Below are 55,638 nucleotides of genomic sequence, written 5' to 3'. Positions count from 1 at the left end.
ACTGGCGCCTGGGCTGTCGGAGGGGCGATCCTGTCCCGCTACGCGAGCTACGGGCACAACCGCGGCATCCTCGGGTACCCCGTGGGCCCCGAGGTGTGCGCCGGCGGCGAGTGCATCCAGACGTTCCAAGGCGGACTGATCGGCTGGTCGCCGGCGCAGGGCACCACCGTGTACGCGATGAGCGAGTGCAACACCCTCAACAACGGCCGCAGTGTCTACGGCGCGAACGGCTCGGCGAGGGTGACCTTCGCGATCGCCGAGGCCTACGGCGTGACGGGCGTGACCGCGGTGAACTGCTTCAAGGTCGCAGGGCTGTTCGTGCCGCAGTGGATCACCGACGGCCAGGCCGGCAAGGCAGGATTCAAGGCCCCGGGCGTCCCCTCGGGCCCCACCCGCTACGACTACTCCCCGAGCGGGTCGTACACCGTCACGGAGGCGTTCGGCGTCGGAAACCCCGGCACCGCCCTGCAGTACACGACCCTCAACCCCAACTCCCGCTGGGGCGGGAACCCCTGGACCCCGACGTACAACACGTACTTCGAGTCGAGCTCATGGGTCGGGTACGACGAGAACATGTGGTACTTCGCCACCCGTTCCACGCACGACTACCGGCAGGGCGCGGTCATCAACTACAACCGCCCGCCGGACAGCGAAATCGTCCAGGATGCCGGCTTCGCCATCTTCCTGCACGAGAACAAGTCGCCCACGGCGGGCTGCCTCGCGCTCGACGACTGGGCGGTCGTCGACTTCCTCCAGCGGTCCCGTCCCGGCGACCGGATCATCATGGGCGTGCGCAGCGACCTGTTCCGGTAAGCGTCCTCCGCTGAACCTCCTCCGGTGAGCCGACCGCGGATGGGGCCGGGAATGAATGCGCACCGCCTTGAGTTGTAGCTTCAAGTAAGGCCCAAACAGCCAACCCAGCGACGAAAGCCCGCCACCGAGCTTCCGCCCTCCACGGAAAGAAGACCAGGATGACTGACATCACCATCATCGGCACCGGCAACATGGCCCGCGGACTCGCGTCCCGCGCGATCGCGGCCGGCAGGAGCGTCCAGCTCCTCGCACACGAGGACAAGGCCAAGGCCGAATCGCTGGCCAGCGAGCTCGGGAGCGGCGTCACCACTGGGGTCCTCGGCGATTCCGTCGAGGGGCAGATCGTGATCCCCGCCGTCTACTTCGACGCCTCGAAGGCCATCGTGTCCCAGTACGGCGAGGCCCTCTCCGGCAAGGTGTACGTGGACATCACCAATCCGGTTGACTTCTCCACCTTCGACAGCCTCGCGGTGGCTGCAGGCTCCTCCGCCGCAGAGGAGCTTCAGAAGCTCACCCCCGCCACCGTGGTCAAGGCCTTCAACACGACCTTCGCCGGCACGCTCGTCTCGGGCGAGGTCTCCGGGCAGCAGCTGGACGTCCTCATCGCAGGCGACGACGAGTCCGCCGTCAAGGCCGTCTCCGACTTCGCCTCCGCGGCCGGGCTCAACGCGATCACCGTCGGCCCGCTGCGCCGCGCCCAGCAGCTCGAGCAGACCGGCTTCCTGAACATCCTCCTCTCCGCCAACGACGACCTGCCCGAGTTCCAGTGGAACTCGGCCCTGAAGTTCCTCCCGGCCGTCTGATCCCCTCTCGATCTCCGCGCACGCACGACGGCGGCGCCACACCCACCCGGGTGCGGCGCCGCCGTCGTCCCCCAGGCCGTCGAGCTGGGCCGCGGTGGGCTCGGCTCGACTGGACCCACAGCGTGGCTAGGGTGGGCGCATGAGCAGCGCCCGGACTCCCTTCGTCCTCCTGCACGGCTGGGCGTGCCCGCCGGCGAACTGGGACGCGGTCGCGCGGCTCCTCACGGCGGCGGGGCACCGCGTCGTGACGCCCCACCTGCTCGGGTACGGAGCCGGGAGCGCCGGCCGCGATGAGGACGCGTGGACGCTTGAGGCGGCCGCGGACGACGTCGTGCGCCTCCTCGAGCGGCTGGGCTCGCCTGCCGTCGTGGCGGGGCACTCCCTGGGCGGCTCGGTCGCTGCGACGCTCGCGGCCCGCCGGCCGGACCTCGTGAGGGGGCTCGCGTTCGTCGGCATGGTCCCCGTGGCGCCGAGCGCGGCGACCGCCGAGCGGCTCACGAGGCTGTTCCTCGGGCCGGCCGCCCCCGCCGGACCTGACGCCGCCGCCATCGACTCCGTGCTCGCCGCCTGGTACGGCGCCGCCCCGGCCGATCCCGTCCTGCGGGCCGAGCTCGAGGCGCCGTTCCGCGTGCGCTCCGACGTCCTGCGGGGCAGCCTCCGCGCAGCCCTCGGTGGCGTGGCGCCCGAGGTGCCCGAGAAGATCGAGGCGCCGGTCGCCGTCGTGCTCGGAGCCGGAGACCAGACGCGGCCGGCGGGGCCCATCGAGGCGCTCCTCGCCGCGCACCCGGGCTGGACCCTCACGAGCGTGCCGGACGCCGGGCACATGGTCCATGTGGAGGCGCCGCGGCAGTGCGCGGACGCCCTGCTCGCGCTCGCCGCGTCGGCGCCGACGACGCCGCCGGCACCCGTCGTCCCGGGGCACCCGCGGCAGCCAGAAGCCCCTACCCGCGAGTAGGGACGCGGCGTACCATGGTCTGACAGCTTGGGGTCACCGGCCCGCGGCGCCCCGTGACGACAGGGGGCAGCCATGAGCACCGAGACCGACCCGACAACCGCTGCCCCACCCCCTGCCTCGTCCCCCGCCGGAACCGGCGCCGCCCCCGGCGAGCCGATCACCGCCCCGGAGTCGCGCAAGGAGGCGGCCTGGGCGGAGTCCCGCGCCGTCGCGGAGGCGAGCCGGCAGACGGAGTGGGAGCGCCCGAGCTTCGGCAAGGCCCTCTACCTCGGCGACTTCCAGTGGGACCTCATCCACCCGGTCCCCGAACCTGCGGCCGAGGATGTGGAGCGCGGCGAGGCGTTCCTCGCGCGGCTGCGCGAGCTCGCCGCCTCGATGGACGGCCGCCGCATCGAGGCCGAGGACCGGATCCCGGACGAGTACCTGCGCGCCCTCGCCGGGGTCGGCGCCTTCGGGATGAAGATCCCCGCCGAGTACGGCGGCCTGGGGCTCACGCTCGCCTACTACGGGAGGGCCCTCATGCTCCTGGGCTCGGTGCACCCCTCGATCGGCGCGCTCCTCTCGGCTCACCAGTCGATCGGGGTGCCGGAGCCCGTGAAGATGTTCGGCTCCGCGGAACAGAAGAAGGCCTTCCTCCCCCGCTGCGCCGCGGGCGCCGTGACGGCGTTCCTCCTCACGGAGCCGGATGTGGGTTCCGACCCGGCCCGGCTCACCACGACGGCCCGCCTCGCCGACGACGGCGAGAGCTACGTCCTGGATGGGTCGAAGCTGTGGACCACGAACGGCGTCATCGCCGAACTCGTGGTCATCATGGCCAAGGTCCTGCCCCATGAGGCCGCCGGAGACCTGCCCGCAGGTAAGGGCGGCATCACGGCGTTCGTGGTCGACATGGCCAGCCCGGGCATCACCGTGGAGAACCGCAACTCGTTCATGGGCCTCAAGGGCCTCGAGAACGGCGTGACGCGGTTCGACGGCGTCCGCGTGCCCGCCGCGAACCGCGTCGGCCGGGAGGGGCTCGGGCTCAAGATCGCCCTCACGACCCTCAACACGGGCCGCCTCTCGATCCCTGCCCTCTGTGCGGGCGGCGCGAAGTGGGCGCTCAAGATCGCCCGCGAGTGGTCGGCGGCGCGGGTGCAGTGGGGCCGCCCGATCGGCGAGCACGAGGCGGTGGCGGGCAAGATCGCCTTCATCGCCGCCACGGCCTTCGCCCTCGAGTCCGTCTTCGAGGTGTACGCGGCCGTCGCTGATGCCGGCATGAAGGACGTCCGGATCGAGGCGGCCTTGTCCAAGCTGTGGACCTCCGAGATGTCCTACACGGTCGCGGACGAGCTCCTCCAGATCCGGGGCGGCCGCGGCTACGAGACCGCCGAGTCGCTGCGGGCCAGGGGCGAGCGTGCCGTCCCCGTGGAGCAGCTCGTGCGGGACCTGCGGATCAACCGGATCTTCGAAGGGTCCACCGAGATCATGCGGCTGCTCATCGCCCGCGAAGCGGTGGACGCCCATCTCGCCGCGGCCGGAGACCTCGCCCGCGCCGACGCGACCTTCACCGAGAAGGCCCGGGCGGCGCGGGACGCCTCGGGCTTCTACGCGAAGTGGCTGCCCAAGCTGCTCGCGGGCGAGGGCAACGATCCACGCGCCTACCGCGAGCACGGGCCCCTCGGACGGCACCTGCGCTACATCGAGCGCGCATCGCGGCGCCTGGCCCGCCACACCTTCGCGGGGATGGGCCGGTGGCAGGCCGGGCTCGAGCGCCGGCAGATGTTCCTGGGGCGGGTCGTGGACATCGGCGCCGAGCTGTTCGCCATGGCCGCCACGTGCAGCCGCGCCGAGCAGCTCCGCTCCGCCGGGGCTCCGGGTGCCGAGAGCGCGCGGGACCTCGCCGAGGCGTTCTGCGGGCAGTCCCGCCGGCGGATCGAGACGCTGTTCTCCTCGCTCTGGGACAACACGGACGACGCCGACCGCCACCTCGCCCGCCGCGTCCTCGCCGGTGACTTCGCCTGGCTCGAGGAGGGTGTGCTCGACCCGTCCGAGGGCACCGGGCCGTGGATCGCGCCGCCAGCTGCCGGGGCGAGCACCGCCGCGGACGTGCACCGCGACGTCAGGTGACCACAGCCCCGGGCGACTCTCGCGCCCGACGGCGAGTGCTCGGCGTCGTGCGCCGGCTCAGCGGTCGAGGGTGACGGTTCGCAAGTCGAGGCGGCGCAGCACGCGGTCGACGAGCTCCGGGTCGTTGCCCGGTTCGTTGCGGGCGGCGAGCATCTCGCGGCGTGCGGCGTCGAGGGCGTCGCGCTGGGCGCGGTCCATCACGGCGAGCACGGCCTGGAGCCTGCGCATCTTCTCGGGGTCCTCGGCGTAGTCCGACTCGAGGATGCTGTGGAGGGAGGACATCCGCCGGGCGAGCGCCTTGCGCCGCCCTTCGGGCAGCTTCAGTGCGGCCGGAGAGCTGCGCAGGGCCTCGAGCGCCACCCGCTCGGCCCGGCGCGCGAGGCCCCGCTGCGCCTGTTCCTCCGCTGCCCGGTCATAGGGCAGGCGGAGCACCCGCATGAGCCAGGGCAGCGTCAGGCCGGGCACGACCAAGGTGGCCACCAGGACGGACACCGCCACCGCGACCACGAAGTTGCGCCCGGGAGTGGGCGACCCGTCGGCCAGCGTGGAGGGGAGTGCGAGGGCCAGGGCAAGCGTGGCGAGGCCGCGCATGCCGCACCACGTCAGCACCACGACTTCCTTGAGGGTGCCCGGCGTCCTCTCGCGCCGCTCCGCTCCCCCGATCCGGTACATTCCGTACATCCACACGAACCGCACCAGGATGACAGTCACGCAGATGGCCGCGATGCCGGGAATGAAGGTCACGAGGTTGGGGCCCTCCGCCACAACGACCGCGCGCATCTCGATCCCCACGAGGCCGAAGGCGATCCCCGTGGTCAGGAGCTCGAGCACTTCCCAGAAGGCCGAGCGAGTCAGCCGCTCCTCGGAGTCCTGGGGCCGGGCCCTCCGGCCCAGCTCCACCGCGGTGACCACCACCGCGACCACCCCCGAGCAGTGCACCACCTCGGCCAGGAGGTAGACGGCGTAGGGTGCCACGAGGGTGGCCGCGCTGCGGGCCACGAGGTTGGGCACGAACCGGGTGAGCGCGCCGACGACCCACGCCATCGCGAGCCCCAGCAGCACCGCCCCGGCCGCCCCAGCGAGGAACCGCGGAACGACGTCCCAGCCGACCCGCTCATGGTTCACGGTCGCTGACACGGCGGTCTGGAAGATCACGATGGCCATGGCGTCGTTGAACAGGCCCTCGGTCTGGAGCACCGTCAGCAGCCTGCGCCGCATGCTGACCTTGCCCGCGACCGCCTCCACGGCCACCGGATCCGGCGGGGCGACGACCGCTCCGAGCGCGATCGCCAGCGGCACCCCGACGGCGGGGACCAGCCAGGACGTCACCGCCGCCACGGCCGCCACCGTCGCGACGACCAGCAGCACGGCCAGGAGCACGAGAGAGCGCCAGCGGAGCCGGAACACGGACCAGCTCGAGCGCTGGGCGGCGGCGAACAGGAGCGGCGGAAGGAAGAGCGGAAGGATCAGCTCCGGCTCGATGTGGGTGTCCGGAACGAAGGGCAGCGACGCGGCGAGGGCCGAGAACACCAGCATGAGGATGGGGTACGGCAGGCGGATCCGCTCGCCGATCCCGACGATGACCACCGTCCCGAACAGCAGGCCGACCACAAGCAGCAGAAATTCCATGCGCGCCCCTTCGCCTCAGGAGCATCTTTCCACGCCGCGGGCCGCCTCCTCAGGCGGGCGGGCGCACGACGGCGAGCGGTCGCCGTCGTGCGCCGGCGGGAATCAGCGTGCCGGCTCCGGGATGACCCATTCGAAGGCGCGGGCCCGGGATCGGGCGCCCTGGGCGGCGCGCGAGCGGTTGGGCTCGTCGAGGTCGCGCAGGAGGGTCTCGGAGATGCGCACGAGCTCGGCGAGGGCCTCCGGGGTGAACCAGTCCGGGCGGGTCGCGAACAGGATGTCCTCGCTCGAGGTGTTGCCGCTCGCGCCCGGTGCGAAGGGGCAGCCGCCCAGTCCGCCGAGGGCGCCGTCGACCATAGAAGCGCCCGCCTGGATCGCGGCGAGCGTGTTCGCGACGCCCAGCCCCCACGTGTCGTGGCCGTGGTAGACGATCTCCCGCTCCGGTGCCTCCTCGCGGACGCGCGCGATGAGGTCCGCGACCTGGGCCGGGACGGCCTGGCCCAGGGTGTCGCAGATGACGACTCCCTGGGCGCCCTCGGCGCGGGGATCGTTGGCGATCGCGATGACCCGGTCCGGGTCCACCGGGCCGTCGAACGGGCACGTGAACGAGGTCGCGATGCACAGCTCGACGGCGGCGCCCGCCTCGCGGGCCATGTCCAGGGCGGCGGGCATGGCTGCCAGGCTGGCCTCCGTGGTACGCCCTATGTTCGCGAGGTTGTGCGCGTCCGTCGCAGAGAAGCAGTACTGGAAGTTCCTGGCACCCGCCTCGAGCGCGAGCTCGACGTGCCTGGGGGTCGCGACCCACAGCCAGCAGGAGGCGAGCTCCCCGGGCGTGAGGGAGCGCACGACGTCGAGCGTGTTCGCCATGGGCGGGACCTTGTCCGGCCGCGCCATCGAGCCGATCTCGAGGGCCGGGACGCCGAGGGCCAGCAGCCTCCGTACGATCTCGACCTTCCGCTCGGTCGGCAGCACCTTGCCCGTGAGCTGGAGCCCGTCGCGGAGGGTGACGTCGCGGAGCCGGGCGGCGGGGGCGAAGGCGAAGCTCATACTGCCACCCCCTCGGCTGCGCGCAGGATGGCCCGGATCTCGTCCTCGGACTTCTTCAGCAGGTCGCGGCAGATCTCCTCGGTGTGCTCGCCGAGCTCGGGGCCGAGCGAGCGGATCGGCAGCGACTCGCCCCCGAGCACGGGGACGATTCCGGGGAAGCCGACGTCGGGGATGGTGCGCTCCCCGGTGGAGACGTCGAACCGCTGGATCATGTTCCTCGCCGCGTACTGCGGGTCGCCGCAGATGTCCTCGGCCGTGTAGATCGGCCCGGAGGGCACGCCGGCGGCGTCGAGCACTGCGAGGGCCTCCTTCGGCTCGAGGGTGGCCGTCCAGGTGCCTATGGCGGCGTCGAGCTCGTCGCGGCGCGCCCACCGGCCGGCGTTGCTGGCGAGCGAGGGGTCCGCGGCGAGGTCGGGGCGGCCGATGATCTCCATGAGCCGGCCGAAGATGGAGTCCCCGTTCCCGGCGATCACGATGCTGCCGCCGCCGGCGCACACGTAGGCGTTGCTCGGCGCGATGCCTTCCATCCGACCACCGGTGCGCTCGCGACGTACGCCATAGGCCTCGAAGTCCGGGACCAGGGACTCCATCATCGAGAACATGGCCTCGTTGAGCGCGACGTCGACCATCCGCTCCCCGAGCGGGAGGCTCCGCTGGGCGCCCTTGGCCCGCTCGCGCTCGAACAGGAGCATGACCGAGCCGAAGGCCGCGTAGAGCCCGGCGATGGAGTCCCCGATCGAGATGCCTACGCGCACCGGGGGCCGGTCGGGGTCGCCCACGAGCTCGCGGAACCCGCCGACTGCCTCGGCGACGGCGGCGAACCCGGGCCGCGCCGACAGGGGGCCCGTCTGCCCGTAGGCGGACAGGCGGGTGACGATCAGGTCCGGGTTGGCCTCGCTCAGCATGTCGGGGCCGAGGCCCCACCGCTCGAGGGTGCCGGGGCGGAAGTTCTCGAGGAGGACGTCGCAGTGCCGCACGAGGTCCAGCACGAGAGCCCGCCCCGCATCGGAGCGGAGGTCGAGGGCGATGGACTTCTTGTTGCGGTTGATGGTCCGGAAGAGCATCGAGGTGCTGCCCTCGTAGAGCCGCCAGTTCCGCAGCTCGTCCCCCGTCCCCGGCCGCTCGACCTTGATGACTTCGGCCCCGAAGTCGGCGAGCATCCGGCCCGCGGTGGGCGCGGCGATGTAGTTGCCCAGCTCGAGCACCCGGATCCCGGCCAGGGGCGCCGGCCGGGATCCGTCCTCCGTGGGCCGCGGGTGGGGCTCAGGCCGAGACGTAGTCATTGGTGTACGTCTTGCTCAGGTCGATGTCCTTGTTCCCCACCTCGGGGTTGGCCACGCGCTGCGTCTTCAGGACCGCCTCAGTGCCGTCCTGGGTGAACTTGCCGTCCTTGCTCAGCGTCTTCTTGAGGTCGTCGATGACCTTGGCGTACTGGGCCTTGTCGCCCCCGGAGAACTTCTCCGGCATCTTGTCCGCGATCTCCTGGCCGGAGTGCTGGCTGATGTAGTCGAGGGTGCGCTTGATGGCCCGGGCGAGCTTCTTCCCCGTGTCCTCGTTCTGCTGGAGCCAGTCGGTCTTCGCGTACAGGCAGGCGGACGGCCACGAATCGGTCCCGAACACCTCCTTGAGCCCCTCGACGGACCGGACGTCCTCGAGGATGACGGGCTGCTTGCCGAGCTGCTTCGCCAGCACCGAGACGTCGGGCTCGAGCATGACGGCGGCGTCGACCTGGTTGTTCTGCACGGCGGCGACGGCGCTCGAGCCGGCGCCGATCGCGGAGACCGCGGCGTCCGTGGGCTGGAACCCGTTCTTGGAGAGGAGGTACTTGACGAACATGTCAGTCGAGGAGCCGGGAGCGGTGACGCCGACGTTCTTGCCCTTGAGGTCACCGATCGACTTGATGCTGCCCTCGTTCTTGGGGGCCACGATGAGGGCGAGACCGGAGGACAGGCCCATGTCGACGAAGGCCTTGATGCTCTGGTTCTTCGCCTGCATCTGGATGGTGTGCTCGTAGTACCCGCACGTGACCTGGGTGCTGCCGCCGAGCATGGCGGTGAGCGCCTTCGACCCGCCCTGGAGGTCCTGGAGCTCGACGTCCACGCCCTCCTCCTTGTAGTAGCCGAGCTGCTCGGCGAGCGTCGCCGCCATGTAGGTGAGGAGGGTCTGGCCGCCGACGCCGATGACCACCTTGGACCCGGATCCGCCGCCGGCCGCCCCGGAGGCTCCCGAGGGCGCGTTCTGCCCGGGCGGCGCCGAGGACGGGGCCCCACAGGCCGCGAGCGCGAGCGCCGCTGCGGCACCTCCGGCAACCGAGAGGACCCGGCGGCGGCTCCAGCCGGCCGTGACTGCGGGAGCCTGCTGTGATGGGCGAGACGACGTCATTGGGAATGGTCCTTCCTGGGACAGGTAGCGGGATTCTTAGGCGGACTGGGCGGGACGCCAGCGCAGCAGGTGGCGCTCGATCCGGTTGACGATGAGGTCGATGATGAGCACGACGATCATGAGGATGAACATCCCGGCGAACACCCCCTTGGTGTCGAAGACGCCCTGGGCCTGTGCGATGGCGTAGCCCACGCCACCAGAGGCGCCGAGGTACTCGCCGACGACCGCGCCGGTGATCGCGAACCCCACGCTGATGTGCAGGCTCGAGAAGATCCAGGTCAGGGCGCTCGGGATGAAGACGTGGCGCAGCAGCTGCTTCTCGCTCGCGCCGAGCATGCGGGCATTGTCGATGAGCACCCGGTCCACGCTCTTGACGCCTTCGAGGGTGTTGAAGAAGACGATGAAGAAGACGAGCGTGAAGCCGAAGGCAACCTTGGACCAGATGCCCAGGCCGAACCAGAGCAGGAAGATCGGGGCCAGGACGACGCGCGGGAGGGCGTTGAACATCTGCAGGAACGGCTGGAAGAGCCGCTCGAGGAAGGCGACGCGCGCGAGGACGAATCCGAGGGCGAGGCCGGCGGCAGCGCCGACCGCGAAGGCCAGCAGGGCCTCCTGCATCGTGATCCACAGATGCGGGAAGACGTAGCCCGAGGAGATCCACAGCCAGACGGTCTGGAAGATGTCCGAGGGCAGCGGGAAGAAGAACGGGTCGATGACGCGGGCGCGCACCAGCAGTTCCCACGCCACGAGCACGACGACGGCGAGGCCGAGTTGGAGGAGGCGCATCCCTGCGGTCTGGGCCGCGCGCGTGCGGGGCCCCTTGCCCCGCGAGCCAGGGCTGCCCGCCACCGACCGTCCCATCGGCTTGGCTCCCTGTCGATTGACGTTGGCGACGGTCATTCCGCCCCACCTCCCGCGGCGGCCGAGGACTGATAGGTCTTGGAGACTTCGACGCGGAGGCGTCCCCAGATCTCGCGGTGCAGCTCGACGAACTGCGGGTCGTCGCGGATCTCGAGGAGGTCGCGCGGCCTGGGGAGGGTGATGTCGTACGAGGCCACCACGGTGCTGCCCGGGCCGGCGCCGAGGATGACGACCTCGTCGGAGAGGGCGATGGCCTCGTCGAGGTCGTGCGTGATGAAGATGACCGCCTTGCCGGACTCCTGCCAGAGGGCGAGGAGCTCGTTCTCCATGATCTGGCGCGTCTGGACGTCCAGGGCCGAGAACGGTTCGTCCATGAGCAGGATGTCCGGGTTGACGATCCACGCCTGGGCGACGGCGGTGCGCTTCCGCATGCCGCCGCTGAGCTGGTGGGGGTAGCGGTCCGAGAAGTCCTTCAGGCCCACCTTCTCGAGCCACCTCTGCGCCTCGGCCCGGGCGTCCGCCTTGCCCACGCCGGCCATGGTGAGGCCGAGGCTGACGTTGTCGATCACGGTCTTCCAGGGGAGGAGCCCGTCCTGCTGGAACATGTAGGAGGCGCGCCGGTTGACGCCCTTGACCTGCTGCCCGAAGCTGCGGGCGGTCCCCTCGGTCGGGGACAGGAGGCCAGCCGCCATGTTCAGGATCGTGGACTTGCCGGAGCCCGTGGGGCCGACGACCGAGACGAACCGGCCGGGCCTGACCTTGAGGTTGATGTCGCGCACCGCGACATAGGTGTCACCGCTGGGCGTCGTGAATTGCTTCGTGCAGCCCTCGAGGTCCACCGCGTACTCGTCGACAGCCGTGTGCCGGACCATCCACACTCCCCTAACCTCACCACATCGTGGGTTCAAGTTCAGAATATGGGTCGATCGTAGCAGTGACCCCCGTCACGCTCAACCCCCGGAGGCGGGTTCGACGGGGCGACCGCCCCCTCCTACACTCAGTCCATGACAGAGCGGGACTCGGCGGCCGCACCGCTGCTCGTGCTGAAGAAGATCACCGCGATCCTGAGCGCCTTCTCGCTGGCCCGCCCGGAGCTCGGCCTCGCGGACATCCGGGCGTCCACCGGCATTCCGCACTCGACCGTGCAGCGGCTCGTGGCGAACATGGTCCAGGAGGGCCTCCTGGACCGGCAGGGCGACAGGTACCGGGTGGGGCTGAAGGTCGCGCACTGGGCCGCGCCGGCGACGCAGGGCATCGACTACCTCGAGCTCATCACCCCGGTGCTGCGCCGGCTGCGGGACCAGCTCACCGAGACGGTCTGCCTCTTCAGGGCTTCGGAGGGCCGGCGCGTGTGTGTCGCCGTGGCCCAGACGCAGCACCTGCTCCGCCGCGCCGTCGAGGTGGGGAGCATCATGCCGCTCCACGTCGGCTCCGCGGGGCGCGTCATCCTGGCCTGGTCCCCCGAGGTCGCACAGGAGGTCTACTCCGCCGGCCTGGATGCCATCACCGACCAGACGATCACGAGCCCGGACGCCCTCCGGCAGGCCGTCGCCCAGACCCGCGCGGACGGCTACGCCATCACGACCGGCGAGCGCGTGACGAGCGCGAGCGGCCTGTCCGCGCCCGTCTTCGGGCCTCAGGCCGAGCTCTTCGGCGCCCTGTCCGTCATGGGCCCGACGGTCCGGATGCCGCGCGAGGTGTGCGAGTCGTGGGTCGAGCCGCTCCTCGCCGCGGCCGAGGAGGCGACCCGCCTCCTCGGCGGACGGATCCCGGCGGCGGCCTGACCGGCGCAAGCGCGAGAACGCGCCATGGCCCGCACCGGAGGGGTGGGGCCATGGCGCTGCCGCGGGACGCGCTGCGTGCAGGGTGGGAGGCTACGCCTCGGGTGAGCCGGCCGCCGATGGCGAGCGCGCGCCGTCGTGCGCGGAAGAGGTCCCGGGCGCGCGCTGGGCGGCGCGGCGCCGCACGAACGGGTAGACGGCGAGGAGCAGTCCGAGCGCCCCGAGGCTGAGCCACACCTGAGGGGCGGCGTCCGGGTCGAGCGCCATGAGCACGACGATGAGTCCGACGGCGGCGAGGACCACCGCGTTCAGCCACGGGTGCAGCCACATCTTCAGGGTCAGCCCGGCCTTCTCCCGGGCGCTCATGCGGTTCCTCAGGCGCCACTGTGTGAGCGCGACGAACGCGTACACGAACAGGGCCACGCAGCCCGCGGAGTTCATGATGAAGTCGAAGACGTCCTTGGGCGCCGCGTAGTTCGCCGCGATCGCCACGTAGCCCACGACGGTCGAGAGCAGGATCGCCTTCCAGGGCACGCCCGCGCGGTTGCGGTCTTCCACCCAGCGCGGCGCATAGCCGTGCTTCGACAGCGCGAAGAGCATGCGGGAGCCCGAGTAGAGGCCCGAGTTGAGCACGGACAGCGCGGCGGTGAGCACGACGGCGTTCATCACCTGCTCGGCGCCGGGCAGCCCGAAGCGGCCGAAGGCGAAGGCGAACGGGCTCACCTTGGCGGGCAGCTCGTCCCACGGGACGACCATGAGCAGGATCGCAACCGAGCCCACGTAGAACAGCAGGATGCGCCACACGACGGTGTTGGTGGCCTTCGCGACGCCCTTGGCGGGCTGGTCCGACTCGGCGGCAGCCATGGTGACGATCTCGGTGCCGAAGTAGCTGAAGATCACCACGGCGACGCCGTTGAACACCGGGGCCCAGCCGTGCGGCATGAAGCCGTGGTCGGTGATGTTGGCGACCGAGCCGGTGGAGCCGGGGATGATGCCCAGGACGTAGAGGGTTCCGACGCCGAGGAACACCACGATGGTGGTCACCTTGATCGACGCGAGCCAGAACTCCGTCTCGCCGAAGGACCGCAGGGACATGAGGTTCGTGAAGGTGAACACGAGCATTCCCGCGAGCGCGAACGTCCAGTCCGGGACGCTCGGGAACCACTCGTGGAAGATCCGGCCGACGACGACGGCCTCGAAGGCCACGACGCCCACCCAGAAGTACCAGTAGAGCCACCCGATGGCGAACCCCGCCCAGTTGCCCAGGCCGTCGCGGGCGTACTCCATGAAGGAGCCGACGACGGGCCGGTTCGTGGACATCTCGCCCAGCATCCGCATGACGAGGACGACGAGGGCGCCGCCGATCGCATACGAGAGCAGGGCCGCGGGTCCCACCGTGCGGATCACCGAGCCGGAGCCGACGAAGAGGCTCGCTCCGATGATGCCGCCGAGGGCGATCATGGTCAGGTGCCGCGGCCGCAGCCGGGCGCGGGGGTCGGACTCCGTCGTCCGGACCGCGCCGCCGTCTGGGGCCGCGCGGGCCGCTGGGTCTTCTCGGGTGGGCGCAGCGAGGTTGTCAGGTGCCTGCATGCGGATCTCCGTTCCATCCGGGGCGATCGGCGTGGTGCCGATCACAGTGCCCCGTCAGGATGCGCGATCCGGGTCACATGGCGCGATGGAGTAACCGCACTGCGCGAGCCCAAAGGGATGGATACTTAATCCCGGGTCAGTCCTTCCCGAGCCACGCCGAGGCAGCGACCACGAGGGCGGCCGTGCCCGTGGTGAGCGTGGGCTCGAGGACGGGGGCGAACTTCGGGGAGTGGTTCGCGGGGATGGAGCTCACCTCGCCCGCGGCCTCGGCGGCCCCGTAGGCCTCCGGATCGACCATGCCGACGCCCCAGTAGGTGTAGGGCACCCCGAAGGCCGTGGGCACGTCGCTGAAGTCCTCGCTGGCCGTCTGGCGCCCGTAGTCACCGATGGCCTCGGCGGGGAAATAGGCCGCGAACGCCTCGGCGACCCTGGCGGTGACATCCGGATCGTTGTCGGTGAGGGGGTAGCTGTTGTAGACCTCGATGTCGGGGTCCCGGGGCGAGCCCGACGCCGCCGACTCGGCCTTCGCGATCCGCTCGATGGCCGCGAGGAGCTGGTCGCGGATCCCCTGGCTGTAGGTGCGGATGTTGAGCTCGAGGACGGCATGGTCGTCGATGATGTTGCTCTTGGCGCCGACGGCAATCCTGCCGACCGTGACCACGGCGAACTCGCCCGGGGGAACCTCGCGCGCCACGACCGCCTGCAGCCGCACCACGACCATCGAGGCCAGCACGGCCGGGTCGATCGACAGGTGCGGCATGGATCCGTGGCTCCCGCGCCCGTAGAGCGTGATGCGGACGCTGTCCGCCATCGAGAGGAAGGCACCTGCGTAGGTGCTCACGGTTCCGGCCGGGTGGACGAGGATGTGCTGCGCGAGTGCGACGTCGGGCTTCGGCACCATGGTGACCAGGCCGCCGTCGACCATGCTCTGCGCGCCGTTGCCGAGCTCCTCCGCGGGCTGGAACAGCGCGATGAGGGTCCCGGACCAGGAGCCGCGGCCCTGGGCGAAGAGCTTGGCGGCGCCGAGCAGGCAGGCCATGTGCGCGTCATGCCCGCACGCGTGCATGACGGGGGTCTGCTTGCCCGACTCATCCGTCGCCGTTGCCTGGCTCGCGTAGTCCAGGCCCGTGGCCTCGGCGACGGGCAGGGCGTCCATGTCTGCGCGGAGGAGGACGGTGGGGCCCTCCCCATTGCTGAGGACCCCCACGAGCCCCGTGCCGCCGATCCCCTGGTGGACCTCGTAGCCGGACTCGCCGAGCTGCTCGGCGACGATCCCGGACGTGCGGACCTCCTGGTGGCTCAGCTCGGGATTGAGGTGGAAGTCCTTGTAGAGGGACTCCTGCCAATCGGCGATCGCCGCCTGGCCGGAAAGGATCGTGCGTGCGGATTCAGCTGATGCCATGGCCTTCTCCTCGCTGCAGGCGTTGTCGTCCTGAGACTACTCCTGTGGTCACTTCGCCGGCTCTGCCTGTTCCTTGCCCTTCGGGACGGTGACCATGATCGAGACGATCGCGATGACGACCATGACCAGGTTGAAGGCGAGGGCGACGACGGCGGCCTGGCGCAGCGCCGTGTTGTCGGTGCGGCCCTGGTTGATGAGCACGTCGCCCACGAACTGGGCGGCGCCACCGGTCCCGAAGGCCGTGAACAGCGCGAGGGAGATTGCGGCGCCGATGGCGCTGCCCAGCGACGAGGCCATCTTGTAGATGCCGGCACCCGCGCCGGCCTGGTTGGCCGGGAGGTTCGCGAGGGCGGCGTCGGTGGACGGGGTCGCATAGAACGCGAGGCCGAGGCCGAACATTGCGTAGGCGGCGACGGCCAGCCACGAGTACGTGCCCAGCAGGAGGTTGGTGGGCATGAGCAGCAAGACCGCGAGCATGACGATCAGGGAGCCCCAGATCATCGGCTGCCGGGGGCCGAAGCGCTGGAGGAGCTTCTCGCCGAGACGGATGAACGCGATGATCGTGACGGCGTAGCCGATGGTCAGCAGGCCGGCGTCCGACGCCTTCATCCCGCCGGCGAGCTGGAGCAGCTGCTGGGTGACGATGAGCAGGCCGATCGTGCCGTTGAGCAGGAAGTTGGAGATCGTCGCGCCGGTGAACGTCCGGTTCGCGAAGAGGGCGAAGTCGATGAACGGCTTGGCGGCGCGGCGCTCGATCCTCACGAGGAGGGCCAGGCCCACGACGGCGACGACCGCGAGTCCCAGCGTGACCGGGGAGGTCCAGCCGATCTTCGCCCCGAAGATCAGCACGATCATGAGCGCGAGCATCGAGACCATGAACACCGCCACGCCCGGGAGGTCGAACCTGAAGGCCTCGCCGGTCTGGGCGACCTTGCTCTCGGGCGTGCCGCGCAGGAGCAGGATGGAGATGACCGAGATGACGATCGAGGCGATGAAGATCCAGCGCCAGTTCACGAGGGTCGAGACGTAGCCGCCGAAGATCGCGGCGAGCCCTGACCCGCCCCATGAGCCGATCGACCACATGGACACCGCGCGCTGGCGCCCGGGCCCGTCCCAGTAGGTCTTCACGAGGGCCATCGTCGCGGGCATGATGCAGGCGGCGGAAAGGCCCTGGACGGCGCGGCCGCCGAGCATGAGCGGCAGCGCGAGGGGCCCCGTGGCGAGGACGATCATGAGCGAGCCGAGGATGCCGAGCCCGTTGCCGATGAGGCTGATGCGCACGCGGCCCACGCGGTCCGCGAGGCCGCCGGCGACCACGATGAACATGCCCGAGAAGAGCGCCGTGATGGACACCGCGAGGTTCATCGCGTCCACGCCGACGAACGGGCTGTCCCAGGTCTTCGCAGCCGGGTCCGAGTAGGGGCCGTTGACGTCGGTGAGGATGTTCGGGGCGACGGTTCCCATCGTGCCGGCGAACAGCCAGAAGGTGATGACGCCGAGCACGATTCCCAAGAGCAACTTGTCGTTGCCCTGGTAGGTGGTCCGGGCTGGGGCTGGGGTGGTGCTTGCCATGACAACTCCTCGCTGGAGCGGCTACCGCCTTAATGGTTGATTCTTCAACTATGCGCCTGGGAAGGCGTGCTTTCGGCACCGTTTGCCATCCTGTGCCAAGTGTCGTCCGTCACGCGTAGGCGGACAACGGCCGATGGTCCCTCCCGCGGGCCCCTTCGCCCGCAGCCCGTCAGCGGAGGGCCAGCCAGAGGTGCGCCGCGACGTCGGGATCGTCCAGGTCGACGCCGAGCAGCTCGGCCGCCCGGGCGATCCGGTTGCGGACGGAGTTGCGGTGCACCCCGAGGTCCCGCGCCGTCCCCTCCCACTGGCCCCGGTTCTTCAGGTACGCCCGCACGGTCGGGAGCAGCTCGCCGCCCGCGTCGGCGAGCGTCGTCGCCCACTCGTCCGCGGGGAGCTCGAGGCCGTGCCCCACCCGCACGACGGTGCCGGCGGGGGCCTGCCCCGCCGCGTCCGCCACCTGCCCGACGATCTCCCGCACGCGGCGGAGCGGCACGGGCCCGCCCCAGGCGCCGCGGGACCCGGGTGCGAGCCGCGGCCGCGAGGTGTCCGCGGGCAGGAGGACGTACAGGAGGCCGCCGAGTTCGAACGCGAGCGCCTCGCCGGGGAGGCTGGGACCGCCGCGCCGGGGAGCGGCGTCGAGCACTGCAAGGTACGCCGACTCCGGCAGCGCGGTGCCCATCTGGTCGGCGAGGAGGCGCGCGGCGTCGTCGTGCCCCCCGAGGACGAGGGCGACGAGCATCCCGTCGCTGCGCGTGCGCTCCTCCTCGGCCCGGCGCAGGCCGGCCGCCCGGTGGGCGAGGAGGGTCGAGGCCGTGAGGAACAGATGCCGCTCCGCGGGGGCCAGCTGCCCGCCGCGGCCCAGCGCGAGGTAGGCACCGCCGGAACGGCCGTCGGAGAGCGGATACAGCGCAGCCGGTCCGGAGGAGAGCTCGAGCGTGGCAGTCGCGCCGCGGCCGGCGGCGCGGAGGGCAGCCGCCTCCCGGGCGAGTTCGGCCAGCAGGCCCGCTGGAGCGTCGTCCGGCCCCCCGGGCCCCGCGCACGACGGCGCCTTCTCGCCGTCCGGCAGGTAGGCCACCCAGGTGCCGAGCGCGTGGGCGAGCTCGCGCACGATGGCGGGCTCGGCGTCGCCCTTCGACGCTGCACGGGTGAGCGCGACCTGGAGGCCGAGCAGGGCGGTGAGCTCCGCCTCTCCCCCGCGGCGGACCAGCTCCCAGTACGCGCGCGACACCGCAAGGAACGGCGACTCCCGCGGCACCGTCAGCAGGGGCAGGCCGGCCTCGGCGCACGCGGCCCGGAGCTCGTCGGGCACCATGCTGTGGCCGGACCCGAGTCCCAGGCCGAGTGCGGCCACCCGCCCCTCGACGAGGCGACGCACGTAGGCGGTGGCGGCCTCGGCGCGCTCGGTGCCGTCGCGCCCGGCCAGCTGCATCCCGACGGTCAGGAGGAGCTCGCCCCCGTCCAGGAACACGGTCGGGTCCTCGAGCTCGGAGACGTGGACTCCCGTCAGCTCCACGCGCGGCAGCGGGATGGGCCAGTACGGGACGAGGTCCCCGCGGGCGGCGTCCGCGAGCTGTGCGAGGGTGATCATCGCTGCGTCCGGTTCTGCTCGGTTCGGAGGACGAGCACCGGCGTGTCGCGGCGGGACACGCCGGTGTGCGCGGGCCGCGGGGCGGCAAACCGAGCAGGAGCGGACGCGGGGACCCCGCCCCCTCCGGGCTGCGCCGCGGCGTGTGCCCTTCGCACACATTCGGGTTGTGCAGTAAGTCTCATGAGACCCCAGTATGGGTCATAACATCCAAAGACGCGGCCCTGAGCGGTCCCTAGTGTGGTCTCAACCACACAGCCTTCCATCACCGGGAGAGACCCATGACTGACACCGCCGTCGCCCCATCCTCCGCAGCCGCCGTCGCCCAGCGCGCCCGGCACCTCGCCACGGAACTGCCCGGTCCGCGCTCACGCGAGCTCGAGGCCGAGCGCCGCCGCCACGTCACCGAGGGGTTCGGCGTGACGCTGCCGGTGTTCATCGACCGGGCGGAGGGGTCGCTGCTCGTCGACGTGGACGGGAACCGGATCATCGACTTCGCCGCGGGAATCGCCGTGACGAGCGTCGGGGCCGCGAACCCCCGCGTGGCCGAGCGGGCGGCCGCGCAGCTGTCCCGCTTCACGCACACGTGCTTCATGGTTACGGAGTACTCCTCGTTCGTGGAGGTCTGCCGCTGGCTCAACGAGCACACCCCGGGCGACTTCGAGAAGCGCACCGCGCTCTTCTCGACCGGGGCGGAGGCCGTGGAGAACGCCATCAAGATCGCCCGCTCGGCAACCCGCAGGCCCAACGTCCTCGTGTTCGACGAGGCCTACCACGGCCGCACCCAGCTCACCATGGCCATGACCGCCAAGGAGAACCCGTACCGCATCACCTTCGGCCCGCTCCCGGGCTCGGTCTTCCGGGGCCCGACGGCGCCCGCTCACCTCGCGCCGTCCGGTGCCGGCGGGGAGTCCAGCGCCGGCGAGGCGTCGGGTGCGGGCGAGGCGTCAGCCGTCGTCGCCCAGGCTCTGGCCGGCGTCGAGGAGGTCCTCGCCGCAGCAGGCCCGCACACCTTCGCCGCCATGGTGATCGAGCCGATCCAGGGCGAGGGCGGCTTCGTGGTCCACGCGCCGGGCTTCCTCGCGGGGCTGCGGGAGCTCGCGACGCGCCACGGGATCGTCCTCGTGATCGACGAGATCCAGGCCGGCATGGGCCGGACCGGCAGGCTGTTCGCCTCCGAGCACGACGGCGTCGCCGGCGACATCACCCTCTCGGCCAAGGCGCTCGGTGCGGGCCTCCCGCTCTCGGCCGTGACCGGGCGCGCAGAGCTCATGAACGCCGTCCACGCGGGCGGCCTCGGGGGAACCTATGCGGGCAACCCGGTCGCGTGCGAGGCGGCCCTCGCCGTGTTCGAGCTCCTCGAGGACGGCGCGCTCCTCGCCGGGGCCTGCGCCGTCGAGAAGGCGGTGCGCGAACGGTTCGAGCCGCTCCTTGCGCTCGACGGCGTCGTCTCCGTTCGCGGGCGTGGTGCCATGATGGCGATCGAGTTCGGCGACAGCTCCGGCCCACGCGCCGACCTCGCAAAGGCCGCGGCCGCCGCCGCCAACGCCGCGGGCGTCCTGACGCTCACCTGCGGGACGCACGGGAACGTCATCCGGCTCCTGCCGCCGCTCGGCATCGAGCCCGAGGTCCTCGACGAGGGCCTGGCGGTGCTCGAGGCCGCGGTGCGGGAGGCGCTGTCATGACCGCGCAGACCGCAGCCGCCTGGCGCCCCTGTATCAAATTGGCACACCCCGGACCATCCCCGCGGACCGACCCTGAAAGTGTCACAAGGCGGCGAGGAGATGAGCCCCATGAAGAACCGGCAGCAGGTACACGACCGCTGGGCCAGCCGGAGGCAGGCCGATGCTTCGGCCGCTCCGACGGCCCAGGGCACGCTCAGGTCCGTCGCCAGGGCAGCACCAGCTGCCTGGGCGTCCTTGGCCTGGGGTCGGGGAACCGCAGCAGCCTCGCTGCCGGCGGCGCCCTGACGCGCCTCCCCGCGCGCAGCGGTCCTCGACGGCGCTTGCAGGCTGCGGCGGAGGTGCTGATCGTGTCGGGTGGGCAGCACCCGGAGGAGGACCGGTGAACACGGCATCGACGGCCGAAGGCACAGCTCCGCTCGAGGGCCTCCTCGTCGCAGACTTCTCCCGGGTGCTTGCCGGTCCGCTCGCGACCATGACGCTCGCGGACCTGGGGGCGCGGGTCGTGAAGGTCGAGCGGCCGGGCACCGGGGACGACACCCGGCACTGGGGGCCGCCGTTCTCCGCGACGGGGTCGACGTACTTCGAGAGCGTGAACCGGAACAAGGAATCGGTCGAGCTGGACCTGGCCGACCCGGAGGGCCGCGCCGTGGCGCGGGAGCTCGCGCTGCGCGCCGACGTGCTCGTGGAGAACTTCAAGCCCGGCGGGCTCGAGAAGCTCGGGCTCGGGTATGAGTCCTTTGCGGCGGAGAATCCGGGGCTCGTGTACGCCTCGATCTCGGGGTTCGGGTCCGCCGGGGGGCGGGACCTGCCGGGGTACGACTTCATCGTCCAGGCCCTCGGCGGGCTCATGTCCATCACCGGCGCCGCCGACGGGGAGCCGGGTGCGGGACCGACCAAGGTGGGGGTCGCCGTCGTGGATGTGCTCACCGCGAAGGACGCGACGATCGGCATCCTGGCGGCCCTCGCCGAGCGGGCCCGCACGGGCCGGGGCAGGCGGGTCGAGGTGAATCTGCTCTCCTCGCTCCAGGGCGCGCTCGCGAACCAGGGGCAGGCGTATCTGGGCGCCGGAGCCACCCCGCGGCGGATGGGCAACGACCACCCCTCGATCGTGCCGTACCAGCTGCTCGCGACCGCCGACGCGCCGCTCGCCGTCGCCGCTGGGAACGACGGGCAGTTTGCCCGGCTGTGCGAGGCGATCGGCTCGCCCGAGCTCGCCGCGGACCCGCGGTTCGCGACGAACCCCGCGAGGGTGGCCCACCGGGCCGAGCTCGTCCCGCTGCTCGAGTCCGGGCTCTCGACGGCCTCGGCCGAGGTGTGGCAGGACAAGCTCGCCGGCCTCGGTGTCCCTTGCGGGCGCGTGGCCGGGATCGGGGAGGGGCTCGACTACGCCGAGTCGCTCGGGCTCTCCCCCACGGTCGAGGTCCGCGACCGCTCCGGGGCTGCGGTGGGCCGGCAGGTCCGCCACCCCATCGCGTGGACCCCTCCCCTGCCGCCGCGCACCGAGGCGCCGCCCGCGCTGGGAGCCGACACGGCCGACGTCGTGCGCTGGCTCCGAGCCTGACTCCCCCGACCCATTCACCCCTCTGGTGTTGTGGGGTCCCTGGCGGGCCGTTGCGGGGTCCCTGGTCACGGCCAGGGACCCCACAACCGGGCGCCAATGACCCCACAACGTGAAAGGACCTTACCGATGACTGCCACCGCTAGCCTGACGGGCATGGACACCGCCGTCTCTGACCTGACCACCCGCCGACTCCCCGACCCCGCCGATCTGATCTCCTTCGACTCCCTCCTGACACCCGGAGAGCTCGCGCTGCGCGACACGGTGCGGGCGTTCGTGAAGGAGCAGATCAAGCCGAACATCGCCCGCTGGTACGAGGACGCACGCTTCCCGCTCGAGATCGTCCCCGAGATGGCCAGGCTCGGCCTGCTCGGGATGCACCTGCACGGCTACGGCTGCGCCGGCCGCTCCGCCGTGGAGTACGGCCTGGCCGGGGCGGAACTCGAGGCCGGCGACTCCGGCCTGCGCACCTTCGTCTCCGTCCAGGGCTCCCTGGCCATGTCCGCGATCCACAAGCACGGCTCCGAGGAGCAGAAGGCCCAGTGGCTGCCGCAGATGGCCGCCGGCGAGGCGATCGGCTGCTTCGGCCTCACCGAGCCCACCGCCGGCTCCGACCCCGGCTCCATGACCACCCGCGCCCGCCGCGACGGCTCCGGGGACACCGCCGACTGGATCCTCACCGGGAAGAAGCGCTGGATCGGCCTGGCGAACGTCGCCCAGGTCGCAGTGATCTGGGCCCAGACCGGCGAACACGGAGACCCGCGCGGCGTGCGCGGCTTCGTCGTCCCCACAGACACCCCCGGCTACACCGCCACCCCGATCGAGCCCAAGCTCTCCATGCGCGCCTCCATCCAGTGCGAGATCGACCTCGATGAGGTCCGCCTCCCCCACGACGCCGTCCTGCCGGACGTCACCGGGCTCAAGGGCCCCTTCTCGTGCCTGAACGAGGCCCGCTACGGCATCATCTGGGGCGCCATGGGTGCCGCCCGCGACGCCTTCGAGGACGCCCTCGCCTACTCCAGGGAGCGCCTCCAGTTCGGCAGGCCGCTCGCGGGGTACCAGCTGACCCAGGCCAAGCTCGTGGACATGGCCCTGGAGATCAACAAGGGCTTCCTCCTGGCCCTGCACCTGGGCCGGCTCAAGGACGCCGGGAAGCTCGCGCACCACCAGATCTCGGTCGGCAAGCTCAACAACTGCCGCGAGGCCATCGAGATCTGCCGCGAGGCCCGCACCATCCTCGGCGGCAACGGCATCACGCTCGAGCACTCGCCGCTGCGCCACGCGAACAACCTCGAGTCCGTGCGCACCTACGAGGGCACCGACGAGGTCCACACCCTCATCCTGGGCCAGCAGCTCACCGGAGAGGCGGCGTTCCGGTGAGCGCGGGGACGGACACGGCGCGGGTTTCGACTCCGCTTCGCTCTGCACAGCCACCGCAGCTGCGCCTACTCATCGGCGGCGAGTGGGTAGCGGGCGACGGCGCCCCGCTCGCCTCCGTCAACCCGGCCCACCCCGAGCAGGTGGTGGCGGAGGGCACCCAAGCCGTCCCCGCCGACGTCGACCGCGCCATGCGCGCGGCCCGCGCCGCCCAGCGCGAGTGGGCACGCACTCCCATCCACGAGCGCGGCGCGGTGCTGGCCCGCGCCGCCGCGGAGCTCGAGGAGCGCGCGGACGAGCTCGGCCTCGAGCTCACCCAGGAGGAGGGCAAGACGCTCGCGGAGGGGCGCGGCGAGGTGCTGCGCGCGGCGCAGATCCTGCGCTACTACGCCGGCGAGGGCGACCGCGTCGCCGGCGAGCACTTCGCGTCCCCGCGCCGCGGCGAACGGATCCTCGTCACGCGCAAGCCGCTCGGCGTCGTGGGGATCGTGACGCCGTTCAACTTCCCGATCGCCATCCCGGCCTGGAAGATCGCGCCCGCGCTCGTGTACGGGAACGCGGTGGTGTGGAAGCCGGCGTCGACCGTGCCGCTGCTCGCGATGCGGCTCGCCGAGGCACTCCAGTCGGCGCTGGCGGGCGCTGGCCTGCCGGACGGCGTGCTCAACCTGCTCATCGGGCCGGGCGCGCTCGGCACCGAGCTCGTGCGGCACCCGGAGCTGGACGGGCTCTCCTTCACGGGGTCCACGGGCGTGGGCCGCATGCTCGCTGGCGAGGCTGCCTCGCGCGGCGTCCCGTTCCAGGGCGAGATGGGCGGGAAGAACGCCGCGATCGTGCTCGCGGACGCGGACCTGGACCTTGCCGCCGAGCAGGTGCTCTTCGGCGCCTTCCGCTCGAGCGGGCAGAAGTGCACGGCCACGTCGCGGCTCGTCGTCGCCGAGGAGGTCGCCGACGAGTTCCTCGCCAGGCTCGCGGCGCGGCTGGACGCGTGGCGTGTCGGGGACCCCAGCGACCCGACCGTGCACATGGGGCCGCTTGTCACGGGAGACGCCGCCCGCTCCGTCCGCGCGGCCGTCGCCGCCGCAGAGGCCGACGGCGCCCGGGTCGCCTACCGCGGGCAGGCGCCCGACGGCGGCGTCTCACCCTCCGCGTTCGTGCCGGCGACGGTCCTCGAAGTCGATGCCGAGAGCCCGGTGTGGCGCGAGGAGCTGTTCGGGCCAGTGCTCGCGGTGCGCCGTGCGGCGTCGGCCGAGGAGGCGTTCGCCCTCGCCGAGGACTCCGAGTTCGGGCTCTCCGCGGCGCTGTTCACGCGGGACATCGCCACCGCGCTGGACGCGGTGGACGCCCTCGACGTCGGCATCCTGCACGTGAACTCTGAATCCGCCGGCGCCGACCCGCACGTGCCGTTCGGCGGGGCGAAGAAGTCCGGGTACGGGCCCAAGGAACAGGGCGGGGCGGCAAAGGAGTTCTTCACCCACACCACGACGGTGTACCTGCGGGGGTAGCCCTCCCCCCTTGCATCAACTGCTGCGCAAGTGTCGTTTTGAAGCTCCATAGCGACACTTGCGCAGCAGTCGATGGGGAGTAGCGAGGCCGGGTCTACGTGGGCCCGGGTTACCTGCTACCTGCTGCCCGCTACCTGCTGCCCGGGAGGGTGTTCGGGAGGTACTTCCGCGCCGCGAGGTCGAACTGGAAGTAGTCGTGCAGCTGGTTGCCCTTCTGGTACGGGTCCTGGGGCCGGGGCACCTTGTAGTACCGCCCGCTCAGGATTGAGCCCGCGAGGTCGACCCGCAGGAATCCGTGGTGGTCGTCGCAGTAGGAGTTCAGGGTGACGTCGTCGCCCTCGGAGTCCGTCAGCACGACCGGCGGGATCATCTTCTCCCCGTCGACCGTCTGGACGGCATGGAGGTTGTGGTAGCCGCCCGCGCCGGTCACGAGGTAGAGCGAACTCGTCTCGGCGTCGATCTCATGCGTGAAGCGCTGATAGTTGTGGACGTGCCCGGCCACGACAACGTCAGGTCGCCGTCCTGCCTGCCCCGCGGCACTGTTGATGACGTCCTTCATCGCGACGCTGCCGGAATGGTGGTCGTCTGCCGAGAAGGGCGGGTGGTGCAGGACGACGAAGATCGGCACCTCCTTCGGCAGCTCCGAGAGCTCCTGCGCCAGCCATTCGGTCTGCGGCTCGCGGATCTCCCCTCCTTCGGGGACGTTGCTGTAGAGGCCCACGATGTTGACCAGGGGCGTCAGCAGGGTCCAATAGACGTTGGGCTGGACCATCGCGGTGCGGGGGGCGTCGCCGGACTCGGGGGTCTTGGTGGGCTCCGTCGCGCAGAAGTTCCTCAGGAAGCCGTCGAGCGAGGTGTCGTCCTCGAGGTTCTCGCCGTCGTGGTTCCCCGGAACCGCGAAGATCGGCACGCCGTAGTACTCGTACGGCGCATAGAACTGCTCGTAGTAGTTCTCGACCTGGCCGTTGAAGTACACGCAGTCACCGGCAAGATAGAGGAACGCCGGCGTCGACCCCGAGGAACCCTGCTGCGCGAGGTCGGATTCAAGCCCGGCGGCAACCAGCTGCTGGGGAACCGCGTTGCCGATTCCGCCGACGTCCCCGTCCAGATGGAAGCTCATGGTCTTCGTCGCAACAATCTGCCCGTACTGGTCGCTGGAGATGATGTCCTTGAGGTCCAGGCGGAACGGGCTCTCCCCGGTGGGCGGCGGGAGCTCGCGATAGGTGGTATTTCGCGGCTGGCGGCTGTTGAGTGCAAAAGCCGCGGTCATCGACGGCCGCTGCATCGCGAAGACATGGCCCGGCTGGCCCATCAGAGGAACCCGTTCCATTTCACCCTCCATCCAGGACGACGCCGTCGCGCAGACGGCACCTGAATGCTAGGGCTCGCGGGGACTCGCGGGAAGCTACCGGTCAGTCCTCCCCGACCATCAGTCCTCCCCGAGCATCAGTCCTCTCCGAAGGCCGCCCGGACCTCGGCCGGGTCGACGTCCTCGATCCGGGACGGACGCCACTGCGGCGCGCCGTCCTTGTCGACGAGCAGGGCGCGGATCCCCTCGCGCATGTCGTGCCGCCCGATGAGGGTCGCCCCCAGCCGGAGGTCCTGGGCGAGCACGTCGACAAGCTCCATGACCGCCGCCCGGCGCAGGGCAGCAAGCGTCACCACCACGGAGAACGGGCACACCGACCGCATCGCCTCCTCGGCCGCGCGCGCCCCCTCGTGGCCCTCGGCCGCGAGCTCGACAAGGCGTTCGAGGATCGTCTGGGCGTCGTCGCCCGCGTAGGCCTCGTCGATCCACTCGCGCTCGCGAGCGAGCGGGGCGACCAGCCTCGGGTCGGAGGCCTCGAGCGCGAGCCCGCGCACGACGTCGTGCGCCGCCGCGAGCGCCGACTCCTCACTCACGCCCGGCTCGGCCAGGCGCGCAGCGAGCGCCTCGATCAGCGTCTCGGCGCGCTCCCCCAGCCGCTCGGACGGGACGAGGTGGTCGGCCCAGCCGAGGTGCACCGCGTCGGCGCCGGTCACGGTCGACGACGTGAGCGCGAGGTGCGTGCCCAGCTCGCCGGGGGCGGCGGCCAGGAGCGTGGCCATGCCCACGTCCGGCGTGAAGCCGATCCTGGCCTCCGGCATGGCTGCCTGGGTCCGCTCGGTCACGATGCGGACGGAGCCGTGCGCGGAGATCCCGAGCCCGCCGCCCATCGTGACGCCGTCCATGACCGCGACGTACGGCTTCGGGTACGCGGCGATGAGCGCATTGAGGCGGTACTCGTCGGCCCAGAAGGCGATCGCGTCGTCGTCCAGCCCGAGACGCAGGGCCCGGACGTCGCCGCCCGCGCACAGCCCGCGCCCCTCACCGCGCACGACGACGCCACGCACCTCCGGCGCGTCGGCCCACTCCTCGAGGAGGTCCTCGAGCGCAGCGATCATTGCGTGGTCGAGCGAATTGAGGGCCCGGGGCCTGTCGAGGGTGACGATCCCGAGCGGGCCGCGGATTTCGGCGCGGACGTGCCGGCTCATGCTGACGATCTCCTCAGGACTTAGGCGGCCGGTGAACCCTCGACGGGCGGGACCAGACCCGTCGACGGGGGGCGCACTCGCGGGGCCGTGCGGCACGCATCCACGAAGGCACCCAGGATCGCGGCGAGCTGGCCGGGGGCGTTGGCGCCGTCGGGGGCAGCCGTCTGAGGGTCTTCGGGGTGCCACTGGACGGCGACGAGCCACACGCCGGGGTCGGCGGACTCGACGGCCTCGACCACGCCGTCCGGGGCCATCGCGGAGATGCGCAGGCCCTCACCGAGACGCCCCGCGCCCTGATGGTGGCCGGAGACGACGCGCGCGGCGGGCCCGAGCATCTCGAACAGCCGCGTGCCCGGCTCGATGGCGGCGTTGTGCAGGACCATCGGGCCCGACGGGTCGGCGTGGTTGCTGTGCATGCCTCGGGACCCGAGGTCCTCCTCCAGTGTGCCGCCCAGGACAACGTTGATGAGCTGGAGCCCACGGCAGATGCCGAGGACAGGGCGGCCCGCGGAGAGGGCACCGCGCACGAGGGCCGCCTCGGCGTCGTCGGCACTCCGGTCCACGTCCGCGATGGCCGGGTGCGCGGCGTCGCCCCCGTACAGCGCGGGGTCCACGTCGCCTCCGCCCATGACCAGCACGCCGTCGAACTCCTCCGCGGGCGGGAGGAGGCCGGCCGCGGCGTCGAGCACGACGGCGTCAGCCCCCGCGGCGGCGAGGCCCGCCGCCGCGCTGTGGGTGAGGGCGGCGAGCTCGGCGTGGAACCAGGCCTCGTGGGACGGCGCGCTGGCCGCCCAGGTCACGGCGATGCGGGGCGCACGGGTCGCGGTCATGCGTAGAGGGGGTTGTGGCCGGCGGCGACGCGCTCGTTCGGTCGGACGAGGCTGGGCGGCGTCCCGTCACCGAAGGGCCTGCCGCCGAGCTCCTCGCGGCGGTGGGGCGTGAGCCAGCCTGAGAGGTCGGGGCCCGCTGGCACGATCTGGGTGGGATTGATGTCCTCGTGGACGATGTAGTAGTGCCGCTTGATCTGCACGAAGTCGATGGTGTCGCCGAAGCCCGGGGTCTGGAACAGGTCGCGCGCGTAGCCCCAGAGGGCCGGCATCTCGGTGAGCTTGCTGCGGTTGCACTTGAAGTGGCCGTGGTAGACGGGGTCGAAGCGGGCGAGGGTCGTGAAGAGCCGCACGTCGGCCTCGGTGATCGTGTCGCCGACGAGGTAGCGCTGGCGCGTGAGTCGCTCCTCGAGCCAGTCCATTGCGTCCCAGAGGCGGGCGTAGGCACGGTCGTACGACTCCTGCGATCCGGCGAACCCGCACTGGTACACGCCGTTGTTGACGTCCTTGAAGACGCGGGCGTTCACCTCGTCGATCTCGTCCCGGAGGCGCTCCGGGTAGAGGTCCGGTGCGCCGTCGCGGTGGAACGCTGTCCATTCGAGCTCGAAGTCGAGGGTGATCTGGGGGTAGTTGTTGGTCACGACGGCGCCGCTCGGCACGTCCACGATCGCGGGCACCGTGATGCCGCGGGGGTAGTCGGGGAAGCGTCGGAAGTAGGCCTCCTGGAGGCGCTCGATCCCAAGGACAGGGTCCCGGCCGTCCGGGTCGAGGTCGAAGGTCCAGGAGCGCGCGTCGTGGGTGGGGCCCGGGAGCCCAAGGGAGATGGCGTCCTCGAGCCCGAGCAGGCGCCGCACGATGATCGTCCGGTTCGCCCAGGGGCAGGCCCGGGCCGCGACGAGCCGGTAGCGGCCTGCCTCCACCGGCCAGGCCTTCGCTCCCTCAGGGGCCGGCGTGCCCGGCGGGAAGGTGCCGTCGCGGGTGATGCGGTCCTCGATGTAGTTCGTATCACGGGTGAACTCCTCGCCCGTGTGGACGTAGGCGCCCTTGGTGCTGAACTCTCCGATGCTGGCCATGGAGCCAGCCTAGTGCCGGGGCTAGATTGGAGCGATGGAACGGCCCGCACCCTCCGCATCCCCCTCGGACACGCCTCCCCCCGCCCCCGCAGACGCGACCCCGTCAGACAGGACGCCGTCAGACAGGACGCCCTCAGACAGGACGCCCTCAGACAGGACGATGGACTGGATCGCCCGTCTCATCGCCGTCGACACCACGAGCCGCGACTCGAACCTGCCGCTCATCGGCCTCATCGCCGCCGAGGTGCGGGAGCACGGCGTCGAGCCCGTCCTGGTCCCGAACGAGGACGGCAGCAAGGCCAACCTCATCGCGACGTTCCCCGCGGCGGACGGTTCGGTCTCGGGCGGCGTCGTCCTCTCCGGCCACACCGACGTGGTGCCCGTGGACGGACAGGACTGGTCGAGCGACCCCTTCTCGCCCGAGGTGCGGGACGGCCGCCTCTACGGCCGCGGCGCGTGCGACATGAAGGCCTTCGTCGGCGCCGTCGTGGCACGGATTCCGGACCTCGCCGCCGCGCCCCTGCGCGAGCCGGTGCACCTCGCCTTCTCCTACGACGAAGAGATCGGATGCCTGGGGGCGGAGGACCTCGTCAAGGACATGGTGGGCCGGGACCTGCGCCCGCGCGCGTGCATCGTGGGCGAACCCACGAGCATGCGGGTGGTCCACGGGCACAAGTCCATCAACCTCTTCCGGGTCGACTTCCACGGCGTCGCGGCGCACTCGTCGCTCACCCCGAACGGCGTCAACGCGATCGAGCACGCCGCCGCGTTCGCGCGCTTCGTCCGCTCCGTCGCCGACGAGTTCCGCGCGCAGGGGCCGTTCGACGACGCCTTCGACGTCCCCTACACCACCTGCACCGTGAACCTCATCGAGGGCGGAATCGCCGTCAACACCGTCCCTGCCGACTGCACGCTGCACTTCGAGTTCCGCTCGATCGGCGCCGTCGACTCGCGCGCCCTGGTCGAGCGCTTCCGCTCCGAGCTGCGCAGGATCGAGGGCGAGATGCAGGCCGAGAATCCTGCTGCACACATCGAACTGAGGGTCGTCGCCGCGGCTCCGGGGCTCGAGACCCGGCCCGACGCCGAGGTGGTACGCCTCGCCACCGAATGGGGCGGGCTCCCGTCGGATGAGAAGGTCGCGTACGGCACCGAGGCGGGCCTCTTCGACCAGGGCGGGATCCCCACCGTGGTGTGCGGCCCCGGCGACATCGCCCAGGCGCACTCCCCCGACGAGTTCGTCAACCTCGGGCAGATTGCCCTGTGCGAGGCCTTCCTCGACCGGGTAATTGCCTCTGTGCAAGAACGATCCGCCCGCACCCCCTGAGGAGCCTCGCATGCCCGCCACTTCCGCCACCTCGGCGGCCACCCCGGAGCGGCTCGCCGCCGCGCGGAAGGCCGTTGTCAGCAGTTCGATCGGTGCCGCGCTCGAATGGTTCGACATCATCGTCTACGCCTCGTTCGCGATCGTCATCGCCGAGAACTTCTTCCCCGAGGGCGACAGCACTCTCGGGCTCATCCTGACGTTCGCCACCTTCGCGATCTCCTACCTCATCCGGCCGCTCGGGGGCATGTTCCTCGGCTCGTACGCGGACCGGCACGGCCGCAAGGGCGCGCTCACGCTGACGCTGACGCTCATGATGGTCGGGACCCTCATCATGGCCATTGCCCCGACACACGCCCTCGTCGGCGCCTGGGCGGGAATCATCATCCTCATCTCGCGGCTGATCCAGGGCTTCTCGGCGGGCGGTGAGTTCGGGACGGCCACGACCTTCCTTGTCGAGACGGCTCCGCACCGGAAGGCGTACTACGCGTCCTGGCAGGTGGCCGCCCAGGGCATCTCGATGTTCCTCGCCTCGGCCTTCGGCTTCGCCCTGTTCAAGTGGCTCTCCAAGGACGACCTGTACGCGTGGGGCTGGCGGATCCCGTTCTTCATCGGCATCTTCATCGGTCCTGTGGGCCTCTACATCCGGGCGCGGCTGACCGAACCGGACGAATTCCTGACCAGCGAGAAGCACGCCGGGCCCGTCCGTGCGATCTTCACGCACTTCCTCGGCCGGCTCCTCACGGCGTCGGCGTGCATCGGCGTCGCCACGATCTCGATCTACCTCATCCTCTACATGCCGACCTTCGCCGTGAAGAGCCTGCACGTCACGGCGAGCGCGGCGTACCTCGGCGGCGTCGTCGCCGGGCTCGTGATCCTCATCGGGACGCCGTTCGTCGGGATGCTCGCGGACAGGGTCGGGCCGGCGCGGCTCATGCTGTGGGCGGCCATCGCTGCGTTCGTGCTCGCCTGGCCGCTGTTCCAGCTCATCATCAGCACGCCAACGCTGCCGGTGTTCCTCCTCGTGGTCGGCCTCCTCGGCGGCATCTGTGCGCTCTACTTCGGCCCGCTGCCGACGCTCCTGACCGAGATCTTCCCCGTGAACGTGCGCACCACCGGGGTGGGGGTGGCCTACAACGTCGGCGTCACCGTCCTGGGCGGACTCGCACCGCTCGTCCTGACGTGGCTCCTGGACCTCACAGGCGTCCTGAGTGCGCCCAGCTTCTACTACATGGCCGTCGCCGTCATCTCCCTCGTGGGCCTCGGCGTCGCGCGGACGCGATACAACGCACGGTAGGGGGCTGCGGAGCGGGAGCTATGCAGCAATGACCTCGCTCCGCCGGGCGCCGGCTCAGAACGGTGGCGGCCGGTCGGGCGGAGGTTTGCGCGGCGGGCTGGGGATCTGGCAGGCCCGCGTGATGTGCCGTCGGCCGAGGGGCGACGTCCAGACGATGGTGCCGTCACGCTCGTTCTGTTGGGCCCTCCAGTGCCCGAGCGTCTTGATCCTGTGGTGCTCGGGGCACAGCAGGCCCAAGTTCTCCACGTCCGTGGAGCCGCCCATCGACCATTCGTGGGTGTGGTCCGCTTCGGTGTGCGGGTGTGGCCGATCGCAGGCGGGAAAACGGCAGCCGTGGTCGCGGAGCGCGAGGAACCGGCGAAGGGCTGCGGGTGGCGTGTAGCGCGTGCGGCCCAGTGCGAGCGGGGCACCGGTCTGGGGATCCGTCAGCAGGCGGAGCCACGTGGCCGACTGGGCCGCCAGCGCCCGCGCAGCCTCAGCGGAGATGAGGCCATAGCCGAGGACCTCGGCAGGCTCGTCGCCGAACGCCATTCCTGCCGCCTCCAGTTCGGCTTCGGGGCGCCCCGAGTGCTGGGGCTGGGACGACGCAGCATTGCCGACAGGGGTTGGCAGGACGGTGGTGTGCGGGACCTTGACCACGACCTCAGCGCGCACCCCGGCAGGGCGACCAGCGGCGCCCCCACATGACGTGCCGCCACCAGACCCGCTGCCCGCGGGAGCACACGCGGGGGCGAGCAGGAGGTCGGTGAAGGCGTCGAGCCGGCGCTGGGCCACGGTGCGCGGGTCACCAGGAGAAGCCTGGCTGCGGGCAATGGCCTGCAGCCGGGCGTCGATCATGGCACCGGCCTCGAGGGGCAGATGGGCGTGGAGGTGGCACATGCCGTCGTCGCCCGGCTCGATGTCCACCATGCGCCGCTCCCGCGCGTGCTTGGCACGGGCAGAGAGCGTGAGGGCGCTGTGCTCCTCGGCCATGCGCCGCAGCGAACGCCTGAGGGCCGGCAGAGAAAGCTTCGGCGGGGCGGGGGCGTCCGCAGGCTGGCCCTGTCCGGCGTCCCCGGGAACCGCGAGCGCAACGGCCCGTTCGAGGAATTCCGGGGCGGACGCGGCCGGGACGGGAGCGGCAGCATGCAGGATCGTCTGGGCGCGAGCACGGTCCAGCCGACCGCCCTGCAGGGCCGCCAAGACGGGCGCCGCCTCCGGCTCCGTCACAGCCAGCGCCTCGGCAACCAGCGCCCGGGCGCTCCGCGGGGGCAGCGAGAGCTCAGCGGCGATCTCGGCGGCGGTCAGGGAAGGAGCGTCGAGCCGGTCGAACGGGCTGGCGGAATCGGCACCGAGCAGGTTCGCGATCCCCCGCACCATGAGCACCCGCATCGCGTGCAGCTTCGCCTCAGCTGCCTCGACCGCGGAGAGAGACGACAGGAGTGCGTCAACCGCTCGTTCGTGGTTGCGGGCCGCCACCGCCAGAGGGTGGAGGAGGACCACTTCGCCCATGCCGTTCTCATCGACCGCCGCCCAGTCCCGCTGCTCCGACAGTCCACGGTCCGGGTCTGCGGCAGGGTCGTCCAGATACGCCGGATAGTCGGCCGCCTCCCCTACCTCCGCCGCCAAGGACGGATCCGACCAGTCGTCGGCATCCGCCCATTCGGACAGCCATGGGGACTCGTCCTCGGGCCGGAAGGGCTCCTCAAAGGACGCCCCGGAGCGCGCGGCGAGCCGCTCGCCGTCGTGCGCGGCCCCCTCAGAGATTCCCCCGAACCCGTCCATGGAAAGATCCCATCACAGGGGTCCGACAGTTCTCGTGGCCCGGTTTCCGCAGGTCATACCGACGACGGGGTGAGACTCAGTTTCACGGCGTCGGTCCCACCGGCTAGCGTTGGTCTCGGAACACACCATCGACGGCGAGGACGTGACCATGGACTCCAGCACCTTTGACCCGGGCAGCTACACCACCCTCAAGCTCGACCTCAACGACGGCATCCTGACCCTCACCGTGGACCGGCCGGAAGCCCTCAATGCGCTCTCCCAGCAGGTCGTCTCGGAACTCTGGAAGGCCTTCACCGCCATCCAGGACTCCTGCACGCACGACGCCGGGTGGCCGGTCCGCGGCGTCATCGTCACCGGGGGCGGGGGGAAGGCGTTCGTCGCTGGCGCGGACATCCGCGAGATGGCGTCGATGGACCCCGACTCTGCGGCCGAGTACGCGCGGTCGATGCAGGGCGTGACGCTCCTCATCGAGAAGCTCCCTGTGCCGGTCATCGCCGCCGTGGACGGCTTCGCGCTCGGGGGCGGCTGCGAGCTGGCCCTCGCCTGCGACTTCATCTACGCCTCCGAGTCGGCCCAGTTCGGCCAGCCGGAGGTCAATCTGGGCCTCGTGCCCGGCTTCGGGGGATCCGTGCGGCTCCCCCAGCGCGTGGGACTCGGTCCCGCCCGGGAGCTCATCTACACGGCCCGGAGGATCGACGCCGCCGAGGCGCTCCGCCTGGGCCTCGCCAACCGGGTCCTTCCCTCGCGCGAGGAGCTCCTCGCGGCCGCCCGGGACACCCTCCAGGAGATCGCCGGGAAGGCTCCCGCCGCCGTCGGACTCGCGAAGCAGTCCATTGCAGGCGCCACGGGCCGACCCACCAACCAGGGCCTCGAAACCGAGGCGGAGGCGTTCCGGGAGGCCTTCACCACCGACGACATGCGCGAGGGCACCACCGCCTTCCTCGAGAAGCGGAAGGCCGCGTTCACCGGGAAGTAGGGAACGGGGTCAGCACGCGGGGAGCCGCCCCCTGGTCCCCTGACAGTCACAGCTGGATCTCCGGCGCCGTCACAGCGGAATGAAAGGGTTGGGCGGAAATGTAGGTGGCATGACGGCCACGCTCCCCTCCCACGACAAGGCGCCCCACAGGACACCGCCCACCACCCGCTACCGGCTGAACCCCCGCGACGCACTCGGCCGCGAGCTGACGGCGCGCGGCCGGCGTCGCCTGCTCTCCGCGGACGCGCTCACCGTCGCGGCCTGGGGATCGGCGGCCGCCGCCGTCGCGCTCTACCTCGCCGACGGTGCCGCTGGACAGTTCGGCTCGATCGCCTCCGCGCTCACCGCACTCGGAATCGTCGCGGGCCTGATCGGCACCGATCTCGTGCTCGTGATGCTGCTGCTCGCGGCACGGCTGCCCTGGATCGACCGGGCCATCGGCCACGACAAGGCCATGGCCGTCCACGGCAAGCTCGGGAAGCCTGCGCTGTACCTGCTCCTGGCCCACATGGTCTTCCTCCTGCTCGGCTACGGGGCGGCCGAGGGCCTCGACCCCGTGTCGGAGGCCGTGGCCCTGTGGAACCTCGTGCCGGACATGTGGCTCGCCTTCGTCTCGATGGGGCTGTTCATCGCGGTGGTCGTGACCTCGCTCGTCGCGGTGCGCCGGAAGATGCCGTACGAGTTCTGGCATGGGATCCACCTCCTCTCCTACGCCGCCGTGCTCACGGGCCTTCCCCACCAGTTCAGCGTCGGCGGGGTCTTCGCCGAGGGCCAGTGGCAGCGCGTCTACTGGGAGGCCTTCTACTGGGGCGTCGTCGGGGCGCTCGTCGCGTTCCGGGTCGTCGCGCCGCTGGCCCGCACATGGCGGCACCAGCTCACCGTGAGCCGCGTGGTCCTGGAGGCGGACGACGTCGTGAGCATCGAGATGACCGGCCTGCGCCTGCACGAGCTCACGGGCGACGGCGGCCGGTTCTTCATCTGGCGCTTCCTCGCCCCGGGCCTGTGGTGGCACGCGCACCCGTTCAGCCTCTCCGCCGAACCGCACCGTGGCGACTACGGGGACACGATCCGGATCACCGTCCGCAGCCTTGGCCGCGGAAGCGCGGCCCTCCTGGGGCTGCGGCCCGGGACGAAGGTCGCGCTCGGGGGCCCGTACGGCAACTTCGCCCACGCCTCCCGCACCCGCCCCGGCCTCGTGCTGGCCGGCTCCGGAATCGGCATCACGCCGATCCGAGCCCTCCTCGAGCGGGCCGAGTTCGCGCCCGGCGACGCGACCGTGATCCTCCGCGCCGGCACGGACGAGCACGTGTACCTGCGCGACGAGATCCGTGCCCTCTGCGCGGACCGCGGCGCCGTCCTGTACGAACTCGTGGGCCACAGGTCTGCCCGCTCGGGCTGGCTCCCGGCACACCAGGCCGGCCTGACCCTGACCGACTACCTCCACTCCGGCGCCCCCGCCCTCGCAGACTCAGATGTCTACGTCTGCGGCCCGAGGGAATGGTCCGACGCCATCCTCGCGGACGCGAAGGCGGCCGGCGCCGCCGACGAGCAGCTCCATCGCGAAAGGTTCGACTGGTGAGAACACGAGCAGCCATCTCCGCATCCCTCGCCTCCGTCGGCATCCTCGCCGCGGGCTGGCAGGCCGGCGCCCAGGCGCTCGACGCCGCTCAGGCGACCGCCGCCGGCACCGGCACGGGCGCTACCACCGGCACGGGCACCACCACCGGCACGGGGAGCACGACGGCGGGCGGCACCTCGGGCGCGACGGGCGGGTCGACGTCGTCCGGGTCGAGCGGCTCCGGCAGCACGTCCGGGCAGGCGAGCACCGGGGCGCAGGCGAAGGCGCAGGCCACCTACGCCGGCAAGGTCGTCTCGACCCGGTTCGGCACCGTGCAGGTGCAGATCACGGTGCAGAACGGGAAGGTCACCGACGTCACGGCCCTCAAGCTGACCGACGCCGAGCGGAAGTCCCAGATGATCAGCGCCCAGGCGGCCCCGATCCTGCGCTCGGAGGTGCTCCAGGCGCAGTCGGCTGACGTGCAGACCGTCAGCGGCGCGACGGTCACCTCCGACGCCTACCTCACCTCCCTCCAGGCGGCCCTCGATGCAGCCCATCTCTGACCCCACGTCCGCGGGAGCCGAGCCGGCCGGCGCCACGTCCCTCCGCGCCCGCACGTTCGTGTGCATGGGAACGGTCGTGAGCCTCACCGTTCCCGCGCAGCCCGGGAGCCCCAGCGATGCCGACGCCGACCGGCTCGAGGCGGCCACCGCCGTCGTCGAGGACCAGTTCGAGGACCTGGATGCTCGCTTCAGCCTGTTCAAGCCGAACTCGGAGGCGAGCCGCGTCTCCCGCGGGGAGCTGTCCCTGATGGAGGCCAGCCCGCTCATGCGCGACCTCTACGCCGACGCGGTGCGCTGGCGCCGCCGCACCGACGGCGCATTCACGCCCGAGCGCCCTGACGGGCTCATGGACCTCAGCGGGCTCGTCAAGGGGTACGCCATCGCGGAAGCCGGGCGATCACTCGTGGCGCTCGGCCTGCACGACTGGTGCCTCAACGCGGGCGGGGACGTGCTCGTCTCGGGCTCGCCCGCGCCGTCGGCGGCTGGCGGGAAGCCGTGGCTCGCCGGCATCGTCGACCCCGCCGACCGGCGCACGCTCCTCGGCGCCTACCCCCTTGGAGCCCAGGCCGTCGGCGCCCAGGCCCCCGGCGCCCTGCCACCCGGAGCCCTGCCACCCGGCTCGCGTGAGCCGGCAGGGTCGGGAGCCCGGCGGCTGGCCCTCGCGACCTCCGGCTCCGCGGAGCGCGGCGACCACATCTGGACGGCGGGCCTACGGGGTCCGAGCTGGCGCGGCCCGAGCTCGCAGGGTCCTGCGGGGGCGCGGCGTCCGGAGTTCGCGCAGGTGAGCGTCGCGGCGTCGGACATCGTCACCGCAGACGTCCTCGCCACCGCCGTCGTGGCCGGCGGCCGCGGCACTCTGGACGCGGTGATGGCGCGCTGGGACGTGGACGTTCTCGCGGTGGCGCACGACGGCGCGCTGCTCGCCACGCCGGGGTTCCGCGCCCCGAGCGCGGCGTAGCCTCAGAGGCGGATGAGCTCCGGGTACTTGGGGCTCAGGCCGTCGCCGGAGGAGCGGCCGGTGAGCCGGCGCATGACCCACGGCCCCGCGTGCTCGCGGGCCCAGACGGCGTTGGCCCGCAGCTGCTGCACGCGGCTCAGCACCGGCAGCGGAGAGACGTCCGGGACCTCTGCGAGCCCCTCGTGCTCGAGGATCTCCAGCACACGGTTCGCCATCGTCGCGTGCCCGAGGGCGGACATGTGCATGCGGTCCGCGTCCCACATCCGCCAGTCCTGGAACTCGTGGAAGCGCCAGAAGTCCACGATCCTGGCCCCGTGCCGGTCCGCGATCCACCGCACCTGCTCGTTGTAGATGGCCGTGCGTCCCCGCATCGAGCCGAACACCTTGGAGGACCCCGCGTCGAAGCCCGTGAACAGCAGCACCGTGGCGCCGGACTCGACCAGCCGCTCCACGGCACGGTCGTATTCCACGAGCAGCGCGTCGATGTCCACCTTCGGGCGGAGGATGTCGTTCGCCCCCGCGTACAGGGTCACGAGGGTGGGGTAGAGGGCGAGGGCGGGCTGAAGCTGCTCGCGGACGATCTGCTGCAGCTTGCGCCCACGGATCGCGAGGTTCGCATAGCCGAGTCCGGGGTCGGCCGCCTGGAGCTGTTCAGCCACCCGGTCGGCCCAGCCCCGGACGCCGTTGGGACGGGCCGGATCAGGATCCCCGACACCTTCGGTGAAGGAGTCCCCGAGCGCGACGAAGCGCGTGGTGAAGTCGCCGCTCACGGTGCCACCCCGCCGTCGTGCGCCCCGGCGCTCGCGACCCCGGCGCCCTCGGCGACGGCCGCCGCACGGGCGGGATCGCGGAAGATCCAGCTGTCGGACTCGAGACGGGACACGATCTTCTCTCCGATCTCGGCCAGGCGCTGGACGTCGTCGCCGTCGAGCGCGTCGAAGATGAGCTGCCGCACGCGCTCCACGTGATCCGGCGCGAGCTCGACGATCGTCTCCCATCCCGCGTCGGTGAGGTGGGCGGTGGTGACGCGGGCGTCATCGGGCGAGGGCTGCCGGTCGATCCAGCCCCGGGCCTGCAGCTTGGTCACCACGTGCGAGAGGCGCGACAGCGATGCCGACGTGCGCGCGGCGAGCTCCTTCATGGGCAGCATGCGGCCCTCGGCCTCGGAGAGCATCGCGAGGACGTCGTAGTCGAAGAGGGAGAGCCTGTTCAGGCTCGTCAGGTGGGCGTCGAGCGCGGCGGGCAGAAGGGTGTTCACGCTCAGCAGCGCCAGCCAGGCCCGGCGCTCCTGGGCGGTCAGCCAGCGGGGTTCGGTCACGGAAACCAAGCATAGAGCGTTGGGGCTGCGGTCTGGTCCGCAGCGAGGCTGCAGACTCATTAAATCCAACGTCTTGACTTACTCTGGGCGGGCACCTACCTTAGTGATATCGGCCTCTCAGGTCGAGACTCACGGGCAGGCCGAAAGGCCAGCGCCCGGGCCGGACCGCTGGGGGAACGGCTGCTTCGCGAACCACGGCTCGCCCCGTTCGGGGAGGCGAGACGGACCCGCCGAAGCCACAACAGCTCCACGCACCCTTCAAGAACCGCGCGTTCTCCAGAACCGCCTGTTCAGAACCGCACCGTAGGGGCGCACGGTTGTGCGCCCAGAGGAAAGAGCTCCCGCCATGACCACCCTGCACCCCTCCCTCAGGCATGCCGTTCTCGCGGCCTTCGCCGCTCTCGCCGCCTTGAGCCTCGCCCTCTTCGGCCCCAGCGCCCAGTCCCCCGCCCGAGCGGCCTCTGCTTCCGATGCGGAGAAGTCGGTCGTGTACCTCTACGTCCAGTTCGACGGCGAGGTGAAGGTTCCCTACAACTCCGGCACCGAGACGTACACCTCGAGCATCCCCGCCGGCTGCACCGGCTGGTTCGCCAGTTCGCAGGCCCACATCGTCACCGCCGCGCACTGCGTCGAGAAGAGCGACGAAATCAAGCTCGCCATCCTCAAGAACGTCATGCAGCAGCTCGGGATCAGCGAGTACCTGCAGCGGGCGTGGGACGAGAACTGGGCCACCGTGACCAACGTGACCGTTCGCGCCTACCAGCCGCAGGGCGTCGACGGCGCCGTCCCCGCACTCCAGAACACCGGCCTCACCGCCCAGCTCATCGACGCGCAGACCTTCGCGAACGGAGACCTCGCCCTCCTCAAGATCGCCGACCTCTCCGGCACGACCCCGCTGACCATGGCCCAGAAGTCGCCGGGGACCGGCGAGCGCGTGACAGCGGTCGGCTTCGCCGGCTCTGTCACCGACGTCAGCGACGCCTCGCGCCAGCGCGCCTCGTTCAAGACCGGCACCGTGTCCTCCCGCCAGGTCACCACAACCGGCGTCCCCGTCACCGAGATCGACGCCGCGGTCACCAACGGCATGTCGGGCGGCCCCACGATCGACAACGACGGCAACGCCATCGGCGTCAACAGCTTCAAGCCGCGCGGCGAGTCCCAGGCCTTCAACTTCGTCACCGACACCGAGGCCCTCAAGACGTTCCTGACCCGCAACGGCGTGACCCCGGTCGTGCAGACCCCTTCAGCCACCGCCGCTCCGAGCACGGCAAGCACGACGGCGCCCGCCTCCTCGGGCGACAGCCTGCCGCTCTACCTCACGATCGGCGGCGCGGCGATCGTGATCCTGGGCCTCGGCGCCACGCTGTTCATCGTGATGGGCAAGCGCCGCCGGGCCTCGGGCCCCTCCGCCCAGACGGCAGTCGCCGGGCCTGCGGGCCAGTTCCCCGGGGCGCAGGCCCCGCAGTACACCGCCGGCCCCGCCCAGCCCCGGACGCAGCAGTTCGCCGGGACGCAGCAGTTCGCCGGGACGCAGCAGGGCTCCCAGCAGTACGGCGCACCGCAGTACTCCGAGGCGCAGTACCCCGAGCAGCAGTACGGCGCCGCGCAGCACCCGGAGCAGCAGCCGGCCGCACCCGCGACGACGGTTCCGACGGGCTTCCAGCCCAGCCAGGGCCAGCACCCGCAGGCGCAGCAGTACCAGGCGCAGTCCCAGCCCAACCAGTACCCCCAGCCGCAGTACCAGTACCCCGAGGTCCAGCAACCCGGGCCGTACCAGACGGGCCAGGACCAGCGGCCCCAGGCCCCGACAGCCTGAGCCGCCGCAACATGACCCGCAGCAACACTGACCCGCCGCAACACTGACCCCAGCGGCCAGAACCCGAGCGGCCGGCACCTCACCCGAGGCGCCGGCCGCTCGTCGTCGTGCGCGGGAATACCCACCGGATAATTGAATGTTCAAGCAATCATGGACTTCGGCATCTTCACGTTCGGCGAGCTCACCCGCGACACCTCAGGCAGCCCCGGCGCTCTCACCCGCTCCGCGCGGCAGCGCATCGAGGAGACCATCCAGCTGGCCAAGCTCGCGGACCAGGCGGGGCTCGACGTCGTCGGGATCGGCGAGCACCACCGGCACGACTTCGCGTTCTCCGCCCCGGAGGTCGTGCTCGCGGCGATAGCGCGCGAGACCGAGCGGATCCGGCTCACGACGGCGGTCACGGTCCTCTCCACCGCGGACCCGGCGCGCGTCTTCGAGCAGTTCGCGACACTGGACATCGTCTCCGGCGGCCGCGCCGAGATCCTCGCCGGCCGCGGAGTGTTCCCTGAGTCCTTCCCGCTCTTCGGCTACGACCCGGCCAACTACGACGCCCTCTTCGAGGACAAGCTCGAGCTCCTGCTCGAGATGCGCGAGCACGCCACCGTGACCTGGCCGCCCGCGCACGACGACGCCGTCCCCTCCCGCCCGCGCGCGCACCACGCCCTGCGCGACGCGGCCCTCTCCCCCCGCCCCGTCCAAGAGCGGATGCCGATCTGGCGCGGGGTGGGCGGGACGCCGTCGAGCTTCGTGCGGGCGGGGCAGGCAGGGGTGCCGCTCTTCCTCGCCCTGCTCTCCGGGCACCAGCACTTCGTGCGGCTCGTCGAGCTGTACCGCACCGCCGGCGCGCAGGCCGGCCACGCGCCGTCGTCCCTCAGGGTGGGGACGGGGAGCCACTTCTTCGCCGCGCGCACCTCCCAGGAGGCCCGCGACACCTTCTACCCCCACTACGCGAGGTACATCGAGCAGAACATGCCGCGGCCGGCCGGCGAGTTCCCGCGCGAGCACTTCGACGCGTGGGCCCGTCCCGGCGGCGGCCTGCTCGTGGGAAGCCCCGCCCAGATCACGGAGCGGATCCTCGCCACGCACGAGGCCCTCGGCACGGACCGGTTCATGGCCCAGGTCGGACTGGGGACGCTGCCGTTCGCCGAGACGGCGGCGTCGATCGAGCTGCTCGCGACCGAGATCGTCCCGGCGGTGAAGAAGGCGATCGCTGAATAGGGACGGTGGAGGCAGCCGCTAGCCTTGACGGCATGACTCCACGCGGCGCAGGCCGGTTCGCCCCGAGCCCCTCCGGGGAGCTGCACGTCGGCAACCTCCGCACGGCACTGCTCGCGTGGCTGTTCGCCCGGTCCACGGGCCGCCGTTTCCTGATGCGCGTCGAGGACCTCGACCGGGCCCGGGCGGGCGCCGAGGAGGTCCAGCTGAGGGACCTCGCCGCCATCGGGCTCGACTGGGACGGCGAGGTGGTGCGCCAGACGGAGCGCGGCGCGCTGTACGACGACGCGATCGGCCGCCTCACCGACGCCGGCCTCACCTACGAGTGCTACTGCACGCGCCGGGAAATCCAGGAAGCCCCGAGCGCTCCGCACGCGCCGCAGGGTGCGTACCCGGGCACGTGCCGCGACCTCACCGAGGACCAGCGCGCACGACGCCGCGCGGAGCGTCCCGCCGCCGTCAGGCTTCGCGCGGAGGTCACCGAATGCGCGGTGACGGACGTGCTGCACGGGCGATATGCGGGGCTCGTGGACGACTTCGTGCTGCGGCGCAACGACGGAGTGGTCGCGTACAACCTCGCGGTCGTCGTGGACGACGCCACGCAGGGGATCGACCAGGTGGTCCGTGGCGACGACCTCCTCTCTTCGGCGCCGCGGCAGGCCTATCTCGCCGGGCTCCTCGGGGCGCACGTGCCCGAGTATGCGCATGTGCCGCTCGTCCTCAATCCGGCCGGACGCCGCCTCGCCAAGCGCGACGGCGCCGTGACGCTGGCTGCGCTCGCCGCCGCCGGGGTGTCCGCGGAGCGCGTGACGGGGCTCCTGCTCGCCTCCGTTGGCCTGCCCACCTCGCTCCCGGAAGCCCTCGCGGCCTTCACGCCCGACGCGCTGCCCCGGGACCCCTGGGTCCTCGACCCCGGGGAGCTGACCTCCAGGAGGTGACCCCCAGAACGTGACCCCCAGATTCCGTCTGAGGGTCACCTCCTGGGGGTCATTACCTGAGAGTCATTACCTGGGGGTCACCTCCTGCGGGTCAGGCCTGCATCGTGAAGCGGGCCGCGGTGAGGTTCCTGGCCAGAGGCGCCTGGTAGAGCGCGCGGAAGGCCGCGTTCCGCGCGGCCATGAGCCGCGACGGAAGGGGACGGCCGAGCGCCATGTTGAGCCTCGCCTGCCGGGCCGCCGCCGCGGCCGCGGCCAGCCTCCCGCGCTCGGCCGCCACCCAGAGCTCGGGCCAGCCGTCCGCCTGCCCGCGGTCCCGGCGGCGCTCCCGCACGTCCGCTGCAACAAGGGGTGCGAAAGCCTCGGCGTCGAGCCATCCGAGGGTCATGCCCTGCCCTCCGATCGGGCTGACCTCGTGCGCGGCGTCCCCGACGAGCAGCACGGGCCCCTGACGCATCCTCGCGGCGAGCCGCTCCGCCACCGTGAAGGCGCTCAGCATGGTGCACGACGCCGTGACCACCGCCTCCCCCGTGCGCTCCCCGATGACCTGCGCGAGCCGCTCCGGGCTCGGGGCCTCCTCCTCGGGCGCGTCGAGATGCGCGACCCATCGCCGCACGCCACCGGGCAGCGGGAAGGATTCCACGATCCCCTCCGGTTCGAGGTGCAGCACGGCCAGTGTCCCGTCGCCGGTCGTGTCGGCGAAGTCGCCCATGAGGTACGCGTCCGGGAGCGCCCGCTCGCGCACCGGGATCGCGAGCGCCGTCCGCAGCGGCGACCGCGCGCCGTCGGCCGCAATCACCCAGGCGCCGCGGAATGCCTCCCCGGTCGCGGTGCGCACGACGGCGCCGCCCTCCGCGCCTTCGACTGCCGCCACCCGCACGCCTCGCCGGAGCGCTCCTGGGGCGACCGCGGCGAGCCGGCCCTCGAGCGCCTCCTCGGTGCGCCACTGCGGGACGGCGAGGACCCCGGGGTTGAAGCCCACGCGTGCAACGTCCCGCCTTCCGGAGCGCGCCACGCCCTCGCCGATCAGCACCCCGGCGGCCGCGAGCCCCTCCGCGATGCCGGCCCTGCCGAGCACGCGCAGTCCAGGCGGGTGGATGCCGATGGCGCGGGAGTGCCGGCCGGGCTCGTGGCGCACCTCGAGCACGACGATGTCGATCCCCGCCTGCGCGAGGAGCACGCCGAAGCAGAGCCCGACGGCGCCGCCGCCGACGATGACAGCCTCGTGCGACTCGTGCCCCACCGCCGGCCCGGCGCCTACGGGAGGACGCGGGTCAGCAGCGCGGTCTCGACCGTGAGGCCCGGCCCGAACGCCATCGCGCAGACCCGCTCGGCGCCGGCCCGCTCGGCGCCAGCACCCTGCCCGGGGCCCTGTGGCAGGTTCAGGATGCGGTCGAAGACGAACATGACCGTGGCGCTGGACATATTCCCGTACTCCCGCAGGGTGTCCCGCGCGGGCGCGGCCTGCTCCTCGGACAGCCCCAGCCGGGTCACCACCTTGTCCACGATGCTGCGGCCGCCCGGGTGGATCGCCCAATGCTCGATCTCGGCGTGCGCCCGCCCGGCCAGGGCCGGGTCGCCGGCCAGGAGGGGTTCGAGCGCGCCGGTGATGTGGTCGTCGATGATGTGCGGGACATAGCTGCCGAGGACCATCTCGAAGCCTTGGTCGCCCACGTTCCACGCCATCGTCTCCTCGCCGACGGGCGTGAGCGTGGTCTCGAACGCGTCCAGGCTCAGGGCGGGCCGCGTGAGCGGGAGGTCCCGCGCGGTCACGACGGCGGCTGCGGCACCGTCCGCGAAGAGCGAGGCGCCGAGGATCGTGTCAGGGTCGTTGGAACCGCGCACGTGCAGCGAGCACAGCTCCACGATGGCCACGAGCACGACGGCGTTGGGCTCGGCCTCGCAGAACGCCTTGGCCATGCGCAGGGCCGGGAACGCGGCGTAGCAGCCCATGAAGCCAAGGTGGAATCGGCGCACGGACGGGCTCAGGCCGAGGTCACGGACGATCCGGTAGTCCGGGCCGGGGTTGAAGAAGCCCGTGCAGGAGACCGTGACGACATGCGTGACGTCCTCGGGCCCGATGCCGTCCGCGGCGTCGAGGGCCCGGCGGGCCGTCTCGGTGAACAGCGGGGTGGCCTCCCGCACGAAGAGGTCGTTGCGCGTCTTGGTGCTCGGGTTGAGGATGGCGCCGGTGCCCGGGTCGAAGAAGTCCGGCTCGTGGTCGGGCTGGTCCCACGAGAACTCGCTGACCGCCGAGTGGCGCGTGTCGATCGCGGAGGCATCGAAGCACGCGGTCACGAGCCGCTGTCCGAGCCGGGTCAGGCCCTCCTGCGCGGCGAAGACGTCGCGCGCCTCGGGCTGCTTGAGGACGGTGGACGGGACGGAGGTCTCGAGGGACCTCATCAGGACGGCCATGCGTCATCCTCTCTAGGGCAGGGGCGCCGGGGCAAGGGGTGGGTGCGTCTCACGTGACGAGGATCTGGGTGGCGCTCTCCTTCAGCTTGCCGTTGGCCCACCGCATCTGCCGCAGTGTCTCCGGGTGGCACCGCTCGGCAAGCCCGAGCAGGTCCCGGTGCTTGATGCCCTGGGCGGCCTGCGCGAGCAGTTCCCAGTCCACCGAGACGCCGGCGGCCTTGATGTAGACCTCCCGCAGGTCCCGCAGGAGAAGGAGCGCAGGCGAACCCATGCGCCCGATGAGCTCGCTGCCCTTCTCCCTGACGGCGTCGACGGGGCCATGCCGGGTCCCCGCCTCCGGATCGAGGCTGTCCTGCCCGTAGTCCTTGCCGATCTCGGCGATGTCGCGGACGTGCTGCTGCGACCACCGCGCGAGGTCAAGGCCGAGGTGGTAGATCTCGTGGTCCACCTTGTGGCGCTCCGAGACCTTCAGCAGCTCCCGTGCCAGCTCCGCTTCCGAGCGGTGCAGCTCCTCCAGGGCGAGTCCGATCTTCATCGCGTCGCTCCGATCCTCGGTGCCGGTGAGGGGCCGTCCGCGTCGGCGACCTTCTCGATCCGAGCCGCGGCGGTCTTGAAGATGGGCTGCTTGGAGCACGCGTCCCAGTCGGTGATCGTCAGCTCGTTCGCGGCGCGGCCCACGTCGTCCGGGGCGTGGCCGCCCTCGGTGTCCCAGTAGCCGTAGTGGAAGGGCACGAACACCACCCCGGACCGGATCGCCGTGATCCTGGCCTTGGCGCGCAGCGATCCCCGCGGGCTGCTGACCTCCAGGAGGTCGCCTTCCGCCAGACCTAGCGCCGCGGCGTCGTGCTCGCTGACCTCCACCCACACGTCTGGTGCCGCCGCCTGCAGCTCGGGGGCGCGGCCGGTCTTCGTGCGGGTGTGGAAGTGGTACAGCGTGCGCCCCGTGATGAGGATGAAGGGGAAGTCCTCGCTCGGGATCTCGTGGGGCGGCATGTAGCCCGCGGCCTTGATGACCGCCTTGCCCGTCGGGTTCAGGGCCTTGTACTCGGTGGGCTCCACGGGGGCGCCGGTGATGAGGTCGCGGCCGTAACTCTCGCAGTACTCCGGCGCGCTGAAGAACTTGCCGTCCTCGTAGAGGCGTTCGGTGCCGTCGGGATGCTCGTCGTTGCAGGGCCACTGGATGCCGGAGCCGCCGCGCAGCTTCTCGTAGGTCATGCCCGTGTAGTCGCAGGGCCGGCCGCGGGTGCACTCCTTCCAGGCCTCGAAGGCGGACTCGGCGTCGTGCCACTTCACGAGCGGCGCGCCGTCCTTGTCCTTCAGCCCCAGCCGGTGCGCGTAGTCGATGAAGATCTCCAGGTCCGCCTTCGCCTCGCCCGGCGGGTCGACGGCCTTCTCGGACAGGTGCACCGTGCGGTCCACATTGGTGAAGGTGCCCGTCTTCTCGCCCCACGTCGCGGCGGGGAGCACGACGTCGGCGAGCTGCGCGGTCTCGGAGAGGAAGATGTCCTGGACCACCACGAAGAGCCGCTCCTGGGTCAGGATCGAGCGGACGCGGGGGAGCTCCGGCAGCGAGACGGCCGGGTTGGTGCCGCTGATCCAGAGGAGCTTGATCGAGCCGTCCTCGGCGTAGCGCATCATCTGCATGACGTGGGTCGGCGGCGAGTAGTGCGGGATCTCCAGGGGGTCCACGTTCCACACCCGGGCGAGGTCCTTGATGTGCTCGTCGTTGGACCAGTTGCGGAAGGCGGGGAGGTCACCGTCGCCCCCGCACTCCCGGGTGTTCTGCGCGGTGGGCTGGCCGTTCATCTGGAGGACACCGCAGCCCGGCTTCCCGAGCATGCCGCGCACGATGTGGATGTTGTTGACCTGCACCGAGGCGGCCGTGGCCTGGTTCGACTGGTAGAAGCCCTGGAGCACCGTGGACAGGAGCCGCTCGGCCTGGCCGATGATGGCCGCCGCCTCGCGGATCTGCTCGGCGGGGACGTCGCAGATGTGGGCCGCGACCTCGGGCGGGTAGTCCTTGACCCGCGCGGCAAGCTCGTCGAAGCCCACCGCATGGGCCCCGAGGTAGGCGTGGTCCACCCAGTCATTGGCGAGGATCTCGTGCAGGAGTCCGTTCATGAGCGCGACGTTCGTCCCCGGGAGCGGGGCCAGGTGCACCGTGGCGTGGCGGGCCACCTCGGTGGGACGGGGGTCGACGCAGACGACCTTCGGGGGGTTCGGGCCCGCGAGCCTGTCCAGCATCCGCATCCACAGCACGCTCTGGGTCTCGGCGACGTTGTGCCCGTACAGGCAGATCGCATCGGCGTGGTCGATGTCGGTATAGGAGCCGGGCTGGCCGTCGCTCGCGAACGACTCCTTGAGCGCCTCCGCCGCCGTCGCGGTGCACAGGCGCGTGTTGCCGTCCACGTGGTTCGTGCCGATGCCGCCGTGCGCGACGATCCCGAGCGTGTAGTACTCCTCGGCGAAGAGCTGGCCGGTCGTGTAGAAGCCGACGGCGCTGGGCCCCTGGTCGGCGAGGAGTTGCTGCGTGCGCTCCACAATGCGTCCCATCGCGGTGTCCCAGTCCGTCTCGACCAGTCGGCCGTCCTCGCGGATGAGGGGACGGGTCAGCCGGTCCGGCGAGGCATTGGCCTGCCACCCGTACAGGTCCTTCACCCCGAGGCGGCCGTGGTTCACGCGGTCGGCCTCCCGGCCCCGCACGCCCACGATGCGGTCGTCCTTGACCGCGATGTCCATCGCGTCGCCGTTCGAGTGGAGGATCGAGGCGCTCTGCACCCAGCGGTCCACGTCCTCCGGGCACATGCCGTCGGCGAGGTGCATGTCTGTCCGTTGCGGCCACTGCTCCCCCGGGCCATAGGGGGTGCGGGTCCCCCACGGTTCCGCCGTGCGCTCCTTCGCGGTCATTCGGGCTCCCTCCGGCTGAACACGGCGGGCGCGCCCCGCGGCGCAGGGCAGAGGCCGGCTCGCCGTCTCAGTCCTTCCCGCAGTCCGGCGGTTCAACCTTTCCAGTGCACAGCGGCGGGACGGGAAGGCGGAACGGGGAGCTAGAGGACGCCGGCGGCCTCGAGCTGCTCCGCAAGCCCCGCGCCGTCGGGGGCCGACGCCCAGGTGACGTCCGGGCGTGCGGCGACCCCGCCGCCGTCGTGCGTGGTGCCGCCCGAGAAGACCGCCTGGCCCGGGGAAAGCTGCCGGATCGCGACCGCCGCCACCGAGTCCGGGTGCTCGGCCGCGAACTCAGCGTAGATGGCCTCGTCATGCTGCCCGTTGTCCCCCACGAGGAGCCAGCGGATGCCCGGGAATTCGGCGGCGAGCCGCTCGAGGTTCTCGCGCTTGTGCTCGCGGCCCGAACGGAACCAGCGGTCCGGGGTCATGCCCCAGTCGGTGAGCAGGAGCGGGCCCGCCGGGTAGAGGTTGCGGCCCAGGAAGCGCTGCAGCGTGGGCGCGGCATTCCACGGGCCGGTCGAGAGGTAGATGACGGGGGCGTCGGGCCGCTCGGTCGCGAGCCGGTCGAGGAGCACCGCCATCCCGGCGGTGGGGGTGCGGGCCCGCTCGCTCAGCACGAACGTGTTCCACAGGGCGAGGAAGGGGCGCGGGAGGGCCGTGACCATGACCGTGTCGTCGATGTCCGAGACGATCCCGAACCGCGTGTCCGGCGCCACGACCCGCACCTGCGCGACCGACGCCTCCGCGCCGTCGGCGCTCATCCGCACGTCGTGCCAGCCGGGCTCGAGCTCGACGTCCACCATCGCGTCCACCACGCCGCCGGAGTCGGCACGCACGACGGCGCGCGTCGCCCCGATCTCGACCGTCACGTCCGCGTCCTGGATCGGCACCGACGTGAACGACACCCAGCCGCGGAAGTTGTTGAACGTGTCCTGCGTCCCGTGCAGACCGGGACGGGCGTACATGACCCTGCCGAGGACGCGCACGCGCTCGGTGGTCCCGTAGCCGCGGTAGGCCACGACCTGCGCCACATAGTCGCCGTTCCTCGCCTGGCGCGTGCGGAGGCCGTTCCATGCCTGGCCCAGCCTCTGCGCGAGGCGGAAGAGGGGTTTGAGGCGGGGAGTCCCGGCGCGGTCCGCGGCGGCGTCGGCATCGGCGTCCCGGGCGACGGCGTGGGTGTGCTGCGCTGTCATGGTTCCACTCTCCCACGCAGGAAGGGCCCAGCTCACCTTCAGCGCCTCCCGAGGCCCATCGGGTATTGGGTCCTCAGACCCGTGCGAGCTCGTCGATGTCCTCCAGGAACGCGGCCGCGACCTCCTCGCTCACGGTCGTCTTCGTCTCCCCGATGGCGTCGACGTAGTCCTGCGTGGTGGGGCCGCGCCTGGCCTGTGCCCCCGCGCCCGTGGCGAGGGGGCCGGCGTCGTGCGCGGTTGGCTCGGTGCCGGCACCGGCGCTGGCGCCGCCAGCCCCGGCGGCGACGGGCACGGGCGCGGACTCGGGCACAGCCTCGCGCACAGACTGGGTCTCGGACTCCCCCGCGTACACGGCCTTCTCGAGGGCGCGCTGGGACGCCGACCGCGCGGCGAACTCGATGTCCGCGGGCGAGAAGCCCTCGGTCAGCCCGACGAGCCGCTCGACGTCCACCTCGGCGACGACCGCCTCGGGGATGAACCGCTCCCACATGCTGCGCCGCGCCTCGGCGTCCGGCAGGCCGATCGGGATGACGTAGTCGAAGCGGCCGTGGCGCAGGAACGCGGAGTCGAGGGCGCGGATGAAGTTGGTCGCGCACACGAGGAGGCGTCCGGGCTGCTCCCGGAAGGCCGGGATGATCTTGAGCAGCTCGTTCGTGACGCCTTGGTTGGGGCTCGGCGGGTCGCCGGCGCGGTGCGAGGCGATCTCCTCGACCTCGTCCAGGAACACGACCGCGTGCTCGAGCTCGGCAATCTCCGTGAACGTGCGCCGCAGCGCGCCCGCGAGGCCCTCGGCGTCGCCGGCCAGGCGGGACGGGAACACCTCGACGAACGGCCACTCGAGCCGGGACGCGATGGCCTTCGCGAACGTCGTCTTGCCGGTCCCGGGCGGCCCGAAGAGCACGACGGCGCGCGGCGGCACCACGCCGAACTCGTCGGCCAGCTCGGCCTCGGCCAGGGGAAGGACGAGCCGGCGCTCGAGGAGCTGCTTCTCCCGCTTCATGCCGGCGACCCTGTCCCACAGGTCCCGCGGGAGGACCCGGCCGCCGAGCTGCGCGAGCGGCTCGAGCTCGGTGCGTGCCACAGGGATCTGGCGCTCGAAGAAGCGCAGGTTCTGCACGTCCTTGAAGCCGCGTGAGAGGAACGCCTCGAGGCGCGTCTCGGTGTCCGGCATGAGTGCCGAGAGCTTTGTGAGGCCCAGCGGGGCCATCCGGTTCTCGAGGGCAGCGAGGAGCGCCGTGCCGATGCCGCGGGAACGCCACTCGGGCAGGGTCGCAAGGAACACGATCCAGCCCTGCTCATGGGCGGCGCGGCCGACCGCGGCGCCCACCACATCGTCGCCGTGGAGGGCCACGACCGCGACGTCCTTCTGGCAGCTCGCGAGGACCTCCGAGAGCGAGTAGACCGGCTCGATGCCCGACGCCGTCATGGCGCTCCACAGATGGAGGATGCCGTCGAGGTCCGAGGGGTGGAAGTCCCTGATCCGCCACGTGGTCATGGGCGTGCTCCTTCGCGCTGTGCCGAGCGCCCTGTGGGCGCTGCAGCGAGTCTATCGGCGGGCCCCCTGTGGGAAGGTCGCGGGGACGTTGCGTGACGGCCCCGTCGGATTCTGCTCAGGCTGGGTGCCTCCTCGCCGCGACATGCCGGAGACACTCCGATGATCCGAAGCCGCGCCCCGGTCTCCTTGGGCAGAATCCCGCGCTACCGGAGCCAGACGCCGCCGGCCGCGGCCCCGAGCACCGTCAGGACGGCGCCGACGGCCCAGGTGAGCCGGCGCAGCTGCGCGCGCATCACCTCGGAGTGCAGGGCGCCGAAGGACATCCGCGTCGCCGAGGGGTCGTCCGCGGGGGGCTGCCGGTGACCCCACGTTGCGGGCTCCGCGGCAGCGGCGGCCAGCCGCGCGGCGTCGTGCGCGGCGAGGGCCTCCGCCTGCCGGGTGAGCCAGCGGCGCAGCTGCGAGTCCGTCACGACCGCAGCGCCCTCGGGGAAGCGGCGGATCGTAAGCCGGCGGGGCGCCACGAGCACGACGGCGGCGCGCACCGGCACCTCCCGGCCCACCGCGGCGGTGAGGGCGGCGGCGACGCGCTTCGCCTCGTGCGCGGAGTTGCGCAGGTACCGCTGGTGCTGGCCGTTGACCAGGAGCACGCTGCCGGCAACCCACACGTCCTTGCCGGCGTGGTTCTTCGTGTTGAGCGTGATGACGCCGCCGGGGCCGATGACGAGGTGGTCGATGTCCGCCCCGCGCGAGCCGACCGGGAGCGAGTGCAGGACGTGCCACTCGGGGCCGAGCTTCGCGAGGGCCTTCGCGACGCGCATCTCCCCCACCGCGCCCGTGTACCAGCTGCGCGCCTCGGGAGCGAGAGGGTTCGCGCCGAACAGCCGCGCGAGCGGCCTGCGTCGGGGCGTCCCCGCCTGCAGCCGGAGAGTCTCTGCCATGACGGCCTGTCCTGCGACGCGAGCCCTGAGCGGGCCGGTCATGAAGTCCACGGTGGTCCCCCTTCGCCGTGCTGGGCCGCGCCCCCATGACACGCCCTGGGGATCAGGGTAGCGGGAGGCCCGGGCGGGCGGGAGGGGCCGGGCGGTGAGGCCGCGAAGGGTGAGACGCCTTGTCGCGACGAGGGTCGCCTGTAGGCGTCTCACCCGTATTGTGGCGTCGCGCGTGCTTCCGGGGGGCGCCTCATCCGCCACAGGCCGTCTCACAAAGGGAACGGACACAGAGGAAACGGACAGAGTCACCTGCGAGGATCGGAGCCATGAGCATCGTGAAGATCAACGCCATCACCGTCCACGCCGACTCCGGCGACGAGCTTGCCCGCCGCTTCGCCGCCCGCGCCGGGGCCGTGGACGGCGTGCCCGGATTCGAGGGCTTCGAGCTGCTGCAGCCCACGGACGGGCGCAACGTCTGGCTCGTCGTGACCCGGTGGGCCGACGAGGAGAGCTTCGAGGCGTGGAAGAACTCCGCGTCGTTCGGGCACGGGCACGGGCGGCCGGTGGGGACCGAAGGCGCGGCCCAGGCCGGAGGCGGCCCCGAGGCCCGCGACGCAGAGGCCGGGGACGCCGGGCGGCAGCGGCCCGTCGGCGTCTCGGCGGAGCTGTGGAGCTTCGAGCCCGCTGACCTCGGAAAGTAGTTCACCGACGCAACACCACGCCGGGCCGGCGCGTCACTCGGCGCCGGCCGGCGTTGCTGCGCGCCGTCAGGCGTCCGTGAGCCTCTGCAGCACCTCGAGGTCCCGGACCAGTCGGTCGTAGCGGGCGGCCCCCAGCTCCCGGCGCCATTCGGCCTCGATCAGCCCGATCTCCGCGCTCGCCGCCGCCGTCGCCGCCGCCCCACGCGGTGCCACCCGGACGAGCGAGGCCCGTGCGTCGGTGGGATCGGGCACACGCTCCACGTACCCGGCATCCTCGAGGGCCTGGACGAGCGCGCTCGCCGTCTGCTTCGTGACCTTGGCCCGGTCGGCGAGCTCGGTTACCCGCGAGCCGTGCTGGGAGATCCGCTGGAACACGCGGGACTGCGCCATCGTGATGTCGGTGAACCCGGCGGCCGTGACCGCCTCGAAGACCCGGTCCTCGAGGGCGCGGTACGGGATGTAGAGGAGCAGTCCGATGTTCAACGCCACCCCTTGATTATAGTCAGCCTGCCTGACCATAATTGGTCAGGAACTCGTACTTCTTCTGCTGCATCCCTGCAAGGAGCGCCCGATGCACGGTGACGAACTCTGGGCCCACGTCCACGCCGAGCGCGGCGCGCTCGCAAGCCTCCTCTCGGGCCTCACGCCCGAGCAGTGGGACTCCCCGAGCCTCTGCCCCGGCTGGCGCGTGCGGGATGTCGCCGCGCATGTCATCTCGGCAGCGCAGACCGGTGTCCTGGGCGAGGCGGCGGCGTTCGCCCGCGCCCGGGGCGGCTTCGACCGGATGAACCTCCTCGAGGGCCAGCGGCGCGGCTCCGCCCCGGTGACCCAGATCCTCGGCGACTACCGGCGGCTGGCGGCCTCGCGCCGTCGTGCGCCGGGAACCGGTGGGGTCACGCCGCTGCTCGACGTCCTCGTCCACACCCAGGACATCGCGATCCCCCTCGGCCTCGCGCACCGCATGCCCGTCGACGCGGCGGTCGCGTGCGCAGAGCAGGTGTGGCGGGTCGCCTTCCCCTTCAACGCACGACGCCGGCTGGCTGGCTTCGGCCTCCGCGCCACCGACGCGGACTGGCAGGCCGGCGACGGCCCTGCCGTCGAGGGCCCCATCGAGGCCCTCCTGACGCTGCTCACGGGCCGACGGGCGTGGCTGCACCGCCTCGCCGGGCCCGGAGTGGCACTTCTGTAGTTCCCAAGCAGGACCAGGCCCGAGGAGGCCGCCATGAACCTCGTCACCCAGATCGCCGCGGGGCTGTCCGCCCTCATCCTCGTGGTCGTCGGGATCCTCGAAATCCGCTTCTACGGAGACCAGCGCTTCCGGCCCATCTTCTACGTGGACCCGGGAACCGAGGGTGCCGTGCGCATGTGGGCCCAGAACATCGGCGCGGTCAACATCGTCACGGCCGCCGGCATCGCGTCCGGGCTGTGGATGGCCAACGCGGGAACCGGCCTCGTGCACGGCATGGGCGTCGGGATCGTCGTGTACACGCTCGCGGCCAACCTGCTCCTCGGCCCGTGGCTTGGCGTCACCGAGAGGAGGCTGTGGGGCAGCGCGATCGGCCAGGCCTCGCTGCCGCTCGTGGGGCTCGTGGCGTTCGCCGTCGCGGGGTGACCCGCGCGTTACCGCTTGGACGGCGCTGGCGCGCGCCGCGGCGGCGGGGCGGGGCTGGCGCGCGCCGCGGCGGGGCGGGGCTGCCGGAAGCGCAGGCCCCAATCAGTCCCGGTGCCTGCGCAGGACGGCGACCAGCACCGCCGCCGCGGCGGCTGCGGCCGTCATGACGAGGGCCATCGGCACCGCGGAGTCCTCACCCGCGAGGCCCGGCAGCGGGGACACCACGGCGCCGAACACGAACTGCGAGGCGCCGAGGAGGGCCGAGCCGCTGCCGGAGACGTGCCGCACCTCCCCGAGCGCGAGGGCCGATGAGTTGCCCATGACGAACCCGACGCTCGTCACCGCGACCCAGATCGGGATCGCGAGGATCCATCGTGGCCCGGGAAGGAGCGCCACGGCAAGGATCGCGATGCTGGCCGCGAGGAGGACCGGGACGGCCACGCCGATCATCGTCTGGGCGCCCAACCGCCGCACGAGCCGGGACGAGAGGTAGCCGGAGCTGATGAGGCCCACGGCGTTTGCGCCGAACAGGATGCCGTACGCGACGGCGGAGAAGCCCATCACGTTCTGGTACACGAAGGAACTCGCGGAGATGTACGCCATCATCACCGCGAACGTCGTGGCGAACAGCGCCGCGAAGCCGAGGTACCGGGGGACGCGGAACAGCTGGGCGAACCCGCCCGCGAGGCTGTGCTTCCCGCGCGCATCGCGCGGGAGGGTCTCGCGGAAGACCGTCGCGACGCTCAGCATCATGAGGGCGAACACGAGCGCGAGGACCCACATGATGCCGCGCCATCCGATCGGTCCCTCGAGGAGCGCGCCGATGGACGGCGCGAGGACTGGGGCGATGCCGCCCACGGTCATCATGAGGCTCATGGTCCGGGCCGTCTCGTGGCCCTTCGTGAGGTCCACGATGATGGCCCGCGCGATCACGATCCCCGCTGCGCCGCACAGACCCTGGAAGAGCCGGCCTGCGACAAGCACCTCGAGGCTAGGCGCGATCGCCGCGACCACGCTCGACGCGATCGCACCGACGTTCCCCACCAGCAGCGGGCGCAGCCGGCCGAACCGGTCCGAGAGTGAGCCGAACACGAGCTGGCCCACCGCCATCCCGAGCAGGAACCCGGTCAGCGTCAGCTGCACGCCCGACGCCGTGGCGGCGAACTCCTGCTGCACGCGCGGGAACCCGGGCAGGTACAGGTCGGTCGACAGCGGCGCGGCCGTCGCGAGGAAGGCGAGGACGAGGAGCCAGCCCGCGCTGATGCCGCCGCTGCGGTTCAGCGCGTGCGCGGGCATCGCTGCAGGTAGGTGGTTGAGACGTCAGGCACCCGACAAGCCTAGGCGGTCTGCCCGTTCATGACGCTCCAGGCTCTGTCAGGGAGAGCTAGGAAAGCCAGCCCGGGGTCCGGGCGAGGACTTCGGGGTGCTCCTCGACGTACCGTCGCAGCCCGCCCTTGCGAGGGACCTTGACGGGCTCGGGCCAGCGGGGCTCGAGGTAGTCGCCAAGGGTCACGCCGCGCAGCTTGCGCCCGATGAGGGGGACGACCCAGTCCTGCAGCCACGTGCG

48 protein-coding genes (2 of these 48 cut by a window edge) are annotated in these 55,638 nt (G+C 71.7%); 21 read left to right on the top strand and 27 right to left on the bottom strand.

Annotated elements, in window-relative coordinates; translation table 11 throughout:
• The 4 genes from ACQ5BE_RS13725 to ACQ5BE_RS13710 all read left to right on the top strand — a co-directional run.
• On the top strand, window positions 1-813 hold the final stretch of the coding sequence (locus ACQ5BE_RS13725; protein ID WP_430297524.1) for a hypothetical protein. It extends 864 nt beyond the left edge of the window; only the last 813 of its 1,677 coding nucleotides appear in the window; the start codon falls outside the window, past its left edge; the stop codon is at window positions 811-813.
• A 158-nt stretch (window positions 814-971) separates the two neighbouring features.
• A complete protein-coding gene (locus ACQ5BE_RS13720; RefSeq protein WP_430297523.1) occupies window positions 972-1,616 on the top strand; it encodes an NADPH-dependent F420 reductase in 645 nt (214 codons plus the stop codon).
• A gap of 139 nt (window positions 1,617-1,755) precedes the next feature.
• Window positions 1,756-2,571: an alpha/beta fold hydrolase gene (locus tag ACQ5BE_RS13715; protein ID WP_430297522.1), complete on the top strand. Its 816-nt coding sequence runs from the start codon at window positions 1,756-1,758 to the stop codon at window positions 2,569-2,571.
• A gap of 72 nt (window positions 2,572-2,643) precedes the next feature.
• Window positions 2,644-4,677 (top strand): acyl-CoA dehydrogenase family protein, encoded by a 2,034-nt coding sequence (locus tag ACQ5BE_RS13710; protein ID WP_430297521.1) that lies wholly within the window; start codon window positions 2,644-2,646, stop codon window positions 4,675-4,677.
• Between the two features lie 57 nt (window positions 4,678-4,734).
• Here ACQ5BE_RS13710 and ACQ5BE_RS13705 read toward each other — a convergent pair whose 3' ends face one another.
• The 6 genes from ACQ5BE_RS13705 to ACQ5BE_RS13680 form a co-directional block, all read right to left on the bottom strand.
• On the bottom strand, window positions 4,735-6,306 hold the full coding sequence (locus ACQ5BE_RS13705) for a cation:proton antiporter (protein ID WP_430297520.1): 1,572 nt from the start codon (window positions 6,304-6,306) through the stop codon (window positions 4,735-4,737).
• Between the two features lie 102 nt (window positions 6,307-6,408).
• Window positions 6,409-7,350: a hydroxymethylglutaryl-CoA lyase gene (locus ACQ5BE_RS13700; protein ID WP_430297519.1), complete on the bottom strand. Its 942-nt coding sequence runs from the start codon at window positions 7,348-7,350 to the stop codon at window positions 6,409-6,411.
• Window positions 7,347-8,633 (bottom strand): CaiB/BaiF CoA transferase family protein, encoded by a 1,287-nt coding sequence (locus tag ACQ5BE_RS13695; RefSeq protein ID WP_430297518.1) that lies wholly within the window; start codon window positions 8,631-8,633, stop codon window positions 7,347-7,349. The genes ACQ5BE_RS13700 and ACQ5BE_RS13695 overlap by 4 nt, the downstream gene beginning before the upstream one ends.
• Complete coding sequence (locus ACQ5BE_RS13690; RefSeq protein WP_430297517.1) at window positions 8,614-9,732, bottom strand: ABC transporter substrate-binding protein; 1,119 nt, start codon at window positions 9,730-9,732, stop codon at window positions 8,614-8,616. The genes ACQ5BE_RS13695 and ACQ5BE_RS13690 overlap by 20 nt, the downstream gene beginning before the upstream one ends.
• Window positions 9,733-9,768: 36 nt before the next feature.
• Window positions 9,769-10,632 (bottom strand): ABC transporter permease, encoded by an 864-nt coding sequence (locus tag ACQ5BE_RS13685; RefSeq protein ID WP_430297516.1) that lies wholly within the window; start codon window positions 10,630-10,632, stop codon window positions 9,769-9,771.
• Window positions 10,629-11,465, bottom strand: a complete 837-nt coding sequence (locus ACQ5BE_RS13680) for an ABC transporter ATP-binding protein (protein ID WP_430297515.1) — start codon at window positions 11,463-11,465, stop codon at window positions 10,629-10,631. Before ACQ5BE_RS13680 ends, ACQ5BE_RS13685 begins: the two co-directional genes overlap by 4 nt.
• A 132-nt stretch (window positions 11,466-11,597) precedes the next feature.
• Between ACQ5BE_RS13680 and ACQ5BE_RS13675 the strand changes: the two genes are divergently transcribed.
• On the top strand, window positions 11,598-12,377 hold the full coding sequence (locus ACQ5BE_RS13675; protein WP_430297514.1) for an IclR family transcriptional regulator: 780 nt from the start codon (window positions 11,598-11,600) through the stop codon (window positions 12,375-12,377).
• Between the two features lie 90 nt (window positions 12,378-12,467).
• Here the strand turns inward: ACQ5BE_RS13675 and ACQ5BE_RS13670 are convergent, their stop codons facing one another.
• From ACQ5BE_RS13670 to ACQ5BE_RS13655, 4 genes are all read right to left on the bottom strand, one after another.
• A complete protein-coding gene (locus tag ACQ5BE_RS13670; RefSeq protein ID WP_430297513.1) occupies window positions 12,468-13,964 on the bottom strand; it encodes an amino acid permease in 1,497 nt (498 codons plus the stop codon).
• A 136-nt stretch (window positions 13,965-14,100) separates the two neighbouring features.
• Window positions 14,101-15,366 (bottom strand): amidohydrolase, encoded by a 1,266-nt coding sequence (locus tag ACQ5BE_RS13665; protein WP_430297512.1) that lies wholly within the window; start codon window positions 15,364-15,366, stop codon window positions 14,101-14,103.
• Between the two features lie 48 nt (window positions 15,367-15,414).
• A complete protein-coding gene (locus ACQ5BE_RS13660) occupies window positions 15,415-16,938 on the bottom strand; it encodes an MFS transporter (protein ID WP_430297511.1) in 1,524 nt (507 codons plus the stop codon).
• A gap of 169 nt (window positions 16,939-17,107) precedes the next feature.
• The gene (locus tag ACQ5BE_RS13655) at window positions 17,108-18,526 is read right to left on the bottom strand and encodes a PucR family transcriptional regulator (RefSeq protein ID WP_430297510.1); all 1,419 of its coding nucleotides are present in this window, start codon (window positions 18,524-18,526) and stop codon (window positions 17,108-17,110) included.
• Between the two features lie 278 nt (window positions 18,527-18,804).
• On the opposite strand from ACQ5BE_RS13655, the gene ACQ5BE_RS13650 reads away from it, so the two are divergent.
• The 4 genes from ACQ5BE_RS13650 (at window position 18,805) to ACQ5BE_RS13635 (ending at window position 24,645) form a co-directional block, all read left to right on the top strand.
• Window positions 18,805-20,208: an aminotransferase class III-fold pyridoxal phosphate-dependent enzyme gene (locus ACQ5BE_RS13650; protein ID WP_430297509.1), complete on the top strand. Its 1,404-nt coding sequence runs from the start codon at window positions 18,805-18,807 to the stop codon at window positions 20,206-20,208.
• Window positions 20,209-20,587: 379 nt separating this feature from the next.
• Window positions 20,588-21,769 (top strand): CaiB/BaiF CoA transferase family protein, encoded by a 1,182-nt coding sequence (locus ACQ5BE_RS13645; RefSeq protein ID WP_430297508.1) that lies wholly within the window; start codon window positions 20,588-20,590, stop codon window positions 21,767-21,769.
• A 153-nt stretch (window positions 21,770-21,922) separates the two neighbouring features.
• On the top strand, window positions 21,923-23,146 hold the full coding sequence (locus ACQ5BE_RS13640) for an acyl-CoA dehydrogenase family protein (RefSeq protein ID WP_430297530.1): 1,224 nt from the start codon (window positions 21,923-21,925) through the stop codon (window positions 23,144-23,146).
• Complete coding sequence (locus ACQ5BE_RS13635; RefSeq protein WP_430297507.1) at window positions 23,143-24,645, top strand: aldehyde dehydrogenase family protein; 1,503 nt, start codon at window positions 23,143-23,145, stop codon at window positions 24,643-24,645. The genes ACQ5BE_RS13640 and ACQ5BE_RS13635 overlap by 4 nt, the downstream gene beginning before the upstream one ends.
• A gap of 130 nt (window positions 24,646-24,775) precedes the next feature.
• On the opposite strand, the gene ACQ5BE_RS13630 is transcribed toward ACQ5BE_RS13635, so the two are convergent.
• The 4 genes from ACQ5BE_RS13630 to ACQ5BE_RS13615 all read right to left on the bottom strand — a co-directional run bounded on the left by ACQ5BE_RS13630 (window position 24,776) and on the right by ACQ5BE_RS13615 (window position 29,059).
• Window positions 24,776-25,975: a metallophosphoesterase family protein gene (locus tag ACQ5BE_RS13630; RefSeq protein ID WP_430297506.1), complete on the bottom strand. Its 1,200-nt coding sequence runs from the start codon at window positions 25,973-25,975 to the stop codon at window positions 24,776-24,778.
• Between the two features lie 116 nt (window positions 25,976-26,091).
• Window positions 26,092-27,159, bottom strand: a complete 1,068-nt coding sequence (locus ACQ5BE_RS13625) for an enoyl-CoA hydratase/isomerase family protein (protein WP_430297505.1) — start codon at window positions 27,157-27,159, stop codon at window positions 26,092-26,094.
• A gap of 20 nt (window positions 27,160-27,179) precedes the next feature.
• Entirely contained in the window at window positions 27,180-27,989 is an 810-nt protein-coding gene (locus tag ACQ5BE_RS13620; protein WP_430297504.1) for a gamma-glutamyl-gamma-aminobutyrate hydrolase family protein, read from the bottom strand.
• Window positions 27,986-29,059 carry a glutathione S-transferase family protein gene (locus ACQ5BE_RS13615; protein ID WP_430297503.1) on the bottom strand — a complete coding sequence of 358 codons (1,074 nt, stop codon included), beginning with the start codon at window positions 29,057-29,059 and terminating at the stop codon, window positions 27,986-27,988. Before ACQ5BE_RS13615 ends, ACQ5BE_RS13620 begins: the two co-directional genes overlap by 4 nt.
• A 160-nt stretch (window positions 29,060-29,219) precedes the next feature.
• Here ACQ5BE_RS13615 and argE point away from each other — a divergent pair, with 160 nt between their 5' ends.
• Window positions 29,220-30,383 (top strand): acetylornithine deacetylase, encoded by a 1,164-nt coding sequence (gene argE, locus ACQ5BE_RS13610; protein WP_430297502.1) that lies wholly within the window; start codon window positions 29,220-29,222, stop codon window positions 30,381-30,383.
• Window positions 30,384-30,393: 10 nt separating this feature from the next.
• Window positions 30,394-31,677, top strand: a complete 1,284-nt coding sequence (locus ACQ5BE_RS13605) for an MFS transporter (RefSeq protein ID WP_430297501.1) — start codon at window positions 30,394-30,396, stop codon at window positions 31,675-31,677.
• Window positions 31,678-31,731: 54 nt separating this feature from the next.
• Here ACQ5BE_RS13605 and ACQ5BE_RS13600 read toward each other — a convergent pair whose 3' ends face one another.
• Complete coding sequence (locus ACQ5BE_RS13600; RefSeq protein ID WP_430297500.1) at window positions 31,732-33,441, bottom strand: DUF222 domain-containing protein; 1,710 nt, start codon at window positions 33,439-33,441, stop codon at window positions 31,732-31,734.
• Window positions 33,442-33,589: 148 nt separating this feature from the next.
• Between ACQ5BE_RS13600 and ACQ5BE_RS13595 the strand changes: the two genes are divergently transcribed.
• The 4 genes from ACQ5BE_RS13595 (at window position 33,590) to ACQ5BE_RS13580 (ending at window position 37,496) form a co-directional block, all read left to right on the top strand.
• The gene (locus ACQ5BE_RS13595) at window positions 33,590-34,417 is read left to right on the top strand and encodes an enoyl-CoA hydratase/isomerase family protein (protein ID WP_430297499.1); all 828 of its coding nucleotides are present in this window, start codon (window positions 33,590-33,592) and stop codon (window positions 34,415-34,417) included.
• A 109-nt stretch (window positions 34,418-34,526) separates the two neighbouring features.
• Window positions 34,527-35,996, top strand: a complete 1,470-nt coding sequence (locus tag ACQ5BE_RS13590; RefSeq protein WP_430297498.1) for a ferredoxin reductase family protein — start codon at window positions 34,527-34,529, stop codon at window positions 35,994-35,996.
• Window positions 35,993-36,538 carry an FMN-binding protein gene (locus ACQ5BE_RS13585; RefSeq protein WP_430297497.1) on the top strand — a complete coding sequence of 182 codons (546 nt, stop codon included), beginning with the start codon at window positions 35,993-35,995 and terminating at the stop codon, window positions 36,536-36,538. Before ACQ5BE_RS13590 ends, ACQ5BE_RS13585 begins: the two co-directional genes overlap by 4 nt.
• The gene (locus ACQ5BE_RS13580; protein ID WP_430297496.1) at window positions 36,522-37,496 is read left to right on the top strand and encodes an FAD:protein FMN transferase; all 975 of its coding nucleotides are present in this window, start codon (window positions 36,522-36,524) and stop codon (window positions 37,494-37,496) included. The genes ACQ5BE_RS13585 and ACQ5BE_RS13580 overlap by 17 nt, the downstream gene beginning before the upstream one ends.
• A 2-nt stretch (window positions 37,497-37,498) precedes the next feature.
• Here ACQ5BE_RS13580 and ACQ5BE_RS13575 read toward each other — a convergent pair whose 3' ends face one another.
• Window positions 37,499-38,266, bottom strand: coding sequence for an SGNH/GDSL hydrolase family protein (locus ACQ5BE_RS13575; RefSeq protein WP_430297495.1), 768 nt, complete (start codon window positions 38,264-38,266; stop codon window positions 37,499-37,501).
• Window positions 38,263-38,814: a MarR family winged helix-turn-helix transcriptional regulator gene (locus ACQ5BE_RS13570; RefSeq protein WP_430297494.1), complete on the bottom strand. Its 552-nt coding sequence runs from the start codon at window positions 38,812-38,814 to the stop codon at window positions 38,263-38,265. The genes ACQ5BE_RS13575 and ACQ5BE_RS13570 overlap by 4 nt, the downstream gene beginning before the upstream one ends.
• A 346-nt stretch (window positions 38,815-39,160) precedes the next feature.
• Here ACQ5BE_RS13570 and ACQ5BE_RS13565 point away from each other — a divergent pair, with 346 nt between their 5' ends.
• From ACQ5BE_RS13565 to gluQRS, 3 genes are all read left to right on the top strand, one after another.
• Complete coding sequence (locus ACQ5BE_RS13565; RefSeq protein ID WP_430297493.1) at window positions 39,161-40,630, top strand: trypsin-like peptidase domain-containing protein; 1,470 nt, start codon at window positions 39,161-39,163, stop codon at window positions 40,628-40,630.
• Between the two features lie 150 nt (window positions 40,631-40,780).
• The gene (locus tag ACQ5BE_RS13560; protein WP_430297492.1) at window positions 40,781-41,848 is read left to right on the top strand and encodes an LLM class flavin-dependent oxidoreductase; all 1,068 of its coding nucleotides are present in this window, start codon (window positions 40,781-40,783) and stop codon (window positions 41,846-41,848) included.
• Window positions 41,849-41,880: 32 nt separating this feature from the next.
• Window positions 41,881-42,783: a tRNA glutamyl-Q(34) synthetase GluQRS gene (gluQRS, locus tag ACQ5BE_RS13555; RefSeq protein ID WP_430297491.1), complete on the top strand. Its 903-nt coding sequence runs from the start codon at window positions 41,881-41,883 to the stop codon at window positions 42,781-42,783.
• Between the two features lie 91 nt (window positions 42,784-42,874).
• Here gluQRS and ACQ5BE_RS13550 read toward each other — a convergent pair whose 3' ends face one another.
• From ACQ5BE_RS13550 to ACQ5BE_RS13520, 7 genes are all read right to left on the bottom strand, one after another.
• Entirely contained in the window at window positions 42,875-44,023 is a 1,149-nt protein-coding gene (locus tag ACQ5BE_RS13550) for an FAD-dependent oxidoreductase (RefSeq protein ID WP_430297490.1), read from the bottom strand.
• 14 nt (window positions 44,024-44,037) lie between these two features.
• A complete protein-coding gene (locus tag ACQ5BE_RS13545) occupies window positions 44,038-45,195 on the bottom strand; it encodes a type III polyketide synthase (protein ID WP_430297489.1) in 1,158 nt (385 codons plus the stop codon).
• A gap of 49 nt (window positions 45,196-45,244) precedes the next feature.
• On the bottom strand, window positions 45,245-45,730 hold the full coding sequence (locus ACQ5BE_RS13540; RefSeq protein WP_413248893.1) for a hypothetical protein: 486 nt from the start codon (window positions 45,728-45,730) through the stop codon (window positions 45,245-45,247).
• Window positions 45,727-48,102 (bottom strand): molybdopterin oxidoreductase family protein, encoded by a 2,376-nt coding sequence (locus ACQ5BE_RS13535; protein WP_430297488.1) that lies wholly within the window; start codon window positions 48,100-48,102, stop codon window positions 45,727-45,729. Before ACQ5BE_RS13535 ends, ACQ5BE_RS13540 begins: the two co-directional genes overlap by 4 nt.
• 140 nt (window positions 48,103-48,242) lie before the next feature.
• A complete protein-coding gene (locus tag ACQ5BE_RS13530; protein WP_430297487.1) occupies window positions 48,243-49,334 on the bottom strand; it encodes an App1 family protein in 1,092 nt (363 codons plus the stop codon).
• Between the two features lie 73 nt (window positions 49,335-49,407).
• The gene (locus ACQ5BE_RS13525) at window positions 49,408-50,829 is read right to left on the bottom strand and encodes an ATP-binding protein (protein WP_430297486.1); all 1,422 of its coding nucleotides are present in this window, start codon (window positions 50,827-50,829) and stop codon (window positions 49,408-49,410) included.
• 203 nt (window positions 50,830-51,032) lie between these two features.
• The gene (locus ACQ5BE_RS13520; RefSeq protein WP_430297485.1) at window positions 51,033-51,767 is read right to left on the bottom strand and encodes a nuclease-related domain-containing protein; all 735 of its coding nucleotides are present in this window, start codon (window positions 51,765-51,767) and stop codon (window positions 51,033-51,035) included.
• A gap of 317 nt (window positions 51,768-52,084) precedes the next feature.
• On the opposite strand from ACQ5BE_RS13520, the gene ACQ5BE_RS13515 reads away from it, so the two are divergent.
• Window positions 52,085-52,459, top strand: coding sequence for an antibiotic biosynthesis monooxygenase family protein (locus tag ACQ5BE_RS13515; protein ID WP_430297484.1), 375 nt, complete (start codon window positions 52,085-52,087; stop codon window positions 52,457-52,459).
• 66 nt (window positions 52,460-52,525) lie between these two features.
• Here the strand turns inward: ACQ5BE_RS13515 and ACQ5BE_RS13510 are convergent, their stop codons facing one another.
• Window positions 52,526-52,948, bottom strand: a complete 423-nt coding sequence (locus ACQ5BE_RS13510) for a MarR family winged helix-turn-helix transcriptional regulator (RefSeq protein ID WP_430297483.1) — start codon at window positions 52,946-52,948, stop codon at window positions 52,526-52,528.
• An 82-nt stretch (window positions 52,949-53,030) separates the two neighbouring features.
• Here ACQ5BE_RS13510 and ACQ5BE_RS13505 point away from each other — a divergent pair, with 82 nt between their 5' ends.
• Window positions 53,031-53,648 (top strand): maleylpyruvate isomerase family mycothiol-dependent enzyme, encoded by a 618-nt coding sequence (locus tag ACQ5BE_RS13505; protein ID WP_430297482.1) that lies wholly within the window; start codon window positions 53,031-53,033, stop codon window positions 53,646-53,648.
• A 33-nt stretch (window positions 53,649-53,681) separates the two neighbouring features.
• A complete protein-coding gene (locus ACQ5BE_RS13500) occupies window positions 53,682-54,071 on the top strand; it encodes a DUF1304 family protein (protein WP_208710583.1) in 390 nt (129 codons plus the stop codon).
• Window positions 54,072-54,173: 102 nt separating this feature from the next.
• On the opposite strand, the gene ACQ5BE_RS13495 is transcribed toward ACQ5BE_RS13500, so the two are convergent.
• The gene (locus ACQ5BE_RS13495) at window positions 54,174-55,367 is read right to left on the bottom strand and encodes a multidrug effflux MFS transporter (RefSeq protein ID WP_430297481.1); all 1,194 of its coding nucleotides are present in this window, start codon (window positions 55,365-55,367) and stop codon (window positions 54,174-54,176) included.
• A gap of 88 nt (window positions 55,368-55,455) precedes the next feature.
• Window positions 55,456-55,638 carry the 3' end of an SGNH/GDSL hydrolase family protein gene (locus ACQ5BE_RS13490; protein ID WP_430297480.1) on the bottom strand. 669 nt of this gene lie beyond the right edge of the window, so only the last 183 of its 852 coding nucleotides appear in the window; its start codon lies off the right edge, out of view; the stop codon is at window positions 55,456-55,458.

Source organism: Sinomonas sp. B1-1, from assembly GCF_050474465.1.
In the GTDB taxonomy this organism is placed as follows: Bacteria; Actinomycetota; Actinomycetes; order Actinomycetales; family Micrococcaceae; genus Sinomonas; species Sinomonas flava.
The sequence above is the reverse complement of the archived record's forward strand: the minus strand, read 5'-3'. Positions and strand labels throughout refer to the sequence as shown.

Excerpts from the sequence above, each read along its gene's own strand:
- ACQ5BE_RS13720 (WP_430297523.1), top strand. The coding sequence starts at position 972 with ATGACTGACATCACCATCATCGGCACCGGCAACATGGCCCGCGGACTC.
- ACQ5BE_RS13715 (WP_430297522.1), top strand. The coding sequence starts at position 1,756 with ATGAGCAGCGCCCGGACTCCCTTCGTCCTCCTGCACGGCTGGGCGTGC.
- ACQ5BE_RS13710 (WP_430297521.1), top strand. The coding sequence starts at position 2,644 with ATGAGCACCGAGACCGACCCGACAACCGCTGCCCCACCCCCTGCCTCG.
- ACQ5BE_RS13705 (WP_430297520.1), bottom strand. The coding sequence starts at position 6,306 with ATGGAATTTCTGCTGCTTGTGGTCGGCCTGCTGTTCGGGACGGTGGTC.
- ACQ5BE_RS13700 (WP_430297519.1), bottom strand. The coding sequence starts at position 7,350 with ATGAGCTTCGCCTTCGCCCCCGCCGCCCGGCTCCGCGACGTCACCCTC.
- ACQ5BE_RS13695 (WP_430297518.1), bottom strand. The coding sequence starts at position 8,633 with ATGACTACGTCTCGGCCTGAGCCCCACCCGCGGCCCACGGAGGACGGA.
- ACQ5BE_RS13690 (WP_430297517.1), bottom strand. The coding sequence starts at position 9,732 with ATGACGTCGTCTCGCCCATCACAGCAGGCTCCCGCAGTCACGGCCGGC.
- ACQ5BE_RS13685 (WP_430297516.1), bottom strand. The coding sequence starts at position 10,632 with ATGACCGTCGCCAACGTCAATCGACAGGGAGCCAAGCCGATGGGACGG.
- ACQ5BE_RS13680 (WP_430297515.1), bottom strand. The coding sequence starts at position 11,465 with ATGGTCCGGCACACGGCTGTCGACGAGTACGCGGTGGACCTCGAGGGC.
- ACQ5BE_RS13675 (WP_430297514.1), top strand. The coding sequence starts at position 11,598 with ATGACAGAGCGGGACTCGGCGGCCGCACCGCTGCTCGTGCTGAAGAAG.
- ACQ5BE_RS13670 (WP_430297513.1), bottom strand. The coding sequence starts at position 13,964 with ATGCAGGCACCTGACAACCTCGCTGCGCCCACCCGAGAAGACCCAGCG.
- ACQ5BE_RS13665 (WP_430297512.1), bottom strand. The coding sequence starts at position 15,366 with ATGGCATCAGCTGAATCCGCACGCACGATCCTTTCCGGCCAGGCGGCG.
- ACQ5BE_RS13660 (WP_430297511.1), bottom strand. The coding sequence starts at position 16,938 with ATGGCAAGCACCACCCCAGCCCCAGCCCGGACCACCTACCAGGGCAAC.
- ACQ5BE_RS13655 (WP_430297510.1), bottom strand. The coding sequence starts at position 18,526 with ATGATCACCCTCGCACAGCTCGCGGACGCCGCCCGCGGGGACCTCGTC.
- ACQ5BE_RS13650 (WP_430297509.1), top strand. The coding sequence starts at position 18,805 with ATGACTGACACCGCCGTCGCCCCATCCTCCGCAGCCGCCGTCGCCCAG.
- ACQ5BE_RS13640 (WP_430297530.1), top strand. The coding sequence starts at position 21,923 with ATGGACACCGCCGTCTCTGACCTGACCACCCGCCGACTCCCCGACCCC.
- ACQ5BE_RS13630 (WP_430297506.1), bottom strand. The coding sequence starts at position 25,975 with ATGGAACGGGTTCCTCTGATGGGCCAGCCGGGCCATGTCTTCGCGATG.
- ACQ5BE_RS13625 (WP_430297505.1), bottom strand. The coding sequence starts at position 27,159 with ATGAGCCGGCACGTCCGCGCCGAAATCCGCGGCCCGCTCGGGATCGTC.
- ACQ5BE_RS13620 (WP_430297504.1), bottom strand. The coding sequence starts at position 27,989 with ATGACCGCGACCCGTGCGCCCCGCATCGCCGTGACCTGGGCGGCCAGC.
- ACQ5BE_RS13615 (WP_430297503.1), bottom strand. The coding sequence starts at position 29,059 with ATGGCCAGCATCGGAGAGTTCAGCACCAAGGGCGCCTACGTCCACACG.
- argE (WP_430297502.1), top strand. The coding sequence starts at position 29,220 with ATGGACTGGATCGCCCGTCTCATCGCCGTCGACACCACGAGCCGCGAC.
- ACQ5BE_RS13605 (WP_430297501.1), top strand. The coding sequence starts at position 30,394 with ATGCCCGCCACTTCCGCCACCTCGGCGGCCACCCCGGAGCGGCTCGCC.
- ACQ5BE_RS13600 (WP_430297500.1), bottom strand. The coding sequence starts at position 33,441 with ATGGACGGGTTCGGGGGAATCTCTGAGGGGGCCGCGCACGACGGCGAG.
- ACQ5BE_RS13595 (WP_430297499.1), top strand. The coding sequence starts at position 33,590 with ATGGACTCCAGCACCTTTGACCCGGGCAGCTACACCACCCTCAAGCTC.
- ACQ5BE_RS13590 (WP_430297498.1), top strand. The coding sequence starts at position 34,527 with ATGACGGCCACGCTCCCCTCCCACGACAAGGCGCCCCACAGGACACCG.
- ACQ5BE_RS13580 (WP_430297496.1), top strand. The coding sequence starts at position 36,522 with ATGCAGCCCATCTCTGACCCCACGTCCGCGGGAGCCGAGCCGGCCGGC.
- ACQ5BE_RS13565 (WP_430297493.1), top strand. The coding sequence starts at position 39,161 with ATGACCACCCTGCACCCCTCCCTCAGGCATGCCGTTCTCGCGGCCTTC.
- ACQ5BE_RS13560 (WP_430297492.1), top strand. The coding sequence starts at position 40,781 with ATGGACTTCGGCATCTTCACGTTCGGCGAGCTCACCCGCGACACCTCA.
- gluQRS (WP_430297491.1), top strand. The coding sequence starts at position 41,881 with ATGACTCCACGCGGCGCAGGCCGGTTCGCCCCGAGCCCCTCCGGGGAG.
- ACQ5BE_RS13545 (WP_430297489.1), bottom strand. The coding sequence starts at position 45,195 with ATGGCCGTCCTGATGAGGTCCCTCGAGACCTCCGTCCCGTCCACCGTC.
- ACQ5BE_RS13540 (WP_413248893.1), bottom strand. The coding sequence starts at position 45,730 with ATGAAGATCGGACTCGCCCTGGAGGAGCTGCACCGCTCGGAAGCGGAG.
- ACQ5BE_RS13535 (WP_430297488.1), bottom strand. The coding sequence starts at position 48,102 with ATGACCGCGAAGGAGCGCACGGCGGAACCGTGGGGGACCCGCACCCCC.
- ACQ5BE_RS13530 (WP_430297487.1), bottom strand. The coding sequence starts at position 49,334 with ATGACAGCGCAGCACACCCACGCCGTCGCCCGGGACGCCGATGCCGAC.
- ACQ5BE_RS13525 (WP_430297486.1), bottom strand. The coding sequence starts at position 50,829 with ATGACCACGTGGCGGATCAGGGACTTCCACCCCTCGGACCTCGACGGC.
- ACQ5BE_RS13520 (WP_430297485.1), bottom strand. The coding sequence starts at position 51,767 with ATGGCAGAGACTCTCCGGCTGCAGGCGGGGACGCCCCGACGCAGGCCG.
- ACQ5BE_RS13515 (WP_430297484.1), top strand. The coding sequence starts at position 52,085 with ATGAGCATCGTGAAGATCAACGCCATCACCGTCCACGCCGACTCCGGC.
- ACQ5BE_RS13505 (WP_430297482.1), top strand. The coding sequence starts at position 53,031 with ATGCACGGTGACGAACTCTGGGCCCACGTCCACGCCGAGCGCGGCGCG.
- ACQ5BE_RS13500 (WP_208710583.1), top strand. The coding sequence starts at position 53,682 with ATGAACCTCGTCACCCAGATCGCCGCGGGGCTGTCCGCCCTCATCCTC.
- ACQ5BE_RS13495 (WP_430297481.1), bottom strand. The coding sequence starts at position 55,367 with ATGCCCGCGCACGCGCTGAACCGCAGCGGCGGCATCAGCGCGGGCTGG.